Below are 56,574 nucleotides of genomic sequence, written 5' to 3' on the forward strand. Positions count from 1 at the left end.
TGTGGGTCGTGGACGGCTGGGGCTTCGCCGATGCACTGAGCGCCTCGGCCATCGCGGCTCGGGGGCGTCACGCGATCGTGCTCGCGCACGCCGACGCGGAGTGGTGGGCGGGCAGGGCGCTCGGTCGCCTCGGCCCGGTGTCGACCGTCTCGATCGCCGGCGGAGCGCCCTCGGTCTCGACAGCGATCGAGGAGCGCCTGCGGCAGCGGCAAGGCGTGACCGTCGCGCGCTTCGGCGGCGTCGACCGGTACGAGACGAGCGCCATGGTGAACACCGCCTTCACGCAGACGGTCTCGGGAGGCCGCGTCTACCTCGCGTCGGGCCAGAAGTTCCCCGACGGGCTCGCCGCCGCGCAGCTCGCCGCGGCGAACGGCTCGACGCTGTACCTCGCGCCGAGCGTGTGCCACCACCACGACGCGGTGCTGCGCGACGTCCAGCGCCTCGGGGCGACGAGGGTCGTGGCGCTCGGCTCGATCAGCACGCTGTCGGCGGGGTCGAGCATGCTCACCCCGTGCGGGCAGCAGCCGCCCACCCTCCCGAGCCCCACGCCGACGCCCGACCCTGCCGGCTCGCAGTCGGGCTGAGACCGCTCAGCTCGTCAGGGCGTCGATCGCGTGCAGCACCGCTTGGGCTGCCTCGGCCGTCGCGAGCGGGCGGAAGTGGCCGCTCGCGCGCAGCCGCACGCCCTGCATCCCCTCCGGCACCTCGTTGCCGGGCACGTGCGGGTCGATGCGCGGCAGCACGACGTGGATGCGCGCGTCGGCGCTGGGCTCGGCCGCGAGCGCGCGCAGCATCGCATTCGACGGGTCGAACTCGCGGATGGCGGCGCCGCGGATCAGCCACGCGCGCGAGGAGCCCGCGAACGGGGTCGCGAGCGCTACGAGCCCCGTCGGCTGCGGCCGGTCAGGGTGCAGCGCGCGGTCGACCATGAGGCGCTTGCCGATCAGCCCGCCCTTCGAGTGCCCGACGAGCACGATCATCGCGTTCGGATGTGCCGCCGCGACCTGGTCTACGACCCTGCCGACGATCGGCACCGACTCGAGCACCGGCGCGAGGTTGCGACCGAGGTCGGGCACGAAGTGCACGCCCAGCCCGGCGGCCGCGAGCTTGCGGCCGAGCGGCTCCATGAACGGCCACCGCTCGACCACGCCGGGGATCAGCACGACGTGCACGCGCGCGCCGGGCGGACCGGTCAGCGACGGGGGCCGCGGGTCGAGGTTGCCGCGCAGGTGCATGCGGGCGGCGAACAGGTAGTCGCGTGCCCAGACCGCCACCTCGCCCGGGATGATCATGCCGAGAACTCCATCACCATCCGCGCGACCGGCTCTGCGGCGGTCACCATCGCCTCGTGCCCCTTGCCGCGCGCGATCCGCAGCTCCGCATCCGGCAGCAGGTCGCGCACCTCCGAGGCCCACGCGGCCGGCACGACGCGGTCCTCGTCGCCGCGGATCACGAGGGTCGGCTGCAGCACGCGCGGGAGCACCTCGCGGAGGTCGTGGTCGAGCATCGTCCGGAGCTTCCGCAGGTACCAGCGAGCGCCGGTCTGCGCGTAGAGGCGCGCGCCGATGAGCGCGACGATGGGCGGGTCGTTCGAGAGGTCCTGCAGCAGTCGCCACGCCTGCAGCCAGCCGCTGCGCTCCTCCGGGTTGACGGTCGGGGCGATGAGCACCACGCGGTCGACCAGATCGGGATGCCGGGCGGCGAGCTCCGCGACGACCTGCGTGCCCATCGAGTGGCCGAGCGCGATCACCGGCCCGTCGACGATCGCGCTGAGGCCGTCGGCGACGAGGTCGGCGAGCTCGGGCATCGTGCGGCTGTCGTCCGGCTCCGGCGATGCGCCGAAGCCGGGGAGGTCGACCGCGATGACGTCGAGCTCGACCGAGAGCGCCTCCCGCAGCAGCCCGAAGTACTGCTGCCCCATGCCGATGCCGTGCACGAGCACGACGACCGGGGCGCCCTCGCGCCGCCAACGGCGCAGCAGCAATACGTGGTCGCCGTCGACGTGGGTCGCGACGACGGAGTCGGTCGCGGTGTCTGCGACCTCGCGCCACTCGGCGAGGCCCGCGGGAGTGGGCACCTGCATCCCGACACCCTACGAGGCGCAGCCTGCGAGCGGACCGGGACGCGGCCTCACTCCCCCGCGTCGGGCAGCGCGCGCAGCGCCCAGAACGGCCCGACGATGACGAACAGCGCCGCGAGCACCTCTCCGATGGCGCCGATCCACATCGTCGGCACGACGCCGAGCCAGGTGCCGAGGCCGCCGGCGGCGAGCGCCGCGAGCGGCATGACGCCGTAGACGCAGAAGCGGATCGAGGCGTTCATGCGCCCGAGCAGTCGCGACGGCGTGATGCGCTGCCGGAACGTGACCTGGGTGATGTTGTAGAGCAGCACCGTGAAGCTCGCGACGAAGCCCTGGGCGACGAGCAGCGGGAACGCGACCGCCGGGAAGGTCGCTGCGAGCGGCAGGAAGCACGCGACGACGCCGAACGCGATCGCGCTGACAGGGATGGCGCGCGCCTCGCCGATCACGCGCACGATGTGCGGCGTCGCGATGGCGCCTGCGAGCCCGCCGACAGCGCCGAGCGAGAAGATCACGCCCATTGCGGCCGGGCTGAGCCCCAGCTCGCGCAGCAGGAAGATGGGCAGCAGCGTCATCGACAGCGTGTGCGAGAAGTTGAAGATGCCGGTGGTCGTGACGATGCGCCGCAGCAGCGGATTGCCGAACACCCACCGCATGCCCTCGCCGATCTCGCGCAGCATCGGGGCGCGGTCGTCGGCGGCGCGCGGCTGCTCGTGGTCGCGCGTGAGCAGCAGCGCGACGGCGGAGGCCAGGTAGGTGCCAACGGTGGTCAGGATGGCGAGCGGCGCCGCGACGATGCCGATGAGCCAGCCGCCGATGGCGGGGCCGCCGATGTTCGCCATCTCGTACGTCGCCTGCAGCTTGCCGTTCGCCTCGGCGATCTGCTGCGGCCGCACGAGCGACGGCAGGATGCTCTGGTACGAGACGTCGAAGAAGACGGTGGCGACGCCGATGACGATCGCGACGGCGTAGAGGTGCCACATCTCCAGCAGCCCCGCCCACCACAGCAGCGGGAGTGCGGCGAGCGCGACGGCGCGCACGGCATCCGCCCAGATCATGACGTGGCGCTTGCGCATGCGGTCGATCCAGGCGCCCGCGGGCAGGCCGACGACGAGGAAAGCCGCGACGCCGGCGGCATTGAGGAAGCCGACCTCGAGCTCGGTCGCATTGAGCAGCAGCACCGCGAGCACCGGGATGGCGAGCTCGGTGACCTGCGAGCCGAGCTGCGCGAGCGCCTGGCCGCTCCACATCGTGAGGAAGTTGCCGTCGCGCCAGAGCGATCGTTCGGCGCGCGTCTCGCGCAACTCCGATTGGGACATGTCGATCAGTCTGCGCCGGCGATTGAGCGATGTCAATCGCCGGCATACAGTGGCCGCATGAGCGAGGAGCGCATCGAGCTGCGGGCCGATGACACGGACGCTCGCGCCCAGGCGATGGCGCGGGCGCTCAGCTCGCCGCTGCGGCTGCGGGTGCTGCGGCTGTGCGCCTTCGAGTCGCGCACGAACAAGGAGCTCGCCGAGCTGCTGGGGGTCAACCCCGGCACGATGCTGCACCACGTGCGCACGCTCGTGCAGACCGGATTCCTCGAGGCCGAGCCGGAGCGCGCCGGGACCGGCGGGGCTCGGGAGGTGCCGTACCGCGCGACGGGGCTCTCGTGGCGCACGTCGATGCCAGAAGGCTCCCCCGTGCTCGTCGAGACGTTCCTGCAGCAGATCGAGGGGCTGCCCCCCGATCAGCTCGACGCCACCTGGATGGGCCTGAAGATCGACGACGCGCACCGCGAGGAGTTCGAGCGGCGCCTGCTCGAGCTGCTCGACGAGTTCAAGGATCGCGGGCCCGATCCGGACGGAACGACGCTCGGCTTCTTCGCGGCGCTCTACCCCGACCGCAACCCGCCCTCCACCAGCGGCTGAGGCTTGCGTCGCACGACGGTGGGATGATGGCGGGCATGACCGACTCGACGACGCAGGGCGCTGCCACGCAGGGCACGACCACGCAGGGCACCACCACGCAGGGCACCACCACGCAGGGCACCACCAACCAGGGCACCACCACGCAGGGCACCACCAACCGATCGACGACGCCGACGTCGTCGGCGTTCACGGAGCACATCCAGTCCGGCTGGGCCGAGCGCGAGACGGCGACGCCCGCGCCGCGCGCCGCCGCCGCGCCCGCGGCCGAGCACCGCGCGCGGCTGTCGGCGATGCACCCCGGCGTGCGCCTCGTCATCCCCGCCGGCTCGCTGAAGGTGCGCTCGAACGACACGGACTACCCGTTCCGCGCGCATCCCGACTTCACATACCTCACGGGCTGGGGGTCGGATGCGGAGCCTGACTCGGTGCTCGTGCTCGAGCCCGTGCAGGCTGATGACGCAGAGGGCGACGGCCACGACGCGACGCTGTACTTCCGCGGACCGGCCGGGCGGGGCACGACCGAGTTCTACGCGAACCCCGCCATCGGCGAGTTCTGGGTGGGCCCGCGCCCGTCGCTCGCGCACGTCGCCGCCGACCTCGGCCTCGCGACCGCCGACCTCGGCGAGCTCGACGCCGTGCTCGAGGCCGACGGCCCCGCGCTCGTCGTCACCGGCGCCGACCCCGACGTCGAAGCGCGCGTCGCCGACGCGAACCCCGACGGCGACATCCTCGCCCGCGACCTGAGCGAGCTGCGGCTCGTGAAGGACGCCTGGGAGATCGGCGAGGTGCAGGCCGCCGTCGACGCGACCGCGCGGGGCTTCGACGACGTCATCGCAGATCTCGCCGAGGCGACGCGCCACGAGCGCGGCGAGCGCATCGTCGAGGGCGCCTTCCACCGTCGCGCCCGGCTCGACGGCAACGCCGTCGGCTACGACACCATCGCCGCATCCGGCCACCACGCCTGCTACCTGCACTGGACCCGCAACGATGGGCAGGTGCGCGAGGGCGACCTGATCCTGCTCGACGCGGGCGTCGAGGTGGACAGCCTCTACACGGCCGACATCACGCGCACGCTGCCCATCTCGGGCACCTTCACCGACGTCCAGCGGCGCGTGTACGACGCGGTCGTCGAGGCGGCCGACGCGGCGTTCGCGATCGTGAAGCCCGGCATCGTCTTTAAGGAGGTGCACGCCGCCGCGATGGAGGTCATCGCGCGGAAGACCGCCGAATGGGGGCTGCTGCCGATCTCGGCGGAGGAGTCGCTGGAGCCCGACCAGCAGCTGCACCGCCGCTGGATGGTGCACGGCACGAGCCACCACCTCGGCCTCGACGTGCACGACTGCGCCGCCGCGCGCCGCGACTTCTACCACGACGGCATCGTGCGCGAGGGGATGGTCTTCACGATCGAGCCCGGCCTGTACTTCCAGGCCGACGACCTGACCGTGCCCGAAGAGCTGCGCGGCATCGGCATCCGCATCGAGGACGACATCGTCGTCACGGCCGACGGCGCGCGCAACCTGTCGGCGGCCATCCCGCGCTCGGCCGACGAGGTCGAGGCGTGGATGCGCGAGGTGCGCGAGCGCTGACCGGAACGTGGGCGGCGGCTCAGCCCGTGACGAGCGTGACCGCGATGACGAGCATCACGACGGCGATCGCACCGTCGAGGATGCGCCACGCGCGCTCGGTGCGCAGCAGCGGCGCGAGGAAGCGCGCGCCGTAGCCGAAGCCGACGAACCAGAGCGTGCTCGCGGCGATGCCGCCGGCGAGGAACCACCAGCGCGCGTCGCCGTGAGTGGCGGCGACGGATCCCAGCACGACGGTCGTCTCGACGATCGCGTGCGGGTTGAGCCAGGTGACGGCCAGGATCGTGGCGAGCGTCGCGAGGCGGCCGCTGCGGGCGCGCGTCGCGACCGCGACGCCGCCGGCGGCCGGCTCTGAGGCATCCGCCACCTCGGGCGCCGCCTCGAGCGACCCGCCCCCGCGCCATGCGCGGCGTGCGCTCAGCAGCGCGAACCCGACGATGAACGCGGCGCCCGCCCAGCGAGCGACGGTCTCGAGCCACGGGTGGCTGGTCACGAGCGTCGCGACACCCGCGACGCCGATCGCCTGCAGGATGGCGTCGCTCACGACGCAGACGAGCACCACGATGCCGACGTGCTCGCGGCGCAGCCCCTGCCGCAGCACCACCGCGTTCTGCGCGCCGATCGACAGGATGAGCCCGAGGCAGAGCCCGAAGCCCGACAGCAGCGCGATGATCCCCTGGTCCATGGCTACGACGCTAAACGGCCATCACGATGCAGTCCAGCGCATGATCCTGCAGCAACGTAAGCATCGCTTCATCTACGATCGGCGCATGGACCTGCCGCTCGATCATCTCCGCACCCTCGCGGCCGCCGTCGATGCGGGCACGCTCGAGCGGGCCGCTGCGCAGCTGGGCGTGACGCCGAGCGCCGTGAGCCAGCGCATCCGCGCGATCGAGCAGCGCGTCGGCCGTGTGGTGCTGCAGCGGACGAAGCCCGTGCGCGCCACCGAGGCCGGCGAGGCGCTCGTGCGGCTCGCCCGCCAGCTCGCGCTCCTCGAGCACGACGCGCGCGTGGCGCTCGGCGCCGACTCGCCCGCCCAGCGGATCCCGCTCGCCGTCAACGCCGACTCGCTCATCACCTGGTTCATGCCGGCGCTCTCCGCCGTCGCGGCGGAGCGCTCGGTGACGTTCGAGCTCCACCGCGAGGATCAGGAGCGCACCGCGCAGCTGCTCGAGGACGGCACCGTCATGGGCGCCGTCACCTCGCAGCGCGCCCCGGTCGCCGGTTGCATCGCGTCGCCGCTCGGGCGGATGCGCTACGTCGCCGTCGCCGAGCGCGGCTTCGCCGAGCGCTGGTTCGGCGACGGGCTCACGCGAGCGGCGCTCGAGGCAGCGCCCATCGTCGACTTCGACCGCCACGACACCCTCCAGTCGCGGTTCTCGAGCCGCCACGGCGCGAGGGCGTCCGCTCCCCGGCACGTCATCTCCGCATCCGCCGAGTACGCCGAGGGGGTGCGGATGGGTCTCGGCTGGGGCATGCTGCTGCCCGGCCAGTTCGAGCCTGGGCTCGCGGACGGCTCGCTCGTGCAGCTCGCCGACGACACGGTCGAGGTGCCGCTGTGGTGGCAGCGCTGGAACCTGTCGTCGCCGTTGCTCGACCTCGTGACGGATGCGGTGCAGACGGCCGCGCGCACGTCGCCCGCGCTCGTCTGAGGCGGGTCAGCCGACGGGCGGCTGCGGCGGAGCCGGCGGCTGCTCGCCGACGGCGGGCGCCTGCGGCACGACCGCCGCGCCGGCGCGCTGGCCGATGATGTGCATGGCCTTGCCTGCGGTCTCCTGCGGTGCGACGACGTCGTAGCGCGCGGCCAGCACCTGCTGCACCGACGCGTAGTCGCGCTTGCGGCGCGTCATCGCGTGCGAGGTGAGGCTCAGCAGGATGCCGAATGCGAGGCCGAGCGCCGGGAAGACGAGCACGGAGGTGACCGCCTCCGGGACGAACAGCAGGAAGACGAGGCCGAGGAACGCGCCGAAGCCGAGGCCGCGCATCGCGCCCTGCACCGCGACCTTGCCCCAGGTGAGTTTGCCGACGATGCGCTCGACGAGCTTGAGGTCGTTGCCGATGATCGCGAGGCCCTTGAGCTCCGCCTCGGCGCCCGACACCTTCGCGACCGCGGCCTGCGCCTGGTCGTACGTCTCGTAGGAGGCCACGACGATGCCGCGCGGCAGATGCTGGTCGCCGCTGGCGGATCGCTGGAACATGCTCACCCGGCCAGTCTCCCACGCGGCTCGCGGGCGGCACCGGGCGGTTCGCTCACGGCGTCACACCGTGACGAGAGGTGCCGCGCGGTACGTTGGACGCCATGAGCGCCCCCACCGTGTTCGTCGCGCGCCTCGCCGGCGCGGGCGTCTTCGACCCCGCTGGAGAGCGGATCGGCAAGGTGCGCGACGTCGTCACCGTGCCTCGCGTCGATGCCTCCCCGCGCGTCGTCGGGCTCGTCGTCGAGGACCGCGGCCGCAACCGGGTGTTCCTCTCGATCGGCCGCGTGCTCTCGATCGGCGGCGGCCAGCTCATCGCGTCCGCCATCAGCGACCGCCGCTTCCGCCAGCGTGGCGGCGAGCGACTGCTGCTCGCCGACGTGCTCGGCCGCACGGTGACCCTGCGAGACGGCACCCCCGCCGTGCTCGAGGACCTCTCGATCGCGGAGCGCGGCCCGGGCGAGTGGGAGGTCGACGAGCTCTTCCTCCGCAAGCCGAAGGTCGGCCCGTTCGGCAAGGGACCGACGACGCTCGCGCGCTGGAACGAGGTGCAGCACGAGCCCGACGCCGAGCACGACACCGACCACCTGCTCGCCTCGCTCGACGAGCTCGCGGCCGCCGACGCCGCATCCGCCATGCTCGACCTGCCCCAGCAGCGCATGATGGAGGTCGCCGAGGACCTCTCCGACGACCGGCTGGCCGACATCCTCGAGGAGATGCACGAGGACCGGCAGATCGAGATCCTCAACGCGCTGCAGGACGACCGCGCCGCCGACGTGCTCGACCAGATGGAGCCCGACGACGCCGCCGACCTCGTCGCCCACATGACCACCGAGCGCGCCGAGACGCTGCTCGAGCTCATGGACCCGGATGAGGCCGAGGACGTGCGCATGCTGCTCGCGTTCGGCTCCGACACCGCGGGCGGCCTCATGACGACCGAGCCGATCATCCTCGCTTCCGACGGCACCGTCGCGGAGGCGCTCGCGCTCATCCGCCGCCACGAGGTGGCGCCCGCGCTCGCGGCCGCCGTCTGCGTCACGCTGCCCCCGTACGAGGCGCCGACCGGCCGGTACCTGGGCATGGTGCACTTCCAGCGGCTGCTGCGGTACCCGCCGAACGAGCGCGTCGGCACGCTGCTCGACGAGCAGATCGAGCCCGTGCTCACGAGCGACACCGCCGCAGAGGTGACGCGGCAGATGGCCGCGTACAACCTCGTCTCGGTGCCCGTCGTCGACACCGCAGGGCGGCTCGTGGGCGTCGTCACGATCGACGACGTGCTCGACCACCTGCTGCCGGCCGACTGGCGCGCGCAGGAGGAGCAGCATGGCTGAGCGCGACGAGCAGTTCGCCCGGCCGAAGGCGCGGCGCCGCTTCGTCATGCCCAAGTCGCAGGACCGCTTCGGCCGCTTCACCGAGTCGTTCGCGCGCGCGATGGGCACGCCCGGGTTCCTCATCGGGATGACGATCTTCGTCACCTTCTGGCTCGGTTACAACTCGATCGCGCCCGCCGAGGCGCAGTTCGACCCGCAGGACCAGGGCTTCCCGCTGCTCACGCTCGTGCTGAGCCTGCAGGCCTCGTACGCCGCGCCGCTGCTGCTGCTCGCGCAGAACCGGCAGGACGATCGCGACCGCGTGCAGATCGAGCAGGACCGCCTCCGCGCCGAGCGCAACCTCAACGACACCGAGTACCTCGCTCGCGAAGTGGTCGCGCTGCGCATGGCGATGCGCGACATGGCGACGCGCGAGTTCATCCGTGCGGAGCTCAAGGCCTTCGTCGACGACCTCGACGAGCGGCGCGAGCCCGCCCCGTGATCCGGCTGTGCCTGATGTCGCCGTGCCTGATGCCGCAGTGATCGACCCCCGCCTCGAGCGCGCGCTCGGCACCGTCATCGACCCGGAGATCCGGCGCCCGCTCGTCGAGCTCGACATGATCCCGACCGCGACGCTCGACGCCGGCGTCGCGCGCATCCGCCTCGAGCTGACGGTGGCGGCGTGCCCCGCCGCCGACCGGATCGAGGCGGATGTGCGCCAGGCGGCCGCGTCGGTGCCCGGCGTGGACGCCGTCGCCGTCGAGGTCGCCGTCATGGACCCCGTGAGGCGCCAGGCGCTCGTCGAGCGGCTGCGCGGCTCCCGACCGGCCCAGTTCGGTCCCGACACGCTCACGCGCATCATCGCCGTCGCGAGCGGCAAGGGCGGCGTCGGCAAGTCGACCGTCACCGCGAACCTCGCCGTCGCGCTCGCCGCGCGCGGTCTCGCGGTCGGCGTGATCGACGCCGACGTGCACGGCTACTCGATCCCCGCGCTGCTCGGCTGCGACGCGAAGCCCACCAGGGTCGGCGACATGATGATGCCGCCGGAGGCGCACGGCGTGCGGCTCGTGTCGATCGGCATGTTCGTCGACGGCAACCGGTCCGTCTCGTGGCGCGGCCCCATGCTGCACCGGACGCTGCAGCAGTTCCTCACCGACGTCTGGTGGGGCGACCTCGACGTGCTGCTCATCGACATGCCGCCCGGCACGGGCGACGTCGCGATCTCGCTCGGGCAGCTGCTGCCGCACGCGCAGGTGCTCGTCGTCACGACGCCGCAGCGCGCCGCGGCCGACGTCGCCGAGCGCGCGGCGGAGGTGGCGCGCCAGACCGGTCAGCAGGTGCTCGGCGTGGTCGAGAACATGGCGGGGCTCGCCCAGCCCGACGGCTCGATCCTCGAGCTCTTCGGTGCCGGCGGCGGCGACGAGGCGGCGCGGAGGCTCGAGGTGCCGCTGCTCGCGCGCATCCCGCTCTCGGTCGCACTCCGGGAGGGCGGCGACGCGGGCTCCCCCGTCGTCGCCGCCGAGCCGACGGATCCCGCGGCCGCCGCGATCATCGCGCTCGCCGAGGCGCTTCGCGGTACCCGCTCGATCGCGGGCCGCGGCCTCCCCCTCGCGCCCGCCTGACCCCTCCCCCGCACGTGAGTGGTCACTCCTGCACGTGAGTGGTCACTCCCGCACCTGAGTGGTCACTCCCGCACGTGAGCGGTCACTCCCGCACCTGAGTGGTCACTCCCGCACCTGAGTGGTCATTCCGCCGGGTGAGTAGCGCCTGCGCTGCATGACCACGGATGCAGTGACTACGCGACGCAACGGGGACGTGGGTGACGGGTTCGGTAATGCGGGGGGCGGTTCCGCTACGTGCGTCCCGGCTTCCTTCCCCGACCCACTCCGGCGCGGGAGTGACCACGCAAGCGTGGAGGTGACCACTCAAGCGCGGAAATGACCGCTCGAAAGCGGGAGTGACCACTGAGGCTCGGGAGTGACCACTGAGAGTCGGGAGTGACCACTCAGGCTCGGGAGTGACCACTCAGGCGCGGGAATGACCACTCAGGCGCGGGAGGCGGATCGTCAAGCCGCTAGGTCGCCTCGTCGTCGAAGCGCATCGGGCCGTCGTCGCGGCGCGGCAGGCCCGTCACCGTCGCGACCGACGACGCCGCGGCCGCGGCGGCGAAGTCCTGCGGCGCGGGATCGTCGCGCAACGCGTCCATGACGATGCGCCGCGGGTCGTACTGCCGCGGGTCGAGCCTGCGCCAGTCGACCTCGTCGAACTCCGGCCCCATCTCCTCGCGCATCCGCTCCTTCGCGCCGCCCGCGAGGTCGCGCAGGCCGCGCACGAGGGCGCCGAGCTTCTCGGCGAGCGCGGGCAGCCGCTCGGGGCCGATGAGGATGGCCGCGAGCACTGCGATCAGCAGCAGCTTGTCGAGGGTGATGCCTGCGAGGGACACGTCTCCAGGGTAGTCGAGCCCACGCGGTCGGATCCGGCGGCGAGCCTGGAGGCGACGGATGCGCGGCACCACTAGGGTCGTGGGCGGAGGAACCGTGCAGACATCATCGCTCATCGCCAAGTACCTCGACGACCTCGCGAGCGAGGACGAGGTGCTCACCGCCGCGCGCGACGCCTCCGTCGAGCTGGGCATCACACCCATCGCCCCCGCCGTCGGCGCGCAGCTCGCCGCGGTCGCCGCGGGCACGCAGGCCGCCGCGATCCTCGAGGTCGGCACCGGCGCGGGCGTCAGCGGCCTCTGGCTGCTGCGCGGCGCCCCCACCGCCACGCTCACCTCGATCGACACCGAGCTCGACCACCAGCAGCACGCGCGCGCCGCGTTCGCGAAGGCCGGCATCCCGGTCACGCGCGCTCGCCTCATCACGGGCAAGGCCCGCGACGTGCTGCCGCGCATGAACGAGTCGAGCTACGACATCGTGCTCATCGACGCGGACCAGGCAGGGATGCTCGAGTACGTCGAGCACGCGCTCGCGCTCGTGCGCGTGGGCGGGTCGGTGCTCGTCGCCCACGCCCTGCTCGGCGGCAAGGTCGCCGACCCCGCGCAGCGCGACGACGCCGTCGCGGATGTGCGCGCGCTGCTCAAGGAGCTCTCGACGAGCGACGCCGTGCAGGCGGCCATCTCGCCCGTCGGCGACGGCCTGCTGCAGATCGTGCGCAAGCCCGAGCCGCCGGCGCCCCAGCAGCGCTAGCGCCGGACGCGGAAGGGGGCCGATCCGTTATGGATCGGCCCCCTTCGCAGTCGGCCGAAGCGGCCGGACGGGATCACGCGGTGACGACGACCTCGCCAAGCGCCTTGTGGAGCGCTGCGGCCTCAGCGTCGTTCACGGACACGACGAGGCGTCCTCCGCCCTCGAGAGGGACGCGGACGACGATGACCCGACCCTCCTTGACGGCCTCGAGCGGTCCATCTCCGGTGCGTGGTTTCATGGCGGCCATGGAGGCACCCCTTTCGGTTCTGTGCTGCTAGGGCTATTGTCTCACGTTCTCGAGCCAGGTTTCTCGTTGCGGCGGCACGGCGAGCCCTAATATATGGGGAGTCCTCGACTATGGGACCGTCCAGTCGGCGCCGTTCACGTGCCAGCAGAACCAGATCCAGACCGGCTGCAGCGCGATGCATGCCGCGAGCAGCGCCGCTCGCGCCCACGTCGGCCGCAGCGCGGCGACCATCGCCGCCGCCGGGAAGATCGGCATGAGCAGCCGCCAGGTCGACGACTGCGGGAACCAGACCGCGGCGAGGTACAGCAGGTACGCGATCGTCCACAGCCGCGGCTCGAGCGCGACGCCCCGTCGCCACGGCCCGGCGAGCAGCGCCACCGCGGCGGCGACGATGCCGACGAGCCAGAGCGGCCACCACGGCCCGAACCACCACTCGAGCCCGATCGGCCAGGGGGTGAGCGGCACGAGCTCCTGCCGGCCGATGTACGCCGAGCGCCAGCTCAGCTCCGTCTCGACGTAGGCGGTGGTGCTGCCGGTGACGAGCGTGCACGCGATGAGCCAGCCGAAGCCCCACAGCGCGCTCCACACCCCGAGCCCGACGAGCATCCGCCGCTCCGCCGCCGGGAACTCGGCGCGGTCGCGCGAGAGACGGATGAGGAACCACAGCCCGAGCGCGAGCGCGAACGCGAGGCCGCCGGGGCGGGTGAGCGAGAGCACCGGCAGCAGCCCCCAGAGCCACGGCCACGCGCGCTTGCGCCACGCGAGCAGCGCGCCGGCGAGCAGCAGCAGGAACAGCGACTCCGCGTAGCCCAGCTGGAGCACCGGCGCCGTGGGCGAGAGCAGCACGAGCGCGAGCGCGAAGCGCTCCCTGCCGGGCGCGATGTCGGCGAAGAGCCGGTAGGCGACGAGCGCGAACGCGAGCGAGGCGGCGACCGACACGAGCACCGACGCGGCCTCCCACGGCAGACCGACGGCCATGAGCAGCCGCGCGACCATCGGGTACACGGGCATGAACGCCCAGGCGTTCTCGCCGACGTGCCCGTCGTCGTCGAGCGGCAGCTCCGACGGGTAGCCGGCGACCGAGACGATGAAGTACCAGTGGGCGTCCCACATCGTCGAGTAGTCGAGCAGGCCGGGGCCGGCGGGCGTCCACGAGCTCTGCTCCTGCCGGCCGGCGAAGGCGACGAGGAAGGCGGTGCTGATCAGCCTCGAGACGAGCCAGAGCGCGGTCGGCCACAGCCACCAGCGCTCGGCGCCGCTCGGGAGGAGCCCGGCGCTGCGCTCGGTCAGGCGGGTGAGAGCCACGTGCGGAGGCTCTCCTCGGTCGCGAGGATCTGCGCGACGGGCACCGACTCGTCGTCGGCGTGCGCCTTCGACGGGTCGCCGGGGCCGAAGTTCACGGCGGGGATCCCGAGGCTCCAGAAGCGCGCGACGTCGGTCCAGCCGTACTTCGGCTGCGGCGTCACGCCGACCGCGTCGATGAACTCCTTCGCGAGCGGCGCGTCGAGACCGGGGCGGGCGCCGGGGGCGGCGTCGATGACGCGCACGTCGAAGCCCTCGAACAGCTCGACGACGTGCTCGGTGGCCTCCTCGAGGGTGCGCGAGGGCGCGAAGCGGTAGTTGACCTGCACCACGCACTCGTCGGGGATGACGTTGGTCGCGACGCCACCGGAGATCTGCACGGCGTTCAGCCCCTCCCGGTACCGCAGCCCCTCGACGTCGATCTGGCGCGGCCGGTACGACTGCAGCACCTGCAGCACCTCGGCCGCGTCGTGGATGGCGTTGTGGCCGACCCACGCGCGCGCCGAGTGCGCCCGCACGCCGCGCGTGCGGATCTCGGCGCGGAGCGTGCCGTTGCAGCCGCCCTCGATGTGCCCGTTCGAGGGCTCGCCGAGGATGGCGAAGTCGCCCTGCATGAGCTCGGGGTGGGCTGCGGCGAGGTTTCGGAGGCCATTGAACTCCTCGCCCACCTCCTCATGGTCGTACCAGATCCAGGTGAGGTCGACGATCGGCTCGGCGAGCTCGGCGGCGAGCTTCAGCTGCACGGCCACGCCCGCCTTCATGTCGACGGTGCCGCGGCCCCAGATGTGCGGCTCACCGTCCACGTCGACGTCGCGGGTCGGCAGGTTGCCGTTGATCGGCACGGTGTCGATGTGCCCGGCGATGACCACGCGGCGATCCCTTCCGAGCTCGGTGCGGGCGACGACGGTGTCGCCGACGCGCGTGACCGTCAGGTGCGGCACGGCCCGCACTGCGGCCTCGATCGCGTCGGCGAGCGGCCCCTCGTTGTCGGAGACGGAGTCGATGTCGCACAGCGCGCGGGTCAGCTCCACGCTGGTCGCGGCGAGGTCGAGCGGGAGGGCAGTCATGCGCCCCAGCCTAGACTTGGAGCATGGCTCGCCTCGCACACGGACATGCGCTCGTCACCGTCTTCGAGGGTCGGGTGCTCGACGCCTGGTTCCCCCGCCCGGAGCTCGGATCCGCGAACGGCGACGAGGCCTGGGTCGGCGGCGGCGCGCTCGGCGACCAGGCCGGTCCCGTGCCCGAGCGCGGCGTCGTGCTCGAGCACCGGCACGTCGAGATCGACCTGGATGCGGCACCGGCGTCGACCGAGGACGCCTACCTGCGCCTGCACCTGCTCAGCCACCGCCTGGTGCAGCCCAACACGATCAACCTCGACGGCATCTTCGCGGCGCTGCCGATCGTCGCGTGGACGAACGCCGGCGCCGTCGACCCCGAGTGGGCGACCGCCCACCGCGTGCAACTGCAGCGCGCCGGCATCCAGGTGCAGCTCGTCGACCGCTTCCCGCGCATGACCGACTTCGTGATCCCTGACGGCGTCCGCATCGGCGACGCGTCGCGCATCCGCCTCGGCGCCCATCTCGCGCCCGGCACGGTCGTCATGCACGAGGGCTTCGTGAACTTCAACGCCGGCACGCTCGGCACCTCCATGGTCGAGGGCCGTGTCTCGCAGGGCGTCGTCGTGGGCGACGGCACCGACATCGGCGGCGGCGCCTCGATCATGGGCACGCTCTCGGGCGGCGGCAAGGAGCGCGTGCAGCTCGGCGCCCGCGTGCTGCTGGGCGCGAACGCCGGCGTCGGCATCTCGATCGGCGACGACTCGGTCGTCGAGGCGGGGCTCTACGTCACCGCCGGCACGAAGGTCACGCTCGTGCCCTCGGGCGAGACGGTGAAGGCCGTCGAGCTCTCGGGCACGCCCGGGCTGCTGTTCCGCCGCAACTCGGTGACGGGCGCGGTCGAGGTCGTCGCGCGCGACGGCCGCGGCGTCGAGCTGAACGCGCTCCTCCACTAGGCATCCGCCGCCGGGCGCCCGCCGACCGACGGAGCGCGCGTTCCGCCGAGCGGCGGAGGCGACGGGCCACCCGGCGCTGGCAGGCTGGGGCCATGACGTCCGTGCACGCCCAGCCCACGCCCACACCGCCCCCGCCGGGGCCCGCGCTCGAGCTCGTGCAGCTCGCGAAGCGCTTCGGCCAGAAGGTCGCGGTCGACGGGCTGAGCCTCGCCGTGCCGCAGGGGTCGATGTTCGGGCTCGTGGGTCCCAACGGGGCTGGCAAGACCACGACCCTCTCGATGGCGACGGGGCTGCTGCGGCCCGACCACGGCGCCGCGTCGGTGCTCGGCCACGACGTGTGGCGCGATCCGGCCGCCGCGAAGGCCATCATGGGCGTGCTGCCCGACGGCGTGCACCTGTTCGACCGCCTCACGGGGGCCGAGCTGCTGCGCTACAACGGGCTGCTGCGCTCCATGCCGGAGGCCGACGTCGTCTCCCGCTCCGCCGACCTGCTCGCGGCGCTCGGCCTCGCCGACACCGCCGGCACCGTCGTCGCCGACTACTCCGCCGGGATGCGCAAGAAGATCGCGCTCGCGTGCGCGCTCATCCACGCGCCGCGCGTGCTGATCCTCGACGAGCCGTTCGAGGCGGTCGATCCGGTCTCGGGCGAGGCGATCCGCGCGATCCTGCGCGGGTTCGTCGCCTCCGGCGGCACCGTCGTGCTCTCGAGCCACGTCATGGAGCTCGTCGAGTCGCTGTGCGACCGGGTCGCCGTCGTCGCCCAGGGGCGGCTGATCGCGACCGGCACCCTCGACGAGGTGCGCGGCGGCACGAGCCTGCAGCAGCGCTTCGTCGAGCTGGTCGGCCAGCAGGCTCCCGACGCGGAGGGGCTCGCGTGGCTGCGCACTTCCTCGCGCTGAGGTTCCGGCTGCTCGTCGGCAGCATGCGTCAGAGCCCGTGGACGATCGTCGCCGTCGTCGTGACCGTGCTCGGCGCGATGTTCTTGCTCGGCTCGAGCCTCGTCGGCGCGATCGCGATCCGCGCGCTGGTTCCCGAGCTCGGCCCTGCCGCGGCCGTGGTCGCCGGCTCGCTGCTCGTGCTCGCACTCACGGCCGTCACCGTGCTGATCGGCACGAGCGACCCGCTCGCGACCGAACGCTTCAGCCTGCTGCCCGTCCGGGTGGGCCAGCTGCGGCGAGGCCTGCTCGCGGCCTCGGTGCTGGATGCGTGGGTCGTGGTGGGCGTGCTCGGCGCGGCGATCGGCGTGGTCGTCTGGTCGACCTCGGCCGCGGCGCTCGCGACGGCCGTCGTCGCGCTCCCGATCGCCGCCGCGACCGCGGTGCTCGTGCCGCGCGCCATCGCCGACCTGCTCGCCCGGCAGCTCGCGAGCAAGGGCGCGAGGGATCTCATGGCCATCCTGCTGCTCGTCGTCATCCTCGGCCTCACCGTCGGCATGCAGCTGCTCACGAGCGGGGTGCGCGCCATCGGCGACCTCGCCGACGTCCTGCAGGGCGCCGCATCCGTGCTGGCGTGGACGCCCCTCGGTGCGGCGTTCGACCTGCCACGCGCGGTCGCCGAGGGCGCCTGGCTCGAAGCGGGCGCCAAGCTCGCGATCGCGCTCGGCACCGTCGCCCTCGCGTGGTGGGGCTGGGGACGGCTGCTCGGCGAGCGCCTGACGCATCCCATCGTGCTGCGCGGCGGCGGTCGCGTGCGCGAGGGACGCCTGCTTGACCGCCTGCTCCCCGCGACGCCGGTGGGAGCGATCGCGGCGCGCAGCATCCGGTACCGCCGTCGCGACGTGCGCCACCTCATGAACGTCATCGCGGCGCTCATGGTGCCGGCGGTCGTCGGCGGCGTGCAGCTCGTGGGCGTCGTCGAGGTCGACGTGAACGGCTCGGGGCTCCCGCTCGACGGGCTCGCGCTCCTGCCTGTGCTCATGGCCTTCGTCGCGGCAGCGGTCGTGCAGATCGACCTCGCCTACGACAACAGCGCCTTTGCGTGGCACCTGCTCACGGGTGTGCGCGGCGCCGCGGACCGCGCGGGCCGGCTGCTTGGCATCGCGGTCGTGTTCGTGCCTACCCTCGTGCTCACCGCGGTGCTCTCGACCTGGGCGAGCGGTCGCTGGGAGCTGCTGCCCGCGAGCATCGGCGCCGGCGTCGGCACGTTCCTGCTGCTCGCGGGCACGATGCTGTGGCTCGGCGTGCTGCTGCCGGGCGAGGCGCCAGCGCCTGGCTCGAACCCGCTCGGCAGGGGCTCCTCCGGCGGCATGCAGTCGCTCGCGGGCATCGCGCTGTCGGTGCCGGTGCTCGGCATCGTCGGCGCACCGTGCATCGGGCTCGCCGTCGCCGCCATCTGGATCCCCTGGCTCGGCTGGTTGAGCCTTGCGGTCGGGCTCGTCGTCGCGGCCCTCGCGGCCTGGTTCGGCATCCGCGTCGGCGGCGCAGCCCTCGACCGCCGTGGCCCCGAGGTGCTCGCGCAGGTCTCGAAGTCGACGTAGCCGCCACGGGCGGAAGCGGTCCGGGCGCCCGCCGCACGAGCGGAGGCGGAGCCGACCTCCGCCGGTGGACGCGCCGCTCCCCCGTCGAGGCGACAGGACGCGGGGATGGGATGTGGTACCCGGCCGGGTGCATCGGCGGCGGTTGCGCGCTCGGGGCGGCGAGGACGGCGCGGGGCGCTCACGGCGAGCGGTGATGCCACAGGCGGAGGCGGGTTTCGCCTCCCGCCGTGCACGGAGGCGGAAGTCGCCTCCGACCGTGACCGGACGAACGTCCCGGCTCAGCCCAGCATCGCCTGCAGCGGGCCCCGCACGAAGAAGACGACGAACAGCGCGGCGACGATCCACAGCAGCGGCGAGATCTGCTTCGCGCGGCCGGAGACGGCGTTCACGATCACCCAGGCGATGAAGCCGACGCCGATGCCGTTCGCGATGTTGTACGTCAGCGGCATCACGACGATCGTCAGGAACGCGGGCAGCGCGACCCGGAAGTCGGTGAAGTCGATGTCGGCGATCTGCGCCATCATCATCGCGCCGACCACGACGAGCGTGGCCGCGGCGACCTCGAGCGGCACGATCTGGGTGAGCGGCGTGAGGAACATCGCCGCGAGGAACAGCACGCCGGTGACGACCGACGCGAGGCCCGTGCGGGCGCCCTCGCCGACGCCGGCGGCGGAGTCGACGAAGACGGTGTTCGAGGATGCGCTCGCGCCGCCGCCGGCGACGGCGCCGAAGCCCTCGACGATGAGCGCGCGCTTGAGCCCCGGGAACTGCCCGTCGGGCGTCGCGATGCCCGCCTGCCGGGCGAGGCCCGTCATGGTGCCCATCGCGTCGAAGAAGTTCATGAACACGAGCGTGAAGATGAACATCGTCGTCGCGAGCACGCCGATCCGCTCGAACGAGCCGAACGACACCTGGCCGAGGAGCGACAGGTCGGGCAGCGCGACGACGCTCGTCGGCAGCGCCGGGGCGTTGAGGTTCCAGGCGTCGGGGTTCTGGCCGAGCGACGGGCCCACCTTGAAGATCGCCTCGAGGATGATCGCGACGATCGTCGTGCCGACGATGCCGATCAGCAGCGCGCCCTTGACGCGCAGCGCCAGCAGGATGCCCATGAGCACGACGCCGATGACGAACACGGCGGTCGGCAGGGTCGTGATCGAGCCCCCGTCGCCGAGCTGCACGGGCGGGGCGGCGATGCCGGTCGTGCGGACGAAGCCGGAGTCGACGAAGCCGATGAACGCGATGAACAGGCCGATGCCGACCGCGATCGCGCTCTTGAGCGCCGGCGGCACGGCGTCGAAGATCATGCGGCGCAGCCCCGTGGCGGCGAGCACGACGATGATGACGCCGTTGATGAGCACGAGGCCCATCGCCTCCGGCCAGGTCAGCTCGCCGACGAGCCCGAACGCGAGGAACGAGTTGATGCCGAGGCCCGCGGCGAGCCCGAAGGGGACGTTCGCGATGAGGCCCATCGCGAGCGTCATCAGGCCGCCGACGAGTGCCGTGACGGCCGCCACCTGGCCGTTGGGGAGCCATCCGCCCTCGACGTCCGTCGCGGCCTGCTCCGGCGAGAACCCGCCGATGATGAGCGGGTTGAGCACGATGATGTACGCCATCGCGAAGAACGTGACGAGCCCGCCGCGCACCTCCTGCGAGACGCTCGAGCCGCGCTCCGAGATCTTGAAGAAGCGGTCGACGGCGCTCTTGGGCGGCGCCTGCGTGGTGCTGGTCATGGATGCTCCGGGATTGACGCGCGCAGGCGACGGCGGGTGGGGTGGTGCGGGGAGGGTCAGATGTGGCGCTCGACCGGGCCGACGTACAGCTGCTGGGGGCGGCCGATCTTCGTCTGCGGGTCGAGGATCATCTCGCGCCAGTGCGCGATCCACCCCGGCAGGCGGCCGATCGCGAACAGCACCGTGAACATCCGCTCGGGGAAGCCCATCGCCTTGTAGATGACGCCGGTGTAGAAGTCGACGTTCGGGTAGAGCTTGCGCTCCTTGAAGTAGTCGTCGGCGAGCGCGACCTGCTCGAGCTCCTGCGCGATGTCGAGCAGCGGGTCGCGCACGCCGAGCTGCGCGAGCACCTCCTCGGCCGACTGCTTCACGAGCTTCGCGCGCGGGTCGTAGTTCTTGTACACGCGGTGCCCGAAGCCCATGAGCTTGACGCCCTGCTCCTTGCGCTTGACGCGCTCGACGAAGCGCTCGACGCTCTCGCCGGAGTCGCGGATGCCACGCAGCATCTGCAGCACCGCCTCGTTCGCGCCGCCGTGCAGCGGGCCGGAGAGGGCGTGGATGCCGGCCGAGACGGAGGCGAACAGGTTGGCCTCGGTCGAGCCGACGAGCCGCACGGTCGACGTCGAGGCGTTCTGCTCATGGTCGGCGTGCAGGATGAGCAGGCGCTCGAGCGCCCGCACCATGACGGGGTTCTGCACGTACGGCTCGGCCTGGATGCCGAAGTTCAGCTTGAGGTAGTTCTCGACGAACGAGAGCGAGTTGTCGGGGTAGAGGAACGCCTGGCCGATCGACTTCTTGTGCGCGTAGGCGGCGATCACCGGCATCTTCGCCAGCAGGCGGATGGTCTGCTTGTCGACCTTCTCGGGGTCGCGGGGGTCGTGGTCGGCCTCGTAGTAGGTCGACAGGGCGCTCACGGCGCTCGAGAGCGCGCTCATCGGGTGCGCATCGCGCGGCAGCGCGTCGAAGAAGCGACGCAGGTCCTCGTGCAGCAGCGTGTGCCGGCGGACGCTGTGGTCGAAGTCGGCGAGCTCGTTCTCGTCGGGCAGCTCGCCGTGGATGAGCAGGTGCGCGACGTCGAGGAACGTCTTCTGCTCCGCGAGCTCCTCGATCGGGTAGCCGCGGTACCGCAGGATGCCCTGGTCGCCGTCGATGTACGTGATGGCGCTGCGCGTGGCCGAGGTGTTGACGAAGCCGTAGTCGAGCGCGGTGAGCCCGGTGTCGCGCGTGAGCTTGGCGACGTCGATCGCCGAGCGGCCGTCCGAGGCCTCCAGCACGGGCAGCTCGGTGGAGCGGCCGTCATGCTGCAGGGTCACGGTGCGGGGCGCGCCCTCGTGCACGGAACGGGCGGGCTGCGTAGCGGTGTCCTCGGTCGTCACCAGGACAGCCTACCGATGGTCGGCACGAGCCTCGGCCACTGCCCTTCCCACGCCCGCACGACTCACGCCCGCAGGCGCGCCGCGGCTTCGGCGATGTCGTCGTCGGATGCGGTGAGCGCGACCCGCACGTGGGTCGCGTCGCCGTAGAACGAGCCCGGGGCCGCCAGGATGCCGAGGCCCGCCAGCGCGTCGACCTGCGCGAGCGCATCCGTGCCGTCCGACGCCCACAGGTAGAGGCCCGCGTCGGAGCGCACGTCGAAGCCCCGCTCGCGCAGCGCCGGCAGCAGCAGCGCGCGGCGCGCCCGGTAGCGCTCGCGCTGCTCGGCGACGTGCGCGTCGTCGCCGAGCGCGACGGCGAGCGCGTGCTGCACGGGGCTCGGCGCCATGAGGCCAAGGTGCTTGCGCACCGCGAGCACGCGCTGCACGACGGCGGCGTCGCCGGCGACGAAGGCGGCGCGGTAGCCGGCGAGGTTCGACTGCTTGCTGAGCGAGTAGACGGCGAGGAGCCCCGTGAGGTCGCCGTCGGTGACCCGCGGGTCGAGGATCGACGGCGCCTCCTCCACCTCCCACGGCAGCAGCGCGTAGCACTCGTCGCTCGCGACCACGATCCCCCGCTCGCGCGCCGCGCGCACGACGCGGCGGAGCGCATCCGTCCCCAGCACGTCGCCGGTCGGGTTCGACGGGGAGTTGAGCCACACGAGCCGCGTCTCCGCCGGCCAGTCGTCGGGGTCGTCGGCGCGCACGGGGGTCGCGCCGGCCATGCGCGCGCCGATGTCGTAGGTCGGGTACGCGACCGACGGGTGCACGACCGCGTCGCCCGCGCCGATGCCGAGCTGCAGCGGCAGGCCCGCGACGAGCTCCTTCGAGCCGATCGTGACGAGCACATGCCGGTCGTCGAGGCCCGGGACGCCGCGCACGCGCGCGAACCACTCGACGATCGCCCGCCGAGCCTCCGGCGTGCCCCAGTTCGTCGGGTAGCCGTGCGCGTCGGTCGCCTCGCGAAGCGCCAGCTGCAGCAGCTCGGGCGTCGGGTCGACGGGCGAGCCGACGCTCAGGTCGACGAGGCCGCCGGGGTGCTCGGCCGCGCGGGCCTTCGCCCCCGCGAGCGTGTCCCAGGGGAAGTCGGGGAGCTGGATCACGGAGCGCGGGCTACGGGGTCGGCTGCGCCTGCGGCGGGAGCGCGGCCACGATCGGGTGGTCGAACTGCAGCACGCCGACCTTCGCGGCGCCGCCGGGCGAGCCGATCTCGTCGAAGAAGTGCACGTTGGCCTCGTAGTACTCGGCCCACTCCTCGGGCGTGTCGTCCTCGTAGAAGATGGCCTCGACGGGGCACACCGGCTCGCAGGCGCCGCAGTCGACGCACTCGTCCGGGTGGATGTAGAGCATCCGCTCGCCCTCGTAGATGCAGTCCACCGGGCACTCATCGACGCACGCGCGATCCTTGACGTCCACGCACGGGAGCGCGATCACATACGTCACTGCCGTTCCCCTTCCGTCGCCTTGCCAGCCATCCTAATCCGCCGCATCGCCTCGGCGTCCGGCCACGCGAGCGCGACGAACGAGACGACGGCCGGCACGATCGTCCAGAGCCAGCCGGGCACGTTGGCGGGCACGAGCGCCCGCTCGGTGCCGAACGCGCCCCGGCCGAGCGGGTCGATGGCGACGAGGGCCACGACCCCGATGAGCCCGAGGACCGCCGCGAACGTCAGCGGGCGCGACCCCGATGCCGCTCGCACGCCGACGATGAGGCCGACCGCGGCGAGCAGCGAGAGCGCGATGCCCCACGGCAGCTGCTGGTGCGAGAACGTGCCGACGACGCCGACGACGGCGCCCGCGAGCACGGTGGCGATGCGCAGGCCCCAGCGGATGCGGCGGCGCGGCCTCGTCTCGATGAGCGTGTAGTGCTCGACCTCGTCGAGCGGCCGGCGCTGGCCCCCGACGTGCAGCACGTCGCCGTCCTCGACGACGAGCTGCGAGCGGTGCTGGCCGAGCGCCGCGAGCACCCGGTCGCGCACGGGCGCGAGCGGGAAGGCGACGTCGCCCGCCCGCTTCGAGCGCACGTAGAGCGGCAGGTCGTAGCGACGCGCTGCGACGACGGATGCGTGGTGCGCGGCCACATGGTCCGGGTGTCCGTAGCCGCCGTCGACGTCGTAGGTGACGATCGACGTCGGGTCGATCTCCTCGATGACCGTGCTGAGCGCATCCGCCAGGTCGTCGGGGTCGGCCTTGCTCATGGAGGTCGGCGGCGCGTCGGGCGCGGCGCCGGCGACGCCGCTCGCGTGCCACGACATGCCCGAGTCGTCCCAGCCGTGGATGCGGCGACCGCGCGCGCCCAGCGCACGCAGCGCGCCCTCGAGCTCGGCGCGTCGCACCTCGCCGACACCCACTTGCTCGACGTCGGCGAGCCGCTCCTCGCGGACCTCGCCCCGCTCGCCGAGCGTGAAGGTGACGACGACGGGGTCGCCGCCGCCCGCGGCGACGGAGGCGATCGCGGCGCCGGTCGAGAGCGTCTCATCGTCGGGGTGCGCGTGCACGAACAGCACGCGCTCGAGGCGGGGGTCCATTCCTCCCATCCAACCACTGCGCGCGCCTCGCCCACGCACGGCGAGGCGGGCCCCTTCCCCGAAGTGGCGGACCGTTGCACTCGTGGCGCGCCACTTGTGCAACAAGTCGCCACGCTGCGCGCGCGCACGCGGCTTCGTCGCGGCGGCGGCAGCGGCTGCGGCGCACGTCACCGGGTGCGGCGCTGCAGCACCGCGGCGAGGTCGGCGCACCAGCGGTCGGGGCTCGGCACGAGGTCGCGCTTGGTGGCCCGCACGACATGGAGGCCGACGCGCTCGAACGCGCGGTACTTCTGGATGTCGCGATCCCACTGCGCCTTGGATCGGTGCCCCTCCCCCTCGTACTCCTCCACGACGCGAGCGTCGCGATGGGCGAGGTCGGCGCGACCGAGCAGCAGTCCGGTCGCGGGGTCGTGCACCTCGACCTGCACGTCCGGCTCCGGCATGCCCGCATCGACGATGAACAGCCGCATGTCGGTCTCGCGCGGTGACTCGACCTTCTCGCGGATGCGCGGCAGCGCGCTCCGAAGCGCGGACGCGCCGTTCATCCCGGTCCAGCGGTCCGTGATCGCGCGCAGATCATCCATCGTCGCGAGCGGACCCGGGAGCCGGCGCTCCGGGTAGCGCTTCGCCTCGGTCACGATCGCGTCCCCGAGCACGACGAGCTCGTGCACCGAGCATCGGCCGCCCATGAGCGCCCAGGCGAGCGGAGCGGATGCGACGCGGATGCCGCCGACATCCCACGCGATCATCCGTTCGGCCGCGATGCGTCGCACCCGCACCCCTGCCCGGTCCGGGCGGCTGCGCTCCTTCGCCGAGACCACCTCGACATCGTCGGAGCGGGCGAGCCGCCAGGGCACGGGCAGGCCCAGCACGGCGAGCGCCGAGACGCCGCCGAGGCACTGCCACGGGCGGAGCAGCGGCGCGAAGGCTGCGGCCCGCTCGATGAGCGTCGCCGGCTCGTCGACCGTGCGGATGCCTCGGTAGGGCTTGGCGAACCTGCTGCCTCGGAGGACACCCGGCGTGAGCCCCTGGGCGACGCCGGCCCTGAACGCGAATCCCGCGGCGCTCAGCGCCTCCGGCAGCTCCTCCACCATGGGCGGAGGTTCGCACAGCCGGGCCAGCCCCCATGCCGCCCCTCCACAGCCGCGGAGCACTCGAGCGCCCGCGCAGCACCCGCGAAGCGCCGGCCGATGCCAGGGTGGCGGCTTGTTGCAGTCGTGGCGCGCCACTCCTGCAACGACCCGCCACTCGGTCGCCCGCGTGGCGGCGGGGCCGCTACCAGGCGGCGGGCCGCACCGACGCGGGCACCCTGCCGAGATAGGGCAGCGCCCGGTCGGCCGCCGCCTGGATGCGGTCGAGCACCTCGGGGCAGCGCACGCGCCCGTCCTCGAAGTCCTCGCTCGCCGCGTACACGCCGACCGGCAGCGTGAGCGCCTGGAAGAAGGCGAACAGCGGCCGCAGCTGGTGCTCGATCGTGAGCGCGTGCCGGTGCGAGCCGCCCGTCGCGGCCAGCAGCACCGGGGTGTCGACGAGCGCGTGCTGGCCGACGAAGTCGAACAGGTGCTTGAACAGGCCCGTGAAGCTCGCGCGGTAGACGGGGCTGCCGACCACGAGCAGGTCGGCGGCCTCGATCGCCACGAGCGCCTCCTCGACCTCGGGCGCGAGCGCCTCGCGGCGCAGGGCACCGCCCAGCAGCGGCCCGAGGTCGGCGAGCTCGAGCACGCGCACCTCCGCGTCGACGCGCGCCGCCACGGCCGACGCGAGCGCGGCGACGAGGGCCGTGGTCGACGACGGGCGGTGCAGGCTGCCGCTCACGGCGACGATCCGCATGCGCGCATGTGAGCCGAGAAGCGCTGGCACTGGTTCGGTCATGCCGCAACGGTAGGCGCGGGCCGGCGGCCGCGGTCGGATGTGACGCGGCATGACGCCGCGTGACGTCCCGTGCCGCTCCCCCGTTGCCGGGCCGCGCATCCGCTCGGCACGATGCACGGCATGACCCGACAGATCCGCTTCAACGCCTTCGACATGAACTGCGTCGCGCACCAGTCCTCCGGGCTGTGGCGCCACCCCGACGACCGCTCGCGGCACTACAACACCATCGAGTACTGGACGAGCCTCGCCAAGCTGCTCGAGCGCGGCGCCTTCGACGGGCTCTTCATCGCCGACGTGCTCGGCACCTACGACGTGTACGGCGGCAGTCGCGACGCCGCGGTGCGCAACGGCGCGCAAGTGCCGGTGAACGACCCGATCCTGCTCGTGAGCGCCATGGCCGCCGTCACGGAGCACCTCGGCTTCGGCATCACGGCCGGCACGGCCTTCGAGCACCCCTACCCCTTCGCGCGCCGCATCACGACCCTCGACCACCTCACGCGCGGCCGCGTGGGCTGGAACGTCGTCACCGGTTACCTGCCGAGCGCGGCGCGGAACATGGGGCAGGACGACCAGCTCGCGCACGACGACCGCTACGACCACGCCGACGAGTACCTCGAGGTGCTCTACAAGCTGTGGGAGGGCTCGTGGGAGGACGACGCTGTCGTCGAGGACCGCGAGCGCGGCGTCTTCGCCGACCCAGCGAAGGTGCACGACATCGGGCACGAGGGCCGCTTCTTCTCGGTGCCCGGCGCCCACATCTCGGAGCCGTCGCCGCAGCGCACGCCCGTGATCTACCAGGCAGGGGCCTCGCCGCGCGGCGTCGCGTTCGCCGCCGACCACGCCGAGGCGATCTTCGTCGCCGCCCCCTCGAAGGAGGTGCTCGCCGGCACCGTGCGACGCATCCGCGACGCGCTCGAGGCTGCCGGGCGCGACCGGTACGCGGCACGCATCTACACGCTCGTCACCGTCATCACGGGCGCGACGAGCGAGGACGCGCTCGCCAAGGAGGCCGAGTACCGCTCGTACGCGAGCGAGGAGGGCGCGCTCGTCTTCATGTCGGGCTGGATGGGCGTCGACCTCGCCGCCTACGACCCGGCGGAGCCGGTCGGCGACGTGGAGTCGAACGCCATCCAGTCGGTGCTGCACCACCTGCGCGCCGAGGCCGACCTCGGCCGCGAGTGGTCGGTCGGCGACCTCGGCAGGCACGCGGCGATCGGCGGGCTGGGGCCGACGATCGTGGGCAGCGGCGAGGAGATCGCGGATGCGCTGCAGTCGTGGGTCGACGAGACCGACGTCGACGGGTTCAACCTCGCCTACGCCGTGACGCCTGGCACGTGGGAGGACATCATCGAGCACGTGATCCCGGTGCTGCGCTCGCGCGGCGCCTACCCCGAGGCGTACGCGCCGGGCACGCTCCGCGAGAAGCTGCATGGCCGCGGTGCGCGCCTGCCGGACGAGCACCGGGGCGCGAGCCACCGCATCCGCTCGAGCGCGAGTGCCGGCCCAGCCACCCCCTGAGCCCGCATGAACGGGACCCCTCCCACCGAACGGGACCCGGTGCACCGGGTCCCGGAAGGTGGAAGGGGTCCTGAGCGGCGGCTCGGGGTGCCGAAGCGGGTCAGCCCTGCTTCTTCAAGCGGCTCGCCTCGCGGCCGCGCGTCACGGCGTCGAGATTCACCTTGCGGATGCGCACGTTCTGCGGCGTCACCTCGACGCACTCGTCGTCGCGCGCCCACTCGAGGCACTCCTCGAGCGACAGCTGCCGCGGCGGCGTCAGGCGCTCGAGCTCCTCTCCGGTCGACGACCGGATGTTGTTGAGCTTCTTCTCCTTGGTGATGTTGACGTCCATGTCATCGGCGCGGGCGTTCTCGCCCACGACCATGCCCTCGTAGACCTCGTCGCCCGGCTTGATGAAGAACACGCCGCGCTCCTGCAGCGCCATGATGGCGTTCGGGGTCGCCGTGCCCAGCCGGTCTGCGACGAGCGCGCCGTTGTTGCGGGTCACGATGCTGCCCGCCCACGGCTGCGTGCCGTGCGAGATCGCGTTCGCGATGCCGGTGCCGCGCGTGATGGTCATGAACTCGGTGCGGAAGCCGATGAGCCCGCGGCTCGGCACGACGAACTCCATGCGCACCCAGCCGGTGCCGTGGTTCTGCATCCCGTCCATGATGCCCTTGCGGGCGGCGAGCAGCTGGGTGACGGCGCCGAGGTACTCCTCGGGCACGTCGACCGTCAGGTGCTCGAACGGCTCGTGCAGCACGCCATCGACCCGCCGGGTGACGACCTGCGGCTTGCCGACGGTGAGCTCGAAGCCCTCGCGGCGCATCTGCTCGACCAGGATGGCGAGCGCGAGCTCGCCGCGACCCTGCACCTCCCACGCGTCGGGGCGGCCGATGTCGACGACGCGGAGCGACACGTTGCCGATGAGCTCGCGGTCGAGGCGGTCCTTGACCATGCGGGCGGTGAGCTTCGCGCCCTTCACCTTGCCGGCGAGCGGCGACGTGTTCGTGCCGATCGTCATCGAGATGGCGGGCTCGTCGACCGTGATGGTCGGCAGCGGCCGCACGTCGTCGGGGTCGGCGAGCGTCTCGCCGATCGTGATCTCGGCGATGCCCGCGACCGCGACGATGTCGCCGGGGCCGGCACTCTCGGCCGGCACGCGCTCGAGCGCCTTCGTCTCGAGCAGCTCGGTGATGCGCACGTTCTGCACCTCGCCGTCGTGCCGAACCCACGCGACCGTCTGCCCCTTGCGGATCGTGCCCGCCTTGACGCGCAGCAGCGCGATGCGGCCGAGGAAGGGGGATGCGTCGAGGTTCGTCACGTGCGCCTGCAGCGGTGCCTCGTCGTCGTACGTGGGCGCCGGGATGTGCTGGAGGATCGCTTCGAACAGCGGCTCGAGGTCCTCGCTGTCGGGCAGCTGCCCGTCGGCGGGCTTGTTCGTCGAGGCGCGGCCGGCCTTGCCGGACGCGTAGACGACGGGCACGTCGAGGACGGCGTCGAGATCGAGGTCGGGCACGTCGTCGTGGAGGTCGGAGGCGAGGCCGAGCAGCAGATCCTGGCTCTCCCCCACGACGTCGTCGATGCGCGCGTCGGGCCGGTCGGTCTTGTTGACCAGCAGGATGACGGGCAGCTTCGCCTCGAGCGCCTTGCGGAGCACGAAGCGGGTCTGCGGGAGCGGGCCCTCGGAGGCGTCGACGAGCAGCACGACGCCGTCGACCATCGACAGGCCTCGCTCGACCTCGCCGCCGAAGTCGGCGTGCCCGGGGGTGTCGATGACGTTGATCGTCACCGGGCCCTCGGTGGCGTGCGCGCCCACGTACCGGATCGCCGTGTTCTTGGCGAGGATCGTGATGCCCTTCTCGCGCTCGAGCTCGTTCGAGTCCATCGCCCGCTCGTCGTGGGTGTCGTGAGCACCGAACGAGCCGGTCTGCGTGAGCATCGCGTCGACGAGGGTGGTCTTTCCGTGGTCGACGTGGGCGACGATCGCCACGTTGCGGAGGTCTGATCGCGCGGCGATCGGCATGCAGGTGCCTTCCAATGAGGGGTTCGCGACGAACGGCCGCGGCGCCCAGTGTAGCGGGCGGCTCGCGGCCGTTCGTCGGGACGCCTCCGGTCAGATGTTGCGCTCGTCCTCGACGGCCTGCACGTCCTTGCGCTGCTCGACTAGCGCGTCGGGGTCGGCCGCGGCCGGCGTCTCGGTCTCGAGAGACTCCGCAGAGGTCTGTGCGAGCACCTGGTGCCGCAGCGCGCGCCGTGCCGCCTGCTTGTCGGGATCGGGCACCGGGATCGCGGCGATGAGGCGCTGCGTGTACGGCTGCTCGGGCGCTCGCAGGATCAGGTCGCGCGACCCCTGCTCCACGATCTTGCCGTGGTGCATCACCGCGATGCGGTCCGACATCAGGTCGACGACCGCGAGGTCGTGGCTGATGAACAGGCACGCGAAGCCCTGCTCGCGCTGCAGCTCCTTGAGCAGCTCCAGCACGGTCGCCTGCACCGAGACGTCGAGCGCGCTCGTCGGCTCGTCGGCGACGAGCAGCTCGGGGCTCATCGACAGCGCGCGAGCGATGCCGACACGCTGCTTCTGCCCTCCGGAGAGCTCGTGCGGGAAGCGGTTGCGGTACGACTGCGGCAGGCGCACGGCCTCGAGCAGCTCCTCGACGCGCTTGTCGAGCGCCTTGCCGCGGTGGATCTTCGCCAGGAACATCGGCTCACCGATCGACTCGCCGATCGGCAGTCGCGGGTTGAGCGACGACGACGGGTCCTGGAAGACGATGCCGACCTTGCGGTTGAGGCTGCGGGCGATCTTGCGGTCGATGTTCGAGATGTCGACGCCGGCGACCTCGAGCCGGCCCTCCGCGATCGGCTGCAGGCCGATCGCTGCGCGGCCGATGGTCGACTTGCCGGAGCCCGACTCGCCGACGAGGCCGAGCACCTCGCCGGCGTGGATCTCGAGCGAGACGCCGTCGACGGCGCGGAACGTGCCGAGCTTGCCCTTCTTGCCGTACTCGATCGCGACGTTGTCCAGCACGAGCACGGGGGGCGACGTCGAGACGGCAGCCGACTGCTTGGCCTCCGCGGCTGCTCTCGCGTTCGCCTCGACGCGCTGCGCGAGCTCCGCGTCCTGCACCTCCTCGTTCGCGACGAGCGCGAGCGACGCGGTGAGGTCGATCGACTCCTCGCCCTCGGCGCCCTCGCCGAGGCGCGGCACGGCGGCGAGCAGCATCTGCGTGTATGCGGCCTTCGGCGCGCCGAAGATCTCGCGCACCGGCCCCTGCTCGACGATGCGTCCCTGCTCCATGACGACGACCCAGTCGGCGAGGTCGGCGACCACGCCCATGTCGTGCGTGATGAGCAGCACCGCGGAGCCAAGGCGGTCCTTGAGGTCGCGCATGAGTTCGAGGATCTCCGCCTGCACCGTGACGTCGAGCGCCGTGGTGGGCTCGTCGGCGATGAGCAGCTCGGGGTCGAGCGCGAGCGCCTGCGCGATCATGGCGCGCTGCCGCTGGCCGCCCGAGAGCTGGTGCGGGTACGACTTGAACGCCTTCATCGCATCCGGCAGCTCGACGAGGTCGAGCATCTCGAGCGCGCGCGCCCTCGCCTCGCTCGGCGACATGCTGCGGTGGATGCGCAGGGCCTCCATGATCTGGAAGCCGACGGTGAAGACGGGGTTCAGGGCCGTCATCGGCTCCTGGAAGATCGCCGACACGCGGTTGCCGCGCACCTGCCGCATCTCCGATGGGCTGATGCCGGTGAGCTCCTCGCCGCCGAGCTTGATGGAGCCGCGCACGCGCGCGTTCTTGGGCAGCAGGTCGAGGATCGCCATCGACGAGACGCTCTTGCCGGAGCCCGATTCGCCGACGACGGCGACGACCTCGCCCTTGCCGATCTCGTAGGAGACCTCGCGGGCGGCGGGCACCCAGTAGCCGTCGACCGCGAAGTCGACGCTGAGGCCGGTGATCTGCAGGGCGGGGACGTCGCCGCCGGTCGCGTCAGCGCCGGCCGGGTGAGTGCTGGTGTGGGATGTCATGCCGCCTCCTGCAGCGGGGTGTCGGAGTCGTCGCGCGACGAGGCGCCTGCGACGATGAAGCTGTGTCGAACGACGATCTGCATGCCGTGACCGTCCACTCCCGCGTGAACCGGGGCGTAGGCGTCGCCTGCTGGGCGCTGCTGGCCGTGCTCGGCGTGCTCGTCGCCCTGCAGTCGGAGCCGAGGGGCGCCGTCGCCGCGGTCATCCTCGCGGTGTGGCTCGGCTACGCCGTGCTGGTCTTCCTGTGGCAGCCGGCACTCGTGGTCGACGACCGCGGGTCGCGCATCCGCAACCCGCTCCGCACCGTCGAAATCGCGTGGGACGCGCTCATCCACGTCGACACGAAGTACGCGCTGACGCTGTTCACGCCGAACCGCCGCTGGCCCGTCTGGGTCGCGCCGCAGCCGGGCGCCCTCGCCGCTCGTCGCGCCGCGCGCCGAGCGCGCGACGACCGCCACGCCGACCCCCGGAGCCCGCTCGACACGGGTGTCCGTGTCGGCGACCTCCCGGGCACCGAGTCGGGCGACGCCGCCGCGCTCGTGCGCCGCCGCTGGGCGGAGCGCGCGAACGGCGCTGCGGATGCCGACGCCGTCACGGTGCCCGTGACCGTGCACTGGGCGCGTGTGGGCGCCCTCGCGCTCGGCCCGGTGCTCGCCGTCACGGTGCCGCTGCTCGTCTGAGCTCAGCTCGAGCGCGACCGTCGTCACTGGCGCTGCTCCTTGCCCGCGGGCAGCTCCTTGGTGCGCCGCACCGAGAAGCGCTTCTGCCGCGGGTCGAACGCGTCGCGCAGGCCGTCGCCGACGAAGTTGATCATGAGCGCCGGCAGCACGATGAACGCGGCCGGGAACCAGAACAGCCAGGGCCGGGTGGCGAACGCCGACTGGTTCTGCGACACGAGCAGGCCGAGCGACGACTCGGGGGCGCGGATGCCGTAGCCGAGGAAGCTCAGCGCGGTCTCGAGCAGGATCGCCGCCGCCGCGAGGAGCGACGCCGCCACGATCACGACGCCGACGGCGTTCGGCAGGATGTGCTTGAAGATGATGCGCATGTCCGAGGCGCCGGCGACCCGAGCCGCCTCCACGAACTCGCGCTCGCGGAGCGACAGGAACTCGGCGCGCACCAGTCGGGCGATGCCCATCCACGTGACGAGTCCGAGCGTGATCGCGAGCCAGTGCACACCGAGGCCACCGGTCATCCGGCCCACCACGGCGCCCACGACGATCGCCGGGATGACGATGAAGACGTCGGTGACGCGCATGAGGAGCGCGTCGATCCAGCCTCGGTAGTACCCGGCAAGGGCGCCGACGACGGTGCCGAGGATCGTGCCGACGCCCGCGAGCAGGATGATCACGAGGAACGAGTTCTGCACGCCCCGCATCGTCATCGCGAAGTAGTCGACGCCGATGCGGTTCTGGCCGAACGGGTGCTCGCCCAGCCCGAAGCCCTCGCCCGGAATGAGGGACAGCGTTGGACGGCCGCCCTCGAAGGCGGGGGTCGGGGTCACGTAGTCGTACTTCCACCACCCGGGGATCGGACCGAGCCCGATCGCGGAGACGGAGAACACGAAGATGAACGCGAGGAGCACGAGCGAGGCCATGGCCGTCTTGTTGCGCACGAGGCGCTGCATGATGACGCGGCCTTGGCTCTGACCGACGGTGTGCTCGGTGGTCGTGCTGCTGTCGGGGGCCACGGTCGTCACTTCACCCTCACTCTCGGGTCGAGGAGCGCGTAGCTCAGGTCGGCGATGAAGTTGAACAGGATCGCCGTGATGCCGATCACGAGGAAGTACCCCATGATCGGGTTGAGGTCGACCCGGTCCAGCGAGACCGCGAACAGCGAGCCCATGCCGCTGATCGCGAAGACGCGTTCGGTGATGATCGCACCGCCGAGCAGAGCGCCGATGTCAGCCGCCACGATCGTGGTGATCGGGATCAGCATGTTGCGGAACGCGTGTCGAGTGATGACGGTGCGCTCCGAGAGGCCCTTCGCCCGTGCGGTGCGGATGTAGTCCTGGTTGAGCACCTCGAGCAGGCCGGCGCGCGCGTAGCGCGTGTAGCCCGCGAACGAGATGAGCGTGAGCGAGATGGTCGGCAGCAGGAAGTGCGTGAACTGGTCGAGGCCCATGAACCACATGTCGCCCTGCAGCCCGACGGTCGACTCACCGACGGTCGCGATGGGGCGGTTGTTGATGCGCGGGTGCGCGATGTAGCCCGGCCATGCCTGCAGGAACCGGTCGGCCACGACGAGCAGGCCGGCGATGAAGCCGACGAGCATCGTGATGCGGATCACGAGACTGCGGTCCGGTCCGCCGATGAGCCAGCCGATGACGAAGCACACGGCGAGCGTCGCGAGCCCCAGGATCATGACCGTCCAGATCGTCGAGATCGCGAACAGCGGCTGCAGCAGGAAGTACGCGCCATAGGCGAGCAGGCCGGCGATGCCGGCGCCGAGCAGAGCACGCTTGTTGGCGAAGCCGGCGAGCACTGCGACCACGCCGAACACCACGCCGCCGATGAGCAGGAAGAGCCCGACGGCACCGAGGCCCGGCATCTGGAACCAGTTCGTCGCGTCCATGTACACGAGCACGGCCACGGTCGCGGCGGCGGAGACCCCGAACGTGATGAGCCGATTGCGCAACGACCCGGCGACGATGGCCTGCAGGATGAACGCGAGCACGAGCGCGATGATGACGGTCGGCACGATGCCGAAGCTGGAGTCGCCGCTCGAGAGCCAGTTGTTGAAGTCGATCGCGATGAACTCCTTCAGCAGCACCGCGACCAGGAACGACGGCAGCGAGTAGAGGAAGAAGCTGACGAACGTCATCACGAGGTCGAACGCGGAGTACTGCCGCAGGGCCGACACGATGCCGGTGATGACGCCCAGGAGGATCGCGAGGATCGTGGACGCCGCGACGAGTCTCACCGTCGAGACCACGGCGCCGGGGAGCAGCTGCGTCACGGGCGTGAAGTTGAGGTCGACGCCGAGGTCGCACGTCCCGAAGGGCACGAGGCACCCGGCGGCGCCGGCGAGCCAGCCGAACCAGCGCAGCGGCGGCGGAACGTCGAGCGAGAGCCGCTCGATGCGCTGCCCGATCAAGAGCTGGGCGTTCGGGGCGTTCGACGACTGGAGGTCCTCCAGCGGATTGCCCGAGTTCGCGGCGAGCACGTACATCAGGAACGACGCCACGAGAAGAGTGAGGATGGAGGCGATGATGCGCCTCACGACAAAGCTGAGCACGGCTCGGACAGCTCCGATCATTCGGAGATCGCGTGGCTTGTGGCTGCGCGGTCGAGGGACGGACATGGGATGGCCGTGATTGCCGGGACCGAGGTCCCGGCAATCACGGCCGGGTCTGACTCAGGGTGAGTTCGTGACCGTCAGACTAGCTGACGGGCGTCCACTCCCATGCGTTCCAGATGACGCCGGTCTGGCCGCCGTTGAACTCGACGCCGTCGACGGTGCCGTTGACCGCGACCAGGCCGGGGACCTGGAAGAGCGGCAGGCCGTAGAAGTCCTCGCGAGTCAGTCGATCGATCTCGATCTGGATCTCGGTGAGGCGCTCCTCGTCGCCGATGGTGGTCTGCGACTCAGCGACCAGGGCGTCCACCTCGGGGTTGGAGTACCCGTTGTAGTTGCCGCCGCCGCCGGTGCCGACGATCTGCGGGAGGCCCGCGTAGCCGACACCGGGCGAGATCCATCCGAAGATGACCGCGTCGTAGGTGCCGCTGCCGAGCAGGCTCGACCAGTCGGGCGAGCCGGCGTCCTCGACCACGAACCCGGCCTCAGTGGCGCTCGCCTGGATGAGCTGGAAGGCGTCCACGCGGTTCGGGTTGTTCGTGTTGTACATCAGCCTGACCGTGGGGGTCGCACCGGCGAGCAGCTCACGAGCGCCCTCGATGTCAGGCTCAGCGAAGTCGGCGTAGCCGTTGGCCGCCACCGCGTCCGCGTACTGCGGCTGGTTGGCGACGAACTGCACCGAGTTGAGCACCTCGGCCTCGGGGTCGACCGGGGTCACGATCGCGTCGAGGATCGCCTGGCGGGGGACCGTCTTGAGGAAGGCCTCACGCACGATCGGGTCGGCGAAGACCTCCGAGTTGAAGGTCAGGTCGAGGTGGTCGTACGACAGCTGCGCACCCTGCAGAAGGGTGCCGCCGAAGGCCTCGATCGCCGCGACGGTATCAGCAGACGGCTGCGGCTCGATGACATCGACCTCGCCGTTCTGGAGGGCCGTGATCTGCGCATTCGGGTCACCGATGAAGCGGATGATGAGCTCGTCGAAGGCGGGAGCCTCCTCGCCGCGCCACTCGGGGTTCGGCTCGAACGAGATGAAGCCACCGTCGTCGGCCTGGAAGTCCTTGACGACCCACATGCCGGCCGAGACCAGCAGGCTCTCGTCCTCGGGCATCGCGGTGATGTTGTAGCCCGTGGTCCAGAGCTCGCCCATCGTCGCGAGCTGCTCGTTGGGAGCCGCAGGGGCTGCCGGGTCGCCGGCGGGCGTCTCCTCGAAGAAGGTCGCGAGCTCCTCGACGGAGCCGAAGCCGGCCTTCTCGGCGAAGACGTGTGCGGGCTTCGTGATGAGGTTGACGAGGTTCCAGTCGACGAACGGCTCGCCGTACGTCAGCGTGAGCGTCCCGGCCTCCTCGTCGATCTCCGGGAACTCGGTGGTGTCGAGGCCAGCAGTCGATCCAGCGATCTGGAAGTACTGGTTGCCGCCGGTGACCTCACCCGTCTCCTCGTCGAACGAGGCGTCGTCGAAGTGGCCGGAGCCGACGACCCAGGAGAGCAGGAGGTCGGTCGTGGTCATCGGCGTGCCGTCCGACCAGACCGCCTCGGGGTCGAGGGTGTACTTCACGACCAGCGGGCTCTCGCTGACGAGCTCGACGGTGCCGTTCGTCTCGTCGGGCACGATGTTGAACTCGGGGTCCACGTAGAAGAACGAGCCGGGGCCATCGCCGTTGCCCGTCAGGTTGTCGACCATGCCGTTGGTGTTGAGGTTGTTGTCGGGAGTGTCCGAGTTGAGCGCCGTCGCAGCGTTCGTCTGCGCGACGCTGATGGTGCCGCCAGCTGCGGCGCCCGGGTCAGCGGAGCCCGATGCCGAGGGAGCCGGCGTGCTCGTGGTGCAGCCGGCGAGCGCGACCATAGCGGCGGTGCCGATGGCGAGCCCGACGAGCGCGCGACCGCGACGCCTGTTCTTGTCTGTCACTGTTCCTCCTGTGCAAGGTGAGCGGGCGGCCGCTAGAGCCGCGTCGCCCGTTGGATAGTCAGCAGTGTATGCACGGGCTCTCAGGGGGACGCGCCGGGCAACGCGATCGTTACCAAGTTGGAAGCCAATGCGCCGGAGCGGGCCGGACACGTAGCGTTGGCACGTGCATCCGCCTCTGCCGGGCTCCGGCCCGACGCCCCTGCCGACCGTGCCTGCACCCCCGCCGTCGCAGCGCCGGCTCGTCGTCGAGCTCGCGATCGTGCTGCTGCTGTCGCTCGGCGCGAGCGCGATCTGGTCGGTGCTGCAGTTCGTCGACCTCAACACCCGGGCCGCGCCGATCGGCGAGCAGCAGGTGGCGCTCAACCCGGCCAGGTCGGACCGGGCGTGGCTCGACCTGCTGTACCAGCTGACCGGGATCGCGCTCGACCTCGTCCCGGTCGCGCTCGTGTGCTGGCTGCTGTGGCGGGCGCGGCGGCCGCACCTCGGCGCGCTCGGGATCGATGCGGCGCGGCCCGTGCGCGATGTGCTCTCCGGAGTCGCGCTCGTGCTCGTGATCGGTGTGCCCGGCATCGCGCTGTACTTCGTCGGGCGGCAGCTGGGCCTGACCGTCGACGTCGTGCCGTCGCCGCTCGACGCGCACTGGTTCACGGTGCCGGTGCTGCTGCTGTCGGCGCTGCGAGCGGGCCTCACCGAGGAGGTGATCGTCATCGGCTACGTCTTCGAGCGGCTCAAGCGGCTCGGCTGGGGCTCCGGACGATCGGGCATGTGGCCGATCATCATCGCCGCGGCGGTGTTGCGCGGCGTCTACCACCTCTACCAGGGGGTGCCGGCGCTGTTCGGCAACATCGCGATGGGGGTGCTGTTCGGCTGGCTCTACGCGCGCACGGGCAGGCTCGTGCCCCTCATCGTGGCGCACACGCTCATCGACGTGGCGGTGTTCGTCGGCTACCCGTGGGCGTACGCGACGTTCCCGCAGCTGTTCGGCTAGCGCCGGGTGCGGTCAGGGCGCCGGCGCCTCCACGCCCCACTCCCACGCGTTCCAGGTGAGGGATGCGTGCCCGGCCCTGGGCGAGACGCCCTGGATGCCCGCGGCGCTGATGGTCAGCCGGCCGGGCTCCGCGATCGGCAGCGCCACCGCGTCGGCGACGAGCGAGGCCTCGATCTCGATCAGCGTCTGCTCGAGCGCGTCCTGCTCGGCAGTGACGAGCGCCTCGTCGAGCAGCGTCTCGCGAGCCGGGTTCGCGATCGCCGAGAGCCCGCCGCCGCGCCAGCGCTCCACGACCTCCGCCGCGTCCGCCGGCGCCGGCGCGAGCCGCAGCACCGCGTGCCAGTCGTCCTGCGCGAGACCGGCGCCGAGGTCGTCGACGCCGCAGTCGCGCACGGCCCAGCCGGCCGTCGCGGCCTGCGCGGCGATCACCGGCAGCGCGGCGGACGCGAACGCATCCGCCCGGTCGTAGCGCACGCACAGCTCCGCGCCGGGCTGGATGCCGACGGCGTCGCGCTCCGCGGCGGCGCGCTCCTCATCGGCGCCGCCGAAGGCCTGCGGGAAGCCGGCGTCCTCGAGCGCGTAGCCGTACACGCGAGTGCCGGAGCGGAACAGCACGGAGTCGACGATCGCGGGGTCGACGATCGTGGTGTCGACGCTCGACGGATCCGCGGCAGCCTCGCCCAGCGCCGCCTCGGCGACCGCGCGCCGGTCGATGGTGTGCAGGAAGGATCGGCGGGCGTCGGCGGGCTGCAGCGGCGCGCGATCGGCGCGCAGCACGAGCTCCCACCGGCTGCCGTCGCCGGCGGTCGAGAGGGTGGCGTCGTCGCGATCGAGGTCGCGGATCGCCTCCCGGTCGGCGCCGGTGGGACGGACGGTCGCGACGTCGAGCTCGCCCGCCGTGACGCCGGCGAGCGCCGCGGCGTCGTCGGCGGTCGAGACGAGCGCGATGCGCTCGACCTGCGGCAGCTGCGCGCCGACGTACTGCCCGTTGGCGACGAGCTCGACCCGTCCGTCGCGCACGGCGTCGAGCCGGTACGGCCCGCTCGACAGCAGCGCGGCGTCGTCGCCCGCGCCATCCGCGAGCGCTGCGGGGTCGACGCCGAGGGCGCCGCTCCAGGCGGCGGCGAGCGGCGACAGCGCGAGCGGATCGGCGCGGTCGATCGCGTCGAGCACCCGCTGCTTCGCCTCCATCGGGTCGGTGACGCCGAACACCCGCTCGCCCAGCACGTGCGCGGGCACGGCGACGTCGAGCGCGATCCGCCAGTCGGGCACGGGCTGCGCGAAGCGCACGTCGATCGCGCGCGCCCAATCGTCGCGCGTCGGCGCCTCGGCGGCGTGCGCGAGCCCGCCGGGCTCCGCCACGTCGAACCAGACCGTCGCCTCGGGCAGGTCGATGCGGCCGTCCGGGCCGCGCAGCGCCTCGACGTCGAGGTCGGGCGTCGAGAGCGCGTTCGACGACGCCGCCCAGGCGAGCATGAGGTCGGCGGCGTCGATCGGCACGCCGTCGGACCAGCGGATGCCGTCGGCCAGGTCATAGCGAACGGTGAACGGGTCGTCGGCCACGACGGTCGCGGTGCCGAACGACGGGTCCTCGCGCACCTCGCCGTCGGCGTCGACCGTCGCGAACGCCGCGCGGGTCATCGCGGCGACGTCGAGGTTGCCGGGCGTGCGGCCCTCGACGCTCGCCGCGTTCGCGGAGGTCAGCTCGCCCGACCAGGCGACGTCGACGCTCGAGCCGGGCTCGACGCGCGGCTCGACCTGCGGGCCGCACGCGGAGAGCAGGGTCGCCGCGACGGCCGCGCCCGCTGTCACCAGCAGGGCGCGGCCGCGACGGGTCGGTCTCGACACGCTCAGCGCCCTGCGGGCGCGGAGCGGCTCGACCAGCGGTGAGAGCGCGGCATCAGGCGAACGCCTCCACCGGCGGGCAGCTGCAGACGATGTTGCGGTCGCCGTAGGCCTGGTCGATCCGCGCGACCGGGGGCCAGTACTTCCCGCGCTCGACGCCAGGCACGGGGAACACCGCGTGCTCGCGCGAGTACGGGCGCTCCCACTCGCCGTGCACGAGCGAGCCCGCCGTGTGCGGTGCGCGCCGCAGCGCGCTCTCCGCGAGCGGCACCTCGCCGCGCCCGACGGCGTCGGCCTCGGCCTTGATCGCGATCATCGCGTCGATGAAGCGGTCGATCTCGGCGAGGTCCTCGGACTCGGTCGGCTCGACCATGAGCGTGCCCGCGACCGGGAACGACATCGTCGGGGCGTGGAAGCCGTAGTCGACGAGGCGCTTCGCGACGTCGTCGTTCGTGACGCCGGTCGCCTCCTTGAGCGGACGCAGGTCGAGGATCGCCTCGTGCGCGACGAGCCCGTGCTCGCCCGTGTAGAGCACCGGGAAGTGCTCGCGCAGGCGCGCCGCGACGTAGTTCGCAGCGAGCACGGCGCTCGCGGTCGCCTTGGTGAGGCCGTCGAGCCCCATCATGCGCACGTACGCCCACGAGATCGGCAGGATCGACGCGGAGCCCCACGGCGCGGCCGCGATCGGGTTCGCGCCCACCAGCAGGCCGTCGATGCGCTCGCCCTGCTCGCGCGGGTCGCGCGGCAGGAACGGCGCGAGGTGCGCCTTCGCCGCGACCGGGCCCACGCCGGGGCCGCCGCCGCCGTGCGGGATGCAGAACGTCTTGTGCAGGTTGAGGTGCGAGACGTCGCCGCCCATGTCGCCGAAGGTGGCGTGACCGAGCAGCGCGTTGAGGTTCGCGCCGTCGATGTACACCTGGCCGCCGGCCTCGTGGACGAGGTCGGTGATGCGCCGGATGCCCGACTCGTAGACGCCGTGCGTCGACGGGTAGGTGATCATGAGCGCGGCGAGGTCGCCCGCGTGCGTGCCGATCTTCGCCTCGAGGTCGTCGATGTCGACGTCGCCGTCCTCGCTCGTCGCGACCACGACGACGCGGCAGCCGGCGAGCACGGCGGACGCCGCGTTCGTGCCGTGCGCCGACGCGGGGATGAGCACGACGTCCCGGTGCTCGTCACCGCGCGAGCGGTGGTAGCCGCGGATCGCCATGAGCCCGGCGAGCTCGCCCTGCGCGCCGGCGTTCGGCTGCAGCGAGACGGTGTCGTAGCCGGTGATCCGCGCCAGCCACTCGCCCAGCTGGTCGATGAGCGCGAGCGAGCCCTCAGCATCCTCGACCGGGCCGTACGGGTGCAGCTGCGAGAACTCGGGCCACGTGATGGCCTCCATCTCGGCCGCGGCGTTGAGCTTCATCGTGCAGGAGCCGAGTGGGATCATGCCGCGGTCGAGCGCGTAGTCGCGGTCCGAGAGCAGCTTCGCGTAGCGCATGAGCTGCGTCTCGGAGCGGTGCGTGCGGAACACCTCGTGCTGCATGAACGCGCTCTCGCGCTCGAGCGACGCAGGGATCGCGCGATGCGGGTCGCCCAGCTCGGTGGCCTCGGAGATCTCGAGCGCCTCGAGCAGCGCGCGGAACCCGTCGACGTCCTCGATCCACGTCTCGTCGAAGCTCACGTGCAGCGTGTCGTCGTCGGGGCGGTGCACGAGCACGCCGGCGTCGGCCGCCGTCGTCTGCAGCTGCGCCGCCCGACCGGGCACGCGGATGCGCACGGTGTCGAAGAACGCGTCGTGCACGACCTCGACGCCGGCGTCGCGCGCGGCGCGGGCGAAGCGGGTGGCGACGCCGTGGACGCCCTCGGCGATCGCGGTGATGCCCTCCGCGCCGTGGTAGACGCCGTACATCGACGCCATGACGGCGAGCAGCACCTGCGCGGTGCAGATGTTGCTCGTCGCCTTCTCGCGGCGGATGTGCTGCTCGCGCGTCTGCAGCGTGAGGCGGTAGGCGGGGTACCCGTCGGCGTCGACCGAGACGCCGACGAGGCGGCCCGGCAGCTGGCGCGTGAGGGAGTCGGCGACGGCCATGAAGCCCGCGTGCGGCCCGCCGAAGCCCATCGGCACGCCGAAGCGCTGCGTCGAGCCGACGGTGATGCGTGCGCCCTGACGGCCGGGCGCCTCGATGAGGGCGAGCGAGAGCAGGTCGGCGGCCGCGACCGGCACGCCGCCCATCTCGGTCGACGCGGCGAAGATGCCGCTCGCATCCCACACGCGGCCGGATGCGCCGGGCAGCTGGGCGATGACGCCGAAGGATGCGGGCAGGTCGGCCGGGGCGAGCTCGGCGAGCGGCAGCTCGACGAGCTCGATCCCCGTCGCGTGCGCGCGGTGGCGCAGCAGCGCCTTCGACTGCGGCAGCAGGTCGGCGTCGACGACGAGCACCTTCGACGCCGACTTCGACGCGCGGCGCGCGAGCAGCATCGCCTCGACGACGGCGGTGCCCTCGTCGAGCATCGACGCGTTGGCGACGTCGAGGCCCGCGAGGTCGGCGACCATCGTCTGGAAGTTGATGAGCGCCTCGAGCCTGCCCTGGCTGATCTCGGGCTGGTACGGCGTGTACGCCGTGTACCAGGACGGGTTCTCGAGGATCAGCCGCTTGATGGGCGGCGGCGTCACGGTGCCGTGGTAGCCGAGCCCGATGGCGCTGCGGCGCACCCGGTTGCGGCTCGCGATCGCGCGGAGCTCAGCGAGCGCGGCGGTCTCGGACGCCGCGTCGCCGATGCCGGTGCCCGTGGAGCGGATGCCGGCCGGCACCGCGGCGTCCATGAGCGACTCGAGCGAGTCGAAGCCGACGGCCGCGAGCATCCACTCCTGCGCCGCCGCGTCCGTGCCGATGTGGCGGTCGACGAAGGGGCGCATCAGGCGGTGAGCTCTCGGTACGCGGCCTCGTCGAGCAGCTCGGGCTGCTCGGTGAAGCGCACCTTCACGAGCCAGCCGTCACCCTCGGCACCGGAGTTGACGAGCGTCGGGTCGCCCGCGACCTCGTCGTTGACCTCGACGACCTCGCCCGCGGCGGGGGCGATGAGCTCGCCGACCGACTTCGTCGACTCGATCTCGCCGATCGCCTCGCCGGCGGCGAACGAGCGGCCCACGCCGGGCAGGTCGACGAACACGACGTCGCCGAGCGCGGCCTGCGCGAAGTCGGTGATGCCGATGGTCGCGACGTCGCCCTCGGTGCGGATCCACTCGTGGTCGGCGGTGTACTTGGTCTCGCTCATGCTCGGGCCTCTCGGGTGTAGAACGGCAGCTGGGTGACGCGTGCGGGCAGCTTCGTGCCGCGCACGTCGACGGACAGGGAGTCGGAGGTGGCCGAGCCGGGCTCGACGAGCGCCATGGCGATGGGGTGGCCGAGGGTCGGCGACAGCGCACCGCTCGTGACGCGGCCGACGACGCGGTCGCCGTCGAGCACCGGGTAGCCGGAGCGCGGGGCGCGGCGGCCGTCGGCGGCCAGCGCGATGAGCACGGGCGCGTCCGGTGCGGGACCGGCCTCCACGGCGCTGCGGCCGACGAAGTCGCCCTTCATCTTCAGCGCGACGACGCGGCCGAGGCCGACCTGCGCCGGCAGGGTGTCGACCGAGAGCTCGTTGCCGTAGAGCGGCATGCCCGCCTCGAGCCGGAGCGTGTCACGTGCTGCGAGGCCGCAGAGGACGAGCCCGTGCGCCTCACCGGCGAGCACGAGCGCGCGCCACAGGTCCTCGGCGGCGTGCGAGGCGATGTACAGCTCGAAGCCGTCCTCGCCCGTGTAGCCGGTGCGGGCCAGCAGCACGTCCTCTCCCTCGAACACGGCGGGCAAGCTGCGGTAGTAGCGCAGCGGCTCGATCGGCTCGGACTCGAGGCCGATCGCGCCGACGATCGCGGCAGCGGCCGGGCCCTGCACGGCGATGAGCGCCGTCTCCTCGGTCTCGTCGACGATGGTCGCGTCGAAGCCGGCGATGCGGGCGGTGAGCGCGTCGAGCGCCGCGTGGCGATTGGATGCGTTGGCGACGACGAGGAACTCGGCATCAGCCGTGCGGTACACGATGACGTCGTCGATGATGCCGCCCTGCTCGGCGAGCAGCAGCGAGTACTTCGCCTGCCACAGCTCGATCGCGGAGAGCCGCCCGGCGAGGGCGTGGTCGAGGAACGCTCCGGCCTCGGGCCCGCGCACGCGCAGCTCGGCCATGTGGCTGAGGTCGAAGAGCCCGGCGCGCTCGCGCACCGCCTGGTGCTCGGCGAGGTCGGAGCCGTAGCGCACCGGCATCTGCCAGCCGGCGAAGTCGATGAGCTGGGCGCCCGCGGCCTCGTGGATCGCGAGCAGCGGCGTGCGCGGCGCGGTCTCGGACGATGGTGTGCCGGTCGTGGTCATGAGTCCTCCTGCGTGGTCCGGACTCCCCCACTGTCGCCGACCGTCGATGGTCTGCTCCAGAGTGGCCTTCCCGCGCGGTTCGAGGACCTGAGAGTTTGGCGGGGAGGCTTGCTCCTTCGGTGCCCCCTGAGGGGCTCTCCCGCGCGGGCGTGCAGCGGCCGGCTGTGCGTGTCGCTGACGATCCTATCGGTTCTGCTCGTCGTCGTCGCCGGTCCGCGCACGGTCGTCGTCGCTGACCACGAGATCGGCCCGGTACTGGCCCGTGCGGTACGCGGCCTTCGCCATCATCTGCGTCGCGACCGGTGCGGTCACGAGCTGGAGCCCGGCCGCGAGGGCGAGCATCGATGTGGCACCGCCGTCGCGCAGCACGAGCGCGAGGCCGACGCAGAGCGTGAGGAACCCGAGCGTCTGCGGCTTCGACGCCGCGTGCATGCGGTTGAGCACATCCGGCAGTCGCACGAGGCCGATCGCGGCGGTGAGCGCGAGCGACGCACCGATCAGGATGAGCACGGCGCCGACGACGTCCAGCACGGCTTCGAGCGTCATGGTCGGTCCTCCTGCTCGTCGACCTCGGCTGCGCTCGGCGCGTCCGGGTCCTTGCCTGGCGCGTCGCCCTCGAGCCCGTCGACGTCATCGGGTCCGGAGCCGACCACGCCCTCCCGCGCCGCGACGAAGCGGGCGACGGCGACGGTGCCGGCGAAGGCCAGCAGCGACAGCACGAGCACCACGGGGATCGTGTAGCTGTGCCGGTTGATCGCCGCCTCGACGACGAGCGAGCCCGCGACCACCGCGATGAGCACGTCGGTGGCGACGACGCGATCGGCGGGCCCGGGCCCCCGCACGATGCGGATGAGCGTCAGCGCGGCGGCGACGGCGAGCATGAGCCCGGCGACGATCAGCACGATCTCCATCAGCCCTCCTTCAGCAGGGCACGGTCCGCCGGCGTCCCGAACGCGCGCAGCACCGTCGCCTCGGTGGTCAGCACCCGGGCACGTGCGTGGTCGATGGCCGCTTCGCTCGACGCGTCGAAGACGTGCACGAGCAGCCACCCCTCGCCGGCGTCGACGGCGACCGAGCCGGGCACGAGCGTCACGAGCTCCGCGGTGATGGCGGTGATGAACTCGGAGTCGCTGCGCAGCGGCACGCGGATCATGGCGTTGCGCGTGGGCCGCCAGAAGGCCAGCACCTTGGCCGCGACCTGGATGCTCGAGACCGCGAGGCCGGTGAGCGTCACGATGACGAGGCGCGCGAAGCCGAGCGGCCGGAACGACTCGAGCTCCGGCACATCCGGGAGCGGGAACATGACCTGCACGAGCAGGGCGATGACGACTCCCCAGATGGCGGCCCCGAGCGACAGGTCGCCCCAGAGCATCATCCACATGACGGCGAGGCCGATCGTCGCGACGAGCGAGACGCGGTAGCGGAGACCCGGGCGGTTCACGGCATCGCCTCCTCGACGGCCTGCTGATACGCGCCGGCGCGGATGTCGGCGGCCGCGCGCTCCGCGAACGAGGTGAGCGGTCCCGCGAGCACCGTGAGCGCGATGGTGATGCCGACGAGCGCCGACGCGGCCACGACCCAGATGCGCGGCAGCACGCGCAGCGAGTGCACGCGGTCGTCGTCCTCGCCCCGCTCCTGCCAGAACGCCCGCTGCCAGACGCGGATCACGGCGATGAGCGTCAGCAGGCTGGTGAGCACACCGGCGACGACCGCGGCGATGGCGAGCGGCGAGGGCGCCTCGAGCGCCGCGTCGAAGAGCGTGACCTTGCCCAGGAACCCGGACAGGGGTGGGATGCCGCCGAGGTTGAGGGCAGGCAGCAGGTAGAGCGCCGCCAGCAGCGGCACGGAGGCGAGGCCGCCGAGCCGCGAGAGGCTCGTCGAGCCCCCGACGCGCTCGATGAGGCCGACCACGATGAAGAGCGTCGTCTGCACGAGGATGTGGTGGACGATGTAGAAGATCGCGCCGCTGAGCCCCGCCTCGGTGCCGAGCGCGATGCCGAGCAGCATGTAGCCGATGTGGCTCACGAGCGTGAACGACAGCAGTCGCTTGATCTCGCCCTGTGCGAGCGCGCCGAGGATGCCGAGCACCATCGTGAGGATCGCGACGACGAGCAGCAGGTCGGTGAGCGGGCTCTCGGGGAACAGCAGCGTCTGCACGCGGACGATCGCGAAGACGCCGACCTTCGTGAGCAGTCCGGCGAACACCGCCGTGACGCTCGCCGGAGCGGTCGGGTAGGAGTCGGGCAGCCACGCCTGCAGCGGGAACACGGCCGCCTTGATGCCGAACACCACGAGCAGCAGCAGCTGGATCAGCAGTTGCATGTCGGGGTCGAGCGCCGCGAGCCGCTCGGGCAGCTGCGCGAAGCTCACGGTGCCGGTCGCGCCGTAGACGATCGAGAGCGCGAGCAGGAACAGCGTCGACGAGACGACGCTCACGACCACGTAGGTCGAGCCCGCGCGCACGCGCTCCTTCGTGGCGCCGAGCATGATCAGCACGTACGACGAGAACAGCAGCATCTCGAACGACACGAACATGTTGAAGAGGTCGCCCGCGAGGAAGGCGTTCGCGACGCCCGCGGTCAGCACCAGGAACGTGGGATGGAAGACCGAGACCGGCGCTCCGTCCGCGCCGTCCGCGATGTCGCGCCGGGACGGGAAGATGACGACGATCGCCGTCACGATGCTCGAGACGAGCACCAGGAGCGACGACAGCCGGTCGGCGACCAGCACGATGCCCAGGCCGTCGGGCCACGCGCCGACCCACAGCACGATCGGGCCCTGCGCATCCGCCCCGATGCAGAGGATGAGCGCGAGCACCGCGACGATCGCGAGCGTCGTGCCGGAGACGATCCGCTGCCATGCCGGGTGGCGGGCGAGGATGAGCGTGATGCCGGCCGCGATGAGCGGCAGCAGCACGGGGACGGGGACGAGGTTCGCGAGATCCATCAGCGCGCGCTGCCGTCCCGAGCGGCGTCCGGGTCGCCGGAGCGACCGCCGGACTCGGTGTCCGGCTGCGCCTCCGGCGCCTGGTCGCTGTACGCCTCGCTCGAGAGGTCGGCCTGGGCGCGGCGGCGCACGATGGCGTCCTCGACGTCGTCGGCGACCTCGTCGTGGCCCTCGAGCTGGAAGGAGCGGTACGACATCGCGAGCAGGAACGCGCTCGTCGCGAGGGAGATGACGATCGCCGTGAGCACCATCGCCTGCGGCAGCGGGTCGGCGATCTCGCCCTGCGGCTCGCCGACGATGGGCGCGAGGCCCGCGGGGCCCGAGGAGACGAGGAAGAGCAGGTTGACGCCGTTGCCGGCGATCATGACGCCGGCGAGGATACGCATGAGGCTGCGCTCGAGCAGCAGGTAGACGCCCGCGGCGATGAGCACGCCGCCGGCGATGGCGAGGATGAGCGTCGGGGTCACAGTCGCATCCCCTCGCCGGGCAGCGAGCGGTCGGAGCGCCACTGCGGTCGCGGTGCCAGGTTCTGCTCGCCGTGCAGGTCGACGCCTGCGCCGAGCGAGCGGACGAAGTCGAGCATCGCGCCGATGATGATGAGCCAGACCCCCACGTCGAAGAAGAGCGTCGTCACGAGCTTCTGCTCCCCGAGCAGCGGCAGCACGCCGGTGAGCGCGTACGACTCGCCGATCCGGCCGCCGATGAAGATCGGCCAGACCACGCTCGCGACCACGACGGCCATGCCGCCGCCGAGCAGCTTGCCGGCGTCGAACGGCACGGCCTCGATGAGCTCGTCGCGACCGCCGGCGAGGTAGCGCACCGCGAGCGCGACGCCCGCGACGAGCCCACCGGCGAACCCGCCGCCGGGGAGGTTGTGGCCGACGGCGAGCAGGTACACCGACACGAGCATCATGATCGGGAACAGCATCCGGGTGACGATCTCGAGCACCGGCGACGCCATCCGGTCGTCGCTGAACGAGCCCCGCAGCCAGGAGCGCCGGCCGGAGCCCGAGTCGCTCGGGCTCAGCACGCCGGTGCCCGCGACCGGTCGACGCACGAAGATGAGGCTCGCGACGCCGGTGGCGGCGGCGAGCACGACCGAGACCTCGCCGAGGGTGTCCCAGGCACGGATGTCGACGAGCGTGACGTTGACGATGTTCGCGCCGTGCCCGAAGTCGTACGCCCACTGGTAGAAGCCCTCGGAGATGGGCGTCGCGGTGCGCGCCTGCAGCGCCGCGAGCGCCGCGAGCGCCGCGAACGTGCCGACCGCGATGCCGAGCAGCGCCCGGAAGTAGCGAGCGGCGCGCAAGGGCCGGTTCGTGAAGTACTTCGGCAACCTGCGCAGCACGAGCACGAGGATGACGAGGAAGACGGTCTCGGTGAGCGCTTGCGTGAGCGCGAGATCGGGTGCGCCGTGCAGCAGGAAGAGCAGCGCCACGCCGTAGCCGACGACGCCGAGCAGCATGAACGCCTTGAGCCGGCCGCGCGTCGTGGTCGCGAGGATCGCCGCGATGCTGATGGCGATGGCGATCGCCACCTGGCCGGCGGAGTCGAACAGCCGCAGGTCGGTCGTGACGAGGCCCGACAGCAGCAGCACGCCGCCCGGCAGGGCGACGACCACCAGCAGGATCGTGCCGAGGTGCAGGGGCAGCGAACCGGTCTGGATGCGGCCGGTCACCTCGACCGCGAGGCGGTCGAGACCGCGCATGCTCGCGTGGTAGACGCGCTCGAAGGGGTCCTGCCAGCGAGGCGCGCGTCGGCCGCTGCCGACCGCGACGTGGATCCCGACGCCGAGCAGCCACGCCGCGATCGACGCGAGCAGCGACGGTGTGAACCCGTGCCACAGCTCGAGGTGCGGGGCCGCCTCGCCGGCGGGGACGGTCGAGACGTGCGGCTGCAGCAGCTCGAAGATCGTGTCGCCGCCGAAGCCCAGCACGAAGCCGCTCGCGCCGAGCAGCAGCGGCGGGATGAGGAGCATGGTCGAGCGCCGCTTGATGGGGGCGCCCTGCGGCCCGAAGAACGTCCCGACGATGAGCCGCAGCGAGTACGCGACGGTGATCGCCGCGCCGACCGCGATGCCGACGAACGCGACCCAGCCGAGCGCCGCGATCGAGCCCTCCGCGTAGCCGAGCGCTCCGTCGAGCGCCGCCTCCTTGCCGAGGTAGCCGAGCGCGGGCGGCAGGCCGGCCATCGATGCGGCCGCGAGGATGGCCGCCGCGGTCGTGAACGGCAGCTTGCGCGCGAGTCCGCCGAGCTCGCGCAGGTCGCGCGTGCCGGTGGCGCGGTCGACCATGCCGACCACCATGAACAAGCACGCCTTGAAGACCGCGTGCGCGGCGAGGAGCGTGAGCCCCGCCTGCATCGAGGCCTGCGTGCCGATGCCGACGACCGTCATGAGCAGGCCGAGCTGGCTCACCGTGCCGTGCGCGAGCAGCACCTTGATGTCGAGCTGCCGCATCGCGCGGATGGCGCCGAGCAGCATCGTGATGATGCCGAGGCTCACGATCGTCCAGCGCCACCACGGCAGCTCGACGAACGCGGGCGTCAGGGCGGCGATGAGGAAGATGCCCGCCTTCACCATCGCTGCGGCGTGCAGGAACGCCGAGACGGGGGTCGGCGCCGCCATCGCGCCCGGCAGCCAGTACTGGAACGGCACGATCGCCGACTTCGAGAGCGCGCCGACGACCATGCACGCGGCGGCCCACGCGGCGATGGTCGTGCGGGGCGGGTCCGCGAGCGTCGCCGCGAGCGAGAACGTGCCCGTCTGCGACTCGAGCAGCATGATGCCCGTCAGCATCGTGAGGCCGCCGACCGTCGTGACGATCAGCGCCGTCTGCGCGGCGCGGCGGTTGCTCGCCGAGCGGTGGTTGAGACCCACGAGGAGGTAGGAGAAGACGGTCGTCAGCTCCCAGCCGACCGTCAGCACGATGAGGTCGTCCGACAGCACGAGCAGCAGCATCGAGGCAGCGAAGCCGGTGAGCAGGCCGACGGTGCGCGGCGCGAGCGTGTGGGAGTCGAAGTACCAGGCGCAGTAGACGAAGATCAGGCCGCCGACGCCGAGCACGACCATGGCCAGCAGCCACTGCAGCGACCCGAGCCGCAGGTCGATCGCGATGCCGAGCGCCGGCATCCACTCGATCCGCTCCTGCAGCACCGCGCCGGCGGCGACGGCGGGGCCCTGCATGCCGAACCAGACGGCGGCGACGAGGCTCGCGGCGGCCGGCAGCAGGAAGACGAACCGGCCCATCCTGCTGCTGAGGGCGCTCGCGACGACGCCGAGTACGGCGAGGATCGTCACAGTGAGCAGCACGTGGTGCAGTCCCTCTCGAGCGCGCGGGCAGGGGCTGCTTCCATCCTATCGGCGCGTGCGGTGCGCGCCCGACGTCGGCGGGCGGCCCTAGCGTGGTGGCATGCGGCTCCTGCACACCTCCGACTGGCACGTCGGGCGCACGTTCCACGGGGCGGACACGGTGGATGCGCTGTCGGCGGTGCTGGGCGAGATCCCCGATCGTGTCCGCCGAGAGCGCATCGATGTCGTGCTCGTCGCGGGCGACGTGTACGACTCCGCGATGCCCGCCGGCAGGCACGTGGAGGCTCTCACCCGAGCGCTGCAGGCGATCCGCGATGCGGGTGCCGAGGTGATCCTGTCGAGCGGCAACCACGACTCCCCCGCGCGGCTCGGGGCGAACGCCGGCTTCGCCCGCGCGGGCGGGCTGCACCTCAGCACGACCGCGACCGATCCGTCGTCGTGGTGCGTCGACCTCGAGGACGAGCACGGGCCGGTGCGCGTCTACGCCGTGCCCTACCTCGAGCCCGTCGTGCTGCGCGCCGTCGTGCCGGAGGCCGGCATCGACTCGCAGGCGAGCGCCATGCGCTGGGCGATGGATGCCGTGCGCGCCGACCTCGCCGATCGGCCCGCGCGCTCGGTCGTGCTCGCCCACTGCTTCGCGGCGGGCGTCGAGCCCGAGGACGACGACGCGCCGCGCGAGATCCGAGCGGGCGGCCTCGACGTGGTGCCGATCTCGGCGTTCGACGGCGTCGACTACGCCGCGCTCGGCCACATCCACTCCCGGCAGCAGCTCTCCCCCGCGGTCCGCTACTCCGGCGCGCCGCTCCACTACTCGTTCCGCGAGCGCTCCCCCGAGCGCGGCGGCTGGCTCGTCGAGCTCGGCGCGCGCGGGCTCGAGCGCGTCGACTGGCTGAGCCTGCCCGTGCCGCGACCGCTCACGGAGGTGCGGGGCGAGCTCGAGTCGCTGCTCGCCGACCCCGCCCTGGACGGCACCGAGGGCCACTGGGTGCGAGCGGTGCTGACGGATGCGGCGATGCCGCTCGACGCGATGCGGCGGCTGCAGCAGCGCTGGCCGCACTGCGCCCAGGTGGAGTGGGCCGGTTCGGCCGGTCGGGGCGACGGCGCGGACGTGCGCGAGCGGATGCAGCGTCGCAGCGATGCCGAAGTGGTCGACGACTTCCTCGCCCACGTGCGCGGCGAGGGGCCGAGCGACGAGGAGCGCGCGCTCGTGGCGGACGGCCTCGCGCGGGTCGCCGCGGCAGAGGCGGCCCGATGAGGATCCTGCGGCTCGCCCTGCAGGCATTCGGGCCGTTCCGCGACCGGTTCGAGGTCGACTTCGCTGCGTTCGAGAGCGACGGCGTCTACCTCATCGCGGGGCCGACGGGGGCGGGAAAGTCGACCGTGCTCGACGCGATCACGTTCGCCCTGTACGGCTCCGCGCCCCGCTACGGCGAGCGCGCGCACCTCCGCAGCGACCTCGCGGGACCGACCACTCCGACGCTCGTCGAGCTCGACGTGCAGCTCGGCGATCGTGTGCTGCGCGTGCAGCGCTCCCCCGAGTACGAGCGCCCGAAGGCGCGCGGCACCGGCACGACGCGCGAACCCGCGCGAGCGAGCCTGCTCGAGCGCACCGACGACGGCTGGTCGCCGATCGCGACGACGACCAAGGAGGTCGGGCACGAGGTCGGCCGCCTCGTCGGCCTCACGAAGCAGGAGTTCCTGCAGGTCATCCTGCTCGCCCAGGGCGGGTTCGCGGAGTTCCTGCGCGCGACGAGCGACGAGCGGAAGGCGCTGCTGCTCCGGCTGTTCGGCACCGGCGACCTCGGCGGCCTGCGCGACCTGCTCGACGCCGACCGGAAGGCGCTCGCCGCCGAGCGCGACGCGTTCGAGGCGGCGCTCGCCGAGCGGGCGCAGCGGGTGCGCGAGGCGGTCGCGGAGCTCGACGCCCCGACCGACGGCGACGCGCCGGCCGACGTGCCCGAGGACGACGCTGCGGAGGCGGCCGGGATCACCGCCGACGAGCTCGACGCGCTCGAGGCAGCGCTCGAGGCGGCGAGCGCCCGCGCCGCTGCGGTCGCCGCCGACGCCGCCGAGACGGAGCGTCGAGCGCGGCTCGAGCGCGACGTCGCCCGCGAGCGGCTCGCCCTGCTGCGGCGGCGCGACGCGGCGCGCGATGCGCTCGCGGCGCTCGCCCTGCTGGGCGAGGAGGTCGACGAGGCCAGGTCCCGGCTCGACGTGGCCGAGCGCGCGGCCGAGGCGGGGAGCGCTCTCGACCGCTGGGCCAGGGCCGACGCATCCGTCACGGCCGCCGAGGCCGGCGTCGAGCTCGCCGCCGCGGAGCTGCCCGACGACGTCGACGCGAGCCGGGACGCGGTCGCGGTCGCCCACGACGCCGCCGGCGACGACGTCGCGGTCGCGCAGGCGGCGGCCGACCTCGAGCGGGCGATGCCCGCGCTCGCCGCGGCGACGGCGCGCGCGGCAGCCGAGGCAGAGGCCGCGCGCGAGGCGCTCGCCGCGGCGAGGTCGGAGCGCGACCGGGGTCCTGCTGAGCGCGAGCTGCTCGTCGGCGCGCGGGAGGCGGCGGCGACTGCCGCCGCCGGGGCGGACGCGGCGCGGGATGCGGTGACCGCGGTCGAGACGCGGCTCACCGCGGCGCGCGACGTCGCGTCGCTCGACCGCGAGATCGCGGCTGCGCGGGCGGCCGCACAGGCCGCGCTCACGCGCAGCCGCACGGTGTCGGCAGAGGCTGCGGTCCTGCAGGAGGCGCGGCTCGCGGGCATCGCGGGCGAGCTCGCCGCAGCGCTCAGCAGCGGCCAGCCCTGCCCCGTGTGCGGCTCGACCGCGCATCCGTCGCCAGCCGACCCCTCCCCCGACGCGGCGACGCCCGAGGCGGTCGCCGCCGGGTGGGAGCGGGCGGAGGCGGCTGCCGCAGCCGTGCGCGAGGCCGACGCGGCGCTCGCCGACGTCGAGGCGCGTCGCGCCGCCCGGGCGGCGGTCGCGGGCGACGACGACGAAGCGGCGCTCGACGTCGCGCTCGAGGAGGCCAGGGCGGCGCTCGAGCGCTGCCGCACCGCGGCGACCGAGCGCGAGCGCCTGCAGGCGGCGCTCGCCGCGCACGACGCGGCGGCGGCCGAGCTCGACGAGCGCATCCGCGCGCTCGACGCCGACGCCGCGCAGCGTCGCGAGCGGGCGGCGGCGGTCGCGGCGCGCGAGGCGGAGGCGCGCGAACGGCTCGACGAGGCACTCGAGGGCGAGGACGCCGCGGCGCTCGTGGCTCGCTCGACCGCGCGGCGCGACGCGCTGCAGCGCTGGCTCGACGCGGACGCCGCCCGCAGGACGGCGCTGGCCGAGCAGACCGAGGCGGCGACCGCGGGCGCGCAGGCGCTCGAGGCGCACGGCTTCCCGACGCGCCACGATGCCGCCGCGGCTCGGCTAACGGCGACCGAGCGCGAGGCGCTGCGCGCGCGCATCCGTGACCACGACGCCCGGGAGGCGAGCGCCCGCGGCGTGCTAGCGCAGCCGGAGCTCGCGAACCTCGACGACGCGGTGCCGGACCTCGAGCCGCTCGAGGCAGCCCTCGCAGCCGCGTCGGCTGCGCACGGCGCCGCCGCCCGCGCCGATGCCGAGGCGGCTCAGCGCCGCAGGCTCGCGCTCGCCGACGCAGCGGCCGCCCGCTCGGCACTCGCTGCGCTCGAGCAGGGCGCGGCGCACGCCCTAGCGCTGCGAGGGCTCGCGGGGGCGCTCCGGGGTGAGAACCCGCGTCGCCAGGACATCGAGACCTACGTGCTCGCGACGCGCCTCGCGGCGATCGTCGATGCCGCAAACCTGCGGCTCGCGGGCATGACGGGAGGGCGGTTCTCGCTGCTGCACGACGAGTCGACCGCCTATCGCGGTCGCGCGAGCGGCCTCGGACTGCTCACGCTCGACGCGCACACCGGCAAGGCACGCACGACCGAGTCGCTCTCGGGCGGCGAGACGTTCCTCGCGTCGCTCGCACTCGCGCTCGGGCTCGCCGACGTGGTGCAGGCCGAGTCGGGCGGCGTCTCGCTCGAGACCCTCTTCGTCGACGAGGGCTTCGGATCGCTCGACGCCGACACGCTCGAGCACGCGATGGCGGTGCTCGACGACCTCCGGGCCGGCGGCCGCAGCGTGGGCGTCATCAGCCACGTGCAGCAGATGCAGGAGCGCATCCCCGCTCGCATCCGGGTGGTGCCGGTGCCAGGCGGCGGCAGCCGCATCGAGGTCGCTCAGGGTGCCGCGGCGAGCGCTGGGTAGGCTCCGGTCGCATGCATGACTTCGACGAGCGCCCGCAGCACGGCCGCCGCATCGACATCGGCTCGCTCGAGGCGTTCGACCGCTTCGCCGTGCGCGCCCGCAGCATGCACGGCTGGCGGATCCAGGACGTCGACCTGCGTGAGCGGGCAGCCGAGCTCGAGGCACTCGACGGCGACGGTGCGCTGCTGCTGGGCGCCGACCTGCCGGACGGCGCGAAGGAGCGGCTCGTCGGCCAGGGCGCCCTCGTGTTCGACGATGTGCCGGAGGTGCCGTTCAACGCGTACCGCTCGACGCTCTATGCCCCCGACGACCTCGTCGCCGGGCTCGAGGACGGCTACCCGTCGAGCTTCGACGCGCGCGTGTACGCGTGGTCGCGCACGCGCCACCACGACATCGCGAACACGCTCGCGGCGGCGCTGCACGACCACTCGATCGACGACGCGCTCGCCGACTGGGTGCAGGGCAGGGCGATCGTCGGCATCATGGGCGGCCACGCGCTGCGGCGCGACGCCCCCGAGTACCGGCAGGCGGCGCACCTCGCGCACGGCCTCGCCCGAGCGGGCCGCGTCGTCGCGACCGGTGGCGGCCCCGGCGCGATGGAGGCGGGCAACCTGGGCGCCAGGGCGGTCGGCCTGTCGACCGACGAGCTCGACGCGGCGATCGACGAGCTCGCCGCCGTGCCGTCGTTCAAGGGCGCGATCCCGGAGTGGATCGCGTCGGCGCAGCGCATCGCGGCGAGGGTCGGCGATGGCGTCTCGCTCGGCATCCCGACCTGGCACTACGGGCACGAGCCGCCCAACTCGTTCGCGACGTCGATCGCGAAGTACTTCCAGAACTCCGTGCGCGAGGACATCCTGCTCCGCGTCGCGAACGCGGGCATCGTGGTGCTGCCCGGGGGCGGCGGCACGGTGCAGGAGATCTTCCAGGACGCGTGCGAGAACTCCTATGCCGAGGACGGCGCGTGGGCGCCGCTCGTGCTGCTCGGCGAGCGGTTCTGGACCGAGACGATGCCCGCGTGGCCGCTGCTGCAGGCGGTGATGCGCGACCGCCCGGGTGCCGCCGGCATCGTGCTCGTCGACACGCCGGCGGATGCGGTGGCGCGGATCGCGGCCTTCGAGCCGGAGCTGGGGACCGCCCGCGCGGCCTGAGCCGTGCCGCTCCGGCGCGCTCAGCCGCGCGCGAGGGCGGCGGCCGTCCGCAGGTCGGCGGCCAGCTGCTCGAGCGCCTCGTCGTAGCCACCGCGACCGCGGAGTCGCAGCACCGCGGACGGGTGCGCGGTGACGAGGGCGACGCCGCTCGAGAGCGGGATGGCGACGCCGCGCTCGTCGCCGATCCGCACGGTGCGGCCGAGCACGGCGCGCGCGGCGGTCGCGCCCATGCAGACGATCACGCGCGGCTGCACGAGCGCGAGCTCCCGCTCGAGCCAGGGCCGGCACGCGTCGATGTGGCCGACCGCCGGCGTCTTGTGGATGCGGCGCGCGCCGCGATCCTCATGCCGGAAGTGCTTCACGGCGTTCGTCAGGTACACCTCCGTGCGAGGGAGTCCGGCGGCGGCGAGCGCCTCGTCGAGCACGCGGCCGGCGGGGCCGACGAACGGCTCGCCCTCGCGATCCTCCCGGTCACCCGGCTGCTCGCCGACGAGCATGACGCTCGCGGTGCGCGGCCCCGTGGAGCTGACCGCGGTGGCGTCGCGATAGAGCTCGCAGCCGCGGCACTCGTGCACCGCGCCGCGCAGCTCGCGCAGGCCGCCGGTGGCAGGGACCCAGGGGCTCGCATCCGCGGGGCTCGCGTCGGCGCTCATGCGGGGAGCGTAGCCGCGACGGCGGCGCCCGACCAGGCTCCTGGTCGTCGGCGCTGCGGGTCAGGCCTCCAGCTCGCCTGCGATCCGCCGCTCGAGGTCGTCGGTCGTCGCCTCCGGCAGCGCGATGAGCCCATCGAGCTCGCGGCGCGCCTGCTTGTACGCGCTCTGCCGCTCGGCGGGCGTCGACGACTCGCTCTCGGCGAGCGCCATGAGCCGCTGCGCGGACTGCAGGCGGCGGCGCTCCGGCTCGCTGAAGCCGGACTGCGCGCGCCGCTTCGCCTCCCGGACGGCCGCCTCGAAGGCGACCTCGTAGTCGCGCACCGCCTCGCGGTACCGCTCGAGCGCGCCCGCGGGCCGCAGCGCATCCGGCGACTCGGGCCGCAGCCCGTCGGCCACCCGCTTGGCGCGGTGGAAGGTCTGCGTGAGGGGCTCGCGCATGTCGGTGACGAGCGGGTAGTCGAT

General features: G+C 72.8%; 50 protein-coding genes and 1 riboswitch (2 of these 51 only partly in view). Of the genes, 17 read left to right on the forward strand and 33 right to left on the reverse strand.

The window, feature by feature from the left end; all coding sequences use genetic code 11:
• Nucleotides 1-584: the 3' portion of a cell wall-binding repeat-containing protein gene (locus ACLQ21_RS11530; protein ID WP_425663803.1), read on the forward strand. The gene continues 496 nt to the left of window position 1, outside the view; 584 of the gene's 1,080 nt are visible here — the last part of the coding sequence; its start codon lies off the left edge, out of view; the stop codon is at nucleotides 582-584.
• Between the two features lie 6 nt (nucleotides 585-590).
• Here ACLQ21_RS11530 and ACLQ21_RS11535 read toward each other — a convergent pair whose 3' ends face one another.
• The 3 genes from ACLQ21_RS11535 to ACLQ21_RS11545 are packed head-to-tail and all read right to left on the reverse strand — an operon-like array spanning nucleotide 591 to nucleotide 3,399.
• On the reverse strand, nucleotides 591-1,292 hold the full coding sequence (locus ACLQ21_RS11535; protein WP_425663805.1) for an esterase/lipase family protein: 702 nt from the start codon (nucleotides 1,290-1,292) through the stop codon (nucleotides 591-593).
• Complete coding sequence (locus ACLQ21_RS11540; protein WP_425663807.1) at nucleotides 1,289-2,083, reverse strand: alpha/beta fold hydrolase; 795 nt, start codon at nucleotides 2,081-2,083, stop codon at nucleotides 1,289-1,291. Before ACLQ21_RS11540 ends, ACLQ21_RS11535 begins: the two co-directional genes overlap by 4 nt.
• A 47-nt stretch (nucleotides 2,084-2,130) precedes the next feature.
• Nucleotides 2,131-3,399, reverse strand: a complete 1,269-nt coding sequence (locus ACLQ21_RS11545) for an MFS transporter (RefSeq protein WP_425663809.1) — start codon at nucleotides 3,397-3,399, stop codon at nucleotides 2,131-2,133.
• Nucleotides 3,400-3,456: 57 nt separating this feature from the next.
• Between ACLQ21_RS11545 and ACLQ21_RS11550 the strand changes: the two genes are divergently transcribed.
• Together ACLQ21_RS11550 and ACLQ21_RS11555 are read left to right on the forward strand one after the other, a co-directional pair.
• Nucleotides 3,457-3,993 carry an ArsR/SmtB family transcription factor gene (locus ACLQ21_RS11550; protein ID WP_425663810.1) on the forward strand — a complete coding sequence of 179 codons (537 nt, stop codon included), beginning with the start codon at nucleotides 3,457-3,459 and terminating at the stop codon, nucleotides 3,991-3,993.
• A 35-nt stretch (nucleotides 3,994-4,028) separates the two neighbouring features.
• Complete coding sequence (locus ACLQ21_RS11555; protein WP_425663812.1) at nucleotides 4,029-5,579, forward strand: aminopeptidase P family protein; 1,551 nt, start codon at nucleotides 4,029-4,031, stop codon at nucleotides 5,577-5,579.
• A gap of 19 nt (nucleotides 5,580-5,598) precedes the next feature.
• Here the strand turns inward: ACLQ21_RS11555 and ACLQ21_RS11560 are convergent, their stop codons facing one another.
• Complete coding sequence (locus tag ACLQ21_RS11560; protein WP_425663814.1) at nucleotides 5,599-6,261, reverse strand: LysE/ArgO family amino acid transporter; 663 nt, start codon at nucleotides 6,259-6,261, stop codon at nucleotides 5,599-5,601.
• 85 nt (nucleotides 6,262-6,346) lie between these two features.
• Here ACLQ21_RS11560 and ACLQ21_RS11565 point away from each other — a divergent pair, with 85 nt between their 5' ends.
• Nucleotides 6,347-7,228, forward strand: a complete 882-nt coding sequence (locus tag ACLQ21_RS11565) for a LysR family transcriptional regulator ArgP (RefSeq protein WP_425663815.1) — start codon at nucleotides 6,347-6,349, stop codon at nucleotides 7,226-7,228.
• Between the two features lie 6 nt (nucleotides 7,229-7,234).
• Here the strand turns inward: ACLQ21_RS11565 and ACLQ21_RS11570 are convergent, their stop codons facing one another.
• Nucleotides 7,235-7,774, reverse strand: coding sequence for a general stress protein (locus tag ACLQ21_RS11570; protein WP_425663918.1), 540 nt, complete (start codon nucleotides 7,772-7,774; stop codon nucleotides 7,235-7,237).
• A gap of 101 nt (nucleotides 7,775-7,875) precedes the next feature.
• Here ACLQ21_RS11570 and ACLQ21_RS11575 point away from each other — a divergent pair, with 101 nt between their 5' ends.
• The 3 genes from ACLQ21_RS11575 to ACLQ21_RS11585 are packed head-to-tail and all read left to right on the forward strand — an operon-like array spanning nucleotide 7,876 to nucleotide 10,703.
• Complete coding sequence (locus ACLQ21_RS11575) at nucleotides 7,876-9,102, forward strand: magnesium transporter MgtE N-terminal domain-containing protein (protein ID WP_425663817.1); 1,227 nt, start codon at nucleotides 7,876-7,878, stop codon at nucleotides 9,100-9,102.
• The gene (locus tag ACLQ21_RS11580; protein ID WP_425663819.1) at nucleotides 9,095-9,583 is read left to right on the forward strand and encodes a DUF1003 domain-containing protein; all 489 of its coding nucleotides are present in this window, start codon (nucleotides 9,095-9,097) and stop codon (nucleotides 9,581-9,583) included. The genes ACLQ21_RS11575 and ACLQ21_RS11580 overlap by 8 nt, the downstream gene beginning before the upstream one ends.
• A 22-nt stretch (nucleotides 9,584-9,605) precedes the next feature.
• Nucleotides 9,606-10,703 (forward strand): Mrp/NBP35 family ATP-binding protein, encoded by a 1,098-nt coding sequence (locus ACLQ21_RS11585; protein ID WP_425663821.1) that lies wholly within the window; start codon nucleotides 9,606-9,608, stop codon nucleotides 10,701-10,703.
• Nucleotides 10,704-11,155: 452 nt separating this feature from the next.
• Here ACLQ21_RS11585 and ACLQ21_RS11590 read toward each other — a convergent pair whose 3' ends face one another.
• Nucleotides 11,156-11,524, reverse strand: a complete 369-nt coding sequence (locus ACLQ21_RS11590; protein ID WP_425663823.1) for a twin-arginine translocase TatA/TatE family subunit — start codon at nucleotides 11,522-11,524, stop codon at nucleotides 11,156-11,158.
• A gap of 94 nt (nucleotides 11,525-11,618) precedes the next feature.
• Here ACLQ21_RS11590 and ACLQ21_RS11595 point away from each other — a divergent pair, with 94 nt between their 5' ends.
• Nucleotides 11,619-12,272 (forward strand): O-methyltransferase, encoded by a 654-nt coding sequence (locus ACLQ21_RS11595; protein ID WP_425663825.1) that lies wholly within the window; start codon nucleotides 11,619-11,621, stop codon nucleotides 12,270-12,272.
• Between the two features lie 73 nt (nucleotides 12,273-12,345).
• On the opposite strand, the gene ACLQ21_RS11600 is transcribed toward ACLQ21_RS11595, so the two are convergent.
• From ACLQ21_RS11600 to dapE, 3 genes are all read right to left on the reverse strand, one after another.
• On the reverse strand, nucleotides 12,346-12,519 hold the full coding sequence (locus ACLQ21_RS11600) for a DUF3117 domain-containing protein (RefSeq protein WP_123698332.1): 174 nt from the start codon (nucleotides 12,517-12,519) through the stop codon (nucleotides 12,346-12,348).
• 108 nt (nucleotides 12,520-12,627) lie between these two features.
• Nucleotides 12,628-13,824: a hypothetical protein gene (locus tag ACLQ21_RS11605; protein ID WP_425663827.1), complete on the reverse strand. Its 1,197-nt coding sequence runs from the start codon at nucleotides 13,822-13,824 to the stop codon at nucleotides 12,628-12,630.
• On the reverse strand, nucleotides 13,806-14,888 hold the full coding sequence (gene dapE / locus ACLQ21_RS11610; RefSeq protein WP_425663829.1) for a succinyl-diaminopimelate desuccinylase: 1,083 nt from the start codon (nucleotides 14,886-14,888) through the stop codon (nucleotides 13,806-13,808). The genes ACLQ21_RS11605 and dapE overlap by 19 nt, the downstream gene beginning before the upstream one ends.
• Before the next feature lie 23 nt (nucleotides 14,889-14,911).
• Here dapE and ACLQ21_RS11615 point away from each other — a divergent pair, with 23 nt between their 5' ends.
• The 3 genes from ACLQ21_RS11615 to ACLQ21_RS11625 all read left to right on the forward strand — a co-directional run bounded on the left by ACLQ21_RS11615 (nucleotide 14,912) and on the right by ACLQ21_RS11625 (nucleotide 18,308).
• On the forward strand, nucleotides 14,912-15,832 hold the full coding sequence (locus ACLQ21_RS11615) for a DapH/DapD/GlmU-related protein (protein WP_425663831.1): 921 nt from the start codon (nucleotides 14,912-14,914) through the stop codon (nucleotides 15,830-15,832).
• Nucleotides 15,833-15,924: 92 nt separating this feature from the next.
• On the forward strand, nucleotides 15,925-16,731 hold the full coding sequence (locus ACLQ21_RS11620) for an ABC transporter ATP-binding protein (RefSeq protein WP_425663833.1): 807 nt from the start codon (nucleotides 15,925-15,927) through the stop codon (nucleotides 16,729-16,731).
• Complete coding sequence (locus ACLQ21_RS11625) at nucleotides 16,707-18,308, forward strand: hypothetical protein (protein WP_425663835.1); 1,602 nt, start codon at nucleotides 16,707-16,709, stop codon at nucleotides 18,306-18,308. Before ACLQ21_RS11620 ends, ACLQ21_RS11625 begins: the two co-directional genes overlap by 25 nt.
• Nucleotides 18,309-18,586: 278 nt before the next feature.
• Here the strand turns inward: ACLQ21_RS11625 and ACLQ21_RS11630 are convergent, their stop codons facing one another.
• The 7 genes from ACLQ21_RS11630 to msuE all read right to left on the reverse strand — a co-directional run bounded on the left by ACLQ21_RS11630 (nucleotide 18,587) and on the right by msuE (nucleotide 25,850).
• Nucleotides 18,587-20,038 (reverse strand): NCS2 family permease, encoded by a 1,452-nt coding sequence (locus ACLQ21_RS11630; RefSeq protein ID WP_425663836.1) that lies wholly within the window; start codon nucleotides 20,036-20,038, stop codon nucleotides 18,587-18,589.
• A gap of 56 nt (nucleotides 20,039-20,094) precedes the next feature.
• Nucleotides 20,095-21,375, reverse strand: coding sequence for a citrate synthase (locus ACLQ21_RS11635; protein ID WP_425663920.1), 1,281 nt, complete (start codon nucleotides 21,373-21,375; stop codon nucleotides 20,095-20,097).
• A 101-nt stretch (nucleotides 21,376-21,476) separates the two neighbouring features.
• A complete protein-coding gene (dapC, locus tag ACLQ21_RS11640) occupies nucleotides 21,477-22,553 on the reverse strand; it encodes a succinyldiaminopimelate transaminase (protein ID WP_425663838.1) in 1,077 nt (358 codons plus the stop codon).
• A 10-nt stretch (nucleotides 22,554-22,563) separates the two neighbouring features.
• Nucleotides 22,564-22,893: a ferredoxin gene (gene fdxA, locus ACLQ21_RS11645; protein ID WP_425663840.1), complete on the reverse strand. Its 330-nt coding sequence runs from the start codon at nucleotides 22,891-22,893 to the stop codon at nucleotides 22,564-22,566.
• A complete protein-coding gene (locus tag ACLQ21_RS11650) occupies nucleotides 22,890-23,978 on the reverse strand; it encodes a PIG-L family deacetylase (RefSeq protein WP_425663842.1) in 1,089 nt (362 codons plus the stop codon). Before ACLQ21_RS11650 ends, fdxA begins: the two co-directional genes overlap by 4 nt.
• A 167-nt stretch (nucleotides 23,979-24,145) precedes the next feature.
• The gene (locus ACLQ21_RS11655; protein WP_425663843.1) at nucleotides 24,146-25,072 is read right to left on the reverse strand and encodes a hypothetical protein; all 927 of its coding nucleotides are present in this window, start codon (nucleotides 25,070-25,072) and stop codon (nucleotides 24,146-24,148) included.
• 181 nt (nucleotides 25,073-25,253) lie between these two features.
• Entirely contained in the window at nucleotides 25,254-25,850 is a 597-nt protein-coding gene (gene msuE / locus ACLQ21_RS11660) for an FMN reductase (protein WP_425663844.1), read from the reverse strand.
• A gap of 120 nt (nucleotides 25,851-25,970) precedes the next feature.
• On the opposite strand from msuE, the gene ACLQ21_RS11665 reads away from it, so the two are divergent.
• Nucleotides 25,971-27,368, forward strand: coding sequence for an LLM class flavin-dependent oxidoreductase (locus tag ACLQ21_RS11665; protein WP_425663846.1), 1,398 nt, complete (start codon nucleotides 25,971-25,973; stop codon nucleotides 27,366-27,368).
• Nucleotides 27,369-27,468: 100 nt separating this feature from the next.
• Here ACLQ21_RS11665 and typA read toward each other — a convergent pair whose 3' ends face one another.
• Nucleotides 27,469-29,373, reverse strand: a complete 1,905-nt coding sequence (gene typA, locus ACLQ21_RS11670; protein ID WP_425663848.1) for a translational GTPase TypA — start codon at nucleotides 29,371-29,373, stop codon at nucleotides 27,469-27,471.
• Between the two features lie 90 nt (nucleotides 29,374-29,463).
• Entirely contained in the window at nucleotides 29,464-31,377 is a 1,914-nt protein-coding gene (locus ACLQ21_RS11675) for an ABC transporter ATP-binding protein (RefSeq protein ID WP_425663850.1), read from the reverse strand.
• Nucleotides 31,378-31,439: 62 nt separating this feature from the next.
• On the opposite strand from ACLQ21_RS11675, the gene ACLQ21_RS11680 reads away from it, so the two are divergent.
• Entirely contained in the window at nucleotides 31,440-32,057 is a 618-nt protein-coding gene (locus ACLQ21_RS11680; RefSeq protein WP_425663852.1) for a PH domain-containing protein, read from the forward strand.
• 23 nt (nucleotides 32,058-32,080) lie between these two features.
• Here the strand turns inward: ACLQ21_RS11680 and ACLQ21_RS11685 are convergent, their stop codons facing one another.
• From ACLQ21_RS11685 to ACLQ21_RS11695, 3 genes are all read right to left on the reverse strand, one after another.
• The gene (locus tag ACLQ21_RS11685; protein WP_425663854.1) at nucleotides 32,081-33,076 is read right to left on the reverse strand and encodes an ABC transporter permease; all 996 of its coding nucleotides are present in this window, start codon (nucleotides 33,074-33,076) and stop codon (nucleotides 32,081-32,083) included.
• Nucleotides 33,073-34,599, reverse strand: coding sequence for an ABC transporter permease (locus ACLQ21_RS11690; RefSeq protein WP_425663856.1), 1,527 nt, complete (start codon nucleotides 34,597-34,599; stop codon nucleotides 33,073-33,075). The genes ACLQ21_RS11685 and ACLQ21_RS11690 overlap by 4 nt, the downstream gene beginning before the upstream one ends.
• Before the next feature lie 160 nt (nucleotides 34,600-34,759).
• The gene (locus ACLQ21_RS11695) at nucleotides 34,760-36,580 is read right to left on the reverse strand and encodes an ABC transporter family substrate-binding protein (RefSeq protein ID WP_425663858.1); all 1,821 of its coding nucleotides are present in this window, start codon (nucleotides 36,578-36,580) and stop codon (nucleotides 34,760-34,762) included.
• 163 nt (nucleotides 36,581-36,743) lie between these two features.
• Between ACLQ21_RS11695 and ACLQ21_RS11700 the strand changes: the two genes are divergently transcribed.
• The gene (locus ACLQ21_RS11700; RefSeq protein ID WP_425663860.1) at nucleotides 36,744-37,568 is read left to right on the forward strand and encodes a CPBP family intramembrane glutamic endopeptidase; all 825 of its coding nucleotides are present in this window, start codon (nucleotides 36,744-36,746) and stop codon (nucleotides 37,566-37,568) included.
• 12 nt (nucleotides 37,569-37,580) lie between these two features.
• On the opposite strand, the gene ACLQ21_RS11705 is transcribed toward ACLQ21_RS11700, so the two are convergent.
• From ACLQ21_RS11705 to ACLQ21_RS11750, 10 genes are all read right to left on the reverse strand, one after another.
• A complete protein-coding gene (locus ACLQ21_RS11705) occupies nucleotides 37,581-39,416 on the reverse strand; it encodes an ABC transporter substrate-binding protein (RefSeq protein WP_425663862.1) in 1,836 nt (611 codons plus the stop codon).
• Between the two features lie 52 nt (nucleotides 39,417-39,468).
• The gene (gcvP, locus tag ACLQ21_RS11710) at nucleotides 39,469-42,318 is read right to left on the reverse strand and encodes an aminomethyl-transferring glycine dehydrogenase (RefSeq protein WP_425663921.1); all 2,850 of its coding nucleotides are present in this window, start codon (nucleotides 42,316-42,318) and stop codon (nucleotides 39,469-39,471) included.
• Nucleotides 42,315-42,674, reverse strand: coding sequence for a glycine cleavage system protein GcvH (gcvH, locus tag ACLQ21_RS11715; RefSeq protein WP_425663863.1), 360 nt, complete (start codon nucleotides 42,672-42,674; stop codon nucleotides 42,315-42,317). The genes gcvP and gcvH overlap by 4 nt, the downstream gene beginning before the upstream one ends.
• Nucleotides 42,671-43,801 (reverse strand): glycine cleavage system aminomethyltransferase GcvT, encoded by a 1,131-nt coding sequence (gcvT, locus tag ACLQ21_RS11720; RefSeq protein ID WP_425663865.1) that lies wholly within the window; start codon nucleotides 43,799-43,801, stop codon nucleotides 42,671-42,673. Before gcvT ends, gcvH begins: the two co-directional genes overlap by 4 nt.
• Before the next feature lie 65 nt (nucleotides 43,802-43,866).
• A riboswitch (glycine riboswitch) is annotated at nucleotides 43,867-43,953 on the reverse strand.
• Nucleotides 43,954-43,984: 31 nt separating this feature from the next.
• Nucleotides 43,985-44,347 (reverse strand): monovalent cation/H(+) antiporter subunit G, encoded by a 363-nt coding sequence (gene mnhG, locus ACLQ21_RS11725; RefSeq protein ID WP_425663867.1) that lies wholly within the window; start codon nucleotides 44,345-44,347, stop codon nucleotides 43,985-43,987.
• Entirely contained in the window at nucleotides 44,344-44,712 is a 369-nt protein-coding gene (locus tag ACLQ21_RS11730) for a monovalent cation/H+ antiporter complex subunit F (RefSeq protein WP_425663869.1), read from the reverse strand. The genes mnhG and ACLQ21_RS11730 overlap by 4 nt, the downstream gene beginning before the upstream one ends.
• The gene (locus ACLQ21_RS11735) at nucleotides 44,712-45,242 is read right to left on the reverse strand and encodes a Na+/H+ antiporter subunit E (protein WP_425663871.1); all 531 of its coding nucleotides are present in this window, start codon (nucleotides 45,240-45,242) and stop codon (nucleotides 44,712-44,714) included. The genes ACLQ21_RS11730 and ACLQ21_RS11735 overlap by 1 nt, the downstream gene beginning before the upstream one ends.
• Nucleotides 45,239-46,747, reverse strand: coding sequence for a Na+/H+ antiporter subunit D (locus tag ACLQ21_RS11740; protein WP_425663872.1), 1,509 nt, complete (start codon nucleotides 46,745-46,747; stop codon nucleotides 45,239-45,241). Before ACLQ21_RS11740 ends, ACLQ21_RS11735 begins: the two co-directional genes overlap by 4 nt.
• Nucleotides 46,747-47,214: a Na(+)/H(+) antiporter subunit C gene (locus ACLQ21_RS11745; protein ID WP_425663874.1), complete on the reverse strand. Its 468-nt coding sequence runs from the start codon at nucleotides 47,212-47,214 to the stop codon at nucleotides 46,747-46,749. Before ACLQ21_RS11745 ends, ACLQ21_RS11740 begins: the two co-directional genes overlap by 1 nt.
• Nucleotides 47,211-50,057: a Na+/H+ antiporter subunit A gene (locus tag ACLQ21_RS11750; RefSeq protein ID WP_425663876.1), complete on the reverse strand. Its 2,847-nt coding sequence runs from the start codon at nucleotides 50,055-50,057 to the stop codon at nucleotides 47,211-47,213. The genes ACLQ21_RS11745 and ACLQ21_RS11750 overlap by 4 nt, the downstream gene beginning before the upstream one ends.
• 100 nt (nucleotides 50,058-50,157) lie before the next feature.
• Between ACLQ21_RS11750 and ACLQ21_RS11755 the strand changes: the two genes are divergently transcribed.
• The 3 genes from ACLQ21_RS11755 to ACLQ21_RS11765 are packed head-to-tail and all read left to right on the forward strand — an operon-like array spanning nucleotide 50,158 to nucleotide 55,459.
• Nucleotides 50,158-51,312: an exonuclease SbcCD subunit D gene (locus ACLQ21_RS11755; RefSeq protein ID WP_425663877.1), complete on the forward strand. Its 1,155-nt coding sequence runs from the start codon at nucleotides 50,158-50,160 to the stop codon at nucleotides 51,310-51,312.
• The gene (locus ACLQ21_RS11760) at nucleotides 51,309-54,311 is read left to right on the forward strand and encodes an AAA family ATPase (RefSeq protein ID WP_425663879.1); all 3,003 of its coding nucleotides are present in this window, start codon (nucleotides 51,309-51,311) and stop codon (nucleotides 54,309-54,311) included. Before ACLQ21_RS11755 ends, ACLQ21_RS11760 begins: the two co-directional genes overlap by 4 nt.
• An 11-nt stretch (nucleotides 54,312-54,322) precedes the next feature.
• On the forward strand, nucleotides 54,323-55,459 hold the full coding sequence (locus ACLQ21_RS11765) for an LOG family protein (RefSeq protein ID WP_425663881.1): 1,137 nt from the start codon (nucleotides 54,323-54,325) through the stop codon (nucleotides 55,457-55,459).
• A gap of 20 nt (nucleotides 55,460-55,479) precedes the next feature.
• Here ACLQ21_RS11765 and ACLQ21_RS11770 read toward each other — a convergent pair whose 3' ends face one another.
• Both ACLQ21_RS11770 and ACLQ21_RS11775 read right to left on the reverse strand, forming a co-directional pair.
• Entirely contained in the window at nucleotides 55,480-56,112 is a 633-nt protein-coding gene (locus ACLQ21_RS11770) for a UdgX family uracil-DNA binding protein (RefSeq protein WP_425663883.1), read from the reverse strand.
• A gap of 60 nt (nucleotides 56,113-56,172) precedes the next feature.
• A protein-coding gene (locus ACLQ21_RS11775) for a hypothetical protein (protein WP_425663885.1) crosses the window boundary here: on the reverse strand, nucleotides 56,173-56,574 show its 3' portion. 291 nt of this gene lie beyond the right edge of the window; the window shows 402 of its 693 coding nt (coding positions 292-693); its start codon lies off the right edge, out of view — the gene reads right to left on this strand; it ends in the stop codon at nucleotides 56,173-56,175.

It is taken from the genome of Agrococcus sp. DT81.2 (assembly GCF_049844935.1).
In the GTDB taxonomy this organism is placed as follows: Bacteria; Actinomycetota; Actinomycetes; order Actinomycetales; family Microbacteriaceae; genus Agrococcus.

Coding starts and splice junctions, on each gene's coding strand:
- ACLQ21_RS11535 (WP_425663805.1), bottom strand. CDS start 1,292: ATGATCATCCCGGGCGAGGTGGCGGTCTGGGCACGCGACTACCTGTTC.
- ACLQ21_RS11540 (WP_425663807.1), bottom strand. CDS start 2,083: ATGCAGGTGCCCACTCCCGCGGGCCTCGCCGAGTGGCGCGAGGTCGCA.
- ACLQ21_RS11545 (WP_425663809.1), bottom strand. CDS start 3,399: ATGTCCCAATCGGAGTTGCGCGAGACGCGCGCCGAACGATCGCTCTGG.
- ACLQ21_RS11550 (WP_425663810.1), top strand. CDS start 3,457: ATGAGCGAGGAGCGCATCGAGCTGCGGGCCGATGACACGGACGCTCGC.
- ACLQ21_RS11555 (WP_425663812.1), top strand. CDS start 4,029: ATGACCGACTCGACGACGCAGGGCGCTGCCACGCAGGGCACGACCACG.
- ACLQ21_RS11560 (WP_425663814.1), bottom strand. CDS start 6,261: ATGGACCAGGGGATCATCGCGCTGCTGTCGGGCTTCGGGCTCTGCCTC.
- ACLQ21_RS11565 (WP_425663815.1), top strand. CDS start 6,347: ATGGACCTGCCGCTCGATCATCTCCGCACCCTCGCGGCCGCCGTCGAT.
- ACLQ21_RS11570 (WP_425663918.1), bottom strand. CDS start 7,774: ATGTTCCAGCGATCCGCCAGCGGCGACCAGCATCTGCCGCGCGGCATC.
- ACLQ21_RS11575 (WP_425663817.1), top strand. CDS start 7,876: ATGAGCGCCCCCACCGTGTTCGTCGCGCGCCTCGCCGGCGCGGGCGTC.
- ACLQ21_RS11580 (WP_425663819.1), top strand. CDS start 9,095: ATGGCTGAGCGCGACGAGCAGTTCGCCCGGCCGAAGGCGCGGCGCCGC.
- ACLQ21_RS11600 (WP_123698332.1), bottom strand. CDS start 12,519: ATGGCCGCCATGAAACCACGCACCGGAGATGGACCGCTCGAGGCCGTC.
- dapE (WP_425663829.1), bottom strand. CDS start 14,888: ATGACTGCCCTCCCGCTCGACCTCGCCGCGACCAGCGTGGAGCTGACC.
- ACLQ21_RS11615 (WP_425663831.1), top strand. CDS start 14,912: ATGGCTCGCCTCGCACACGGACATGCGCTCGTCACCGTCTTCGAGGGT.
- ACLQ21_RS11620 (WP_425663833.1), top strand. CDS start 15,925: ATGACGTCCGTGCACGCCCAGCCCACGCCCACACCGCCCCCGCCGGGG.
- ACLQ21_RS11630 (WP_425663836.1), bottom strand. CDS start 20,038: ATGACCAGCACCACGCAGGCGCCGCCCAAGAGCGCCGTCGACCGCTTC.
- ACLQ21_RS11650 (WP_425663842.1), bottom strand. CDS start 23,978: ATGGACCCCCGCCTCGAGCGCGTGCTGTTCGTGCACGCGCACCCCGAC.
- ACLQ21_RS11655 (WP_425663843.1), bottom strand. CDS start 25,072: ATGGTGGAGGAGCTGCCGGAGGCGCTGAGCGCCGCGGGATTCGCGTTC.
- msuE (WP_425663844.1), bottom strand. CDS start 25,850: ATGACCGAACCAGTGCCAGCGCTTCTCGGCTCACATGCGCGCATGCGG.
- ACLQ21_RS11665 (WP_425663846.1), top strand. CDS start 25,971: ATGACCCGACAGATCCGCTTCAACGCCTTCGACATGAACTGCGTCGCG.
- typA (WP_425663848.1), bottom strand. CDS start 29,373: ATGCCGATCGCCGCGCGATCAGACCTCCGCAACGTGGCGATCGTCGCC.
- ACLQ21_RS11675 (WP_425663850.1), bottom strand. CDS start 31,377: ATGACATCCCACACCAGCACTCACCCGGCCGGCGCTGACGCGACCGGC.
- gcvH (WP_425663863.1), bottom strand. CDS start 42,674: ATGAGCGAGACCAAGTACACCGCCGACCACGAGTGGATCCGCACCGAG.
- gcvT (WP_425663865.1), bottom strand. CDS start 43,801: ATGACCACGACCGGCACACCATCGTCCGAGACCGCGCCGCGCACGCCG.
- mnhG (WP_425663867.1), bottom strand. CDS start 44,347: ATGACGCTCGAAGCCGTGCTGGACGTCGTCGGCGCCGTGCTCATCCTG.
- ACLQ21_RS11730 (WP_425663869.1), bottom strand. CDS start 44,712: ATGGAGATCGTGCTGATCGTCGCCGGGCTCATGCTCGCCGTCGCCGCC.
- ACLQ21_RS11740 (WP_425663872.1), bottom strand. CDS start 46,747: ATGGATCTCGCGAACCTCGTCCCCGTCCCCGTGCTGCTGCCGCTCATC.
- ACLQ21_RS11755 (WP_425663877.1), top strand. CDS start 50,158: ATGCGGCTCCTGCACACCTCCGACTGGCACGTCGGGCGCACGTTCCAC.
- ACLQ21_RS11760 (WP_425663879.1), top strand. CDS start 51,309: ATGAGGATCCTGCGGCTCGCCCTGCAGGCATTCGGGCCGTTCCGCGAC.
- ACLQ21_RS11765 (WP_425663881.1), top strand. CDS start 54,323: ATGCATGACTTCGACGAGCGCCCGCAGCACGGCCGCCGCATCGACATC.
- ACLQ21_RS11770 (WP_425663883.1), bottom strand. CDS start 56,112: ATGAGCGCCGACGCGAGCCCCGCGGATGCGAGCCCCTGGGTCCCTGCC.